This window comes from Kribbella sancticallisti (genome assembly GCF_039530625.1).
In the GTDB taxonomy this organism is placed as follows: domain Bacteria; phylum Actinomycetota; class Actinomycetes; order Propionibacteriales; family Kribbellaceae; genus Kribbella; species Kribbella sancticallisti.
Map to the genome: position 1 here is coordinate 351122 of NZ_BAAAOS010000048.1, position 57671 is coordinate 408792.

Sequence of the window (57671 nt, forward strand, 5' to 3'; positions counted from 1 at the left end):
GCGTTCTCCCCGCAGTTCGTGGACCGGGCGGGATCGATCGTGCTGGTCCAGGATCCGACCATGCAGCGGCGGACGCACGCGTCGTTCGAGCGGTCGTTCCGCGACCTACCGGGAACACGGTTCATCAGCTTCGCTCCGGTGATCCCGTGGGTCACATCGCTGGGAGCGAGCGCAGGGCCGGGCGGGCCGGTGATCTGGCCGCTGGACCGGTTCGCGTCACTGGTGCTCGGAGAGGTGAGCAGGCTGCGGGACGACGAGCACGGCTACGGCCCGCGCGGCCGGGACTTCATCGACCACGTGGACGTGCCGGCCGCAGTACTGGATGCCTATGGCAACCTCGCGGCCGGGCGACCGGGCCTGGTCCGCCCGGCCGGCGGGTAACTGGTCAGCGGCCCCAGAACTCGTCCTCGGCCGGCTGGTCGGCCGAGAACAGCCACACCTCGACGATCTTGCCGTCGGCAACCTTCAGCAGATCCACGCCGTCCTGACCGAGCTTCGCGCCGTCCCGGTGGGCGGTGAAGTGGATGGTCGCGGCAACGAGACCGGTGTCCTCGTTCAGCATCGGCGGCGTGGTCAGGGCCAGCTCGAAGCTGCCGCCGCTGAGCTGCATCATCCCGCCGATCATCGCGTTCACCGCGGCCGCGCCCTCCTGCCGGCCGGAGAACCGGTTCGCGCCCGGCTGGTGCCAGACGATCTTGTCGGCGAGAAAGCCCGCCACCGTCGCGAAATCCTTCGCCGCCAGCGCGTCGAAGTACTGCTGCACCACTGCCACCGGGTCGCTCATCGTCGTCCTCCATCGGGTCGGTTGTCGTTCAGGAGGCCAATACTTACTATTGGTGACCAATAACCTCAACGTAACTAATGGGCGGACCGCGATGTCGACACAGAAAATCTACGCACCGCCGCCAGGCACCAACTGGAGCGTGCTGTCGAGCACCTGCCCGTCCCGGACGTCGCTGGCCCGGATCGCGAACAAGTGGACCGCGATGGTGATCACCGTGCTGGAGGACGGTCCGCTGCGGTTCGGCGACCTCCGTACCGCGCTGGAGGGAATCAGCGGCAAGGTCCTCACCGACACCCTGCGGGATCTGGAGCGCGACGGCATGATCACCCGCCAGTCGTACGCCGAGATCCCGCCGCGGGTCGAGTACGAACTGACCCCGCTGGGGCGAACGCTGCACGGCCCGCTGAGCGTCCTCTGCCGCTGGGCCGAGGAGCACATCCCCGAAGTGCTAGCGGCCCGCGACGCCTATGACGAGCGCTGACGTGATCCGTCAGCCCGAGTGCGGCAGCCGCTACTTGAGGTAGAAGTCGGTAAGGGCGGGGACCAACGCTTCCTCCGAGACCTGGTGGAACTCGCCTTCCAGGGCGGCTACGTGAGCGTTGGGGAGCGCGTCGGCAGTGGCTCGTACCGCGGACTGCATCCAGGCAGGGCTGCCGGTGCTGTGGATGGCCAGGGTTTCGGTGGGGATTCCAGCTAGCAGGGTTGTGGGCACTGAGCTGTCGCCCATCTGTAGGGCGTCGTAGACGAGGGTGGGGGCCATTGCTTCGAGGGAGGACCACATCGGGGTGCCCTTGAAGGTGTCGACCAACTCCTGGGGTTGGCCGACGGCCTCGACCATGAAGAGTTCGGCGGCGCCGCCGGGGTTGCCGGTGGCGATGAAGTCCTGGAGGCGTTCGAGGTAGCGGTCCGGCGCCGGCGGGGCGCCCTCGACGCGGAACGGGGGCTCCATGATGGCGAGTTTGTCGAAGGGGACGCCTGCTGCCACGGCGCGGACGAGCAGCATCGCACCCGAGGAGTCGGCCTTGGCGTAGACGGCTCCGGTCGCCTCGCGGAGGACGGCGAGGTCTTCGAGTTCCCGCTCGATCGCGTACGGCGCCGTGTCGGTACTGTCGCCGCGGCCGCGCCGGTCGTAGGTGATCACGGTGAAGTGCGGGGAGAGCGCCGTCGCCAGCGGTGCGTAGTACGAGCGGTCGGTGAAGGCGCCGGCGATCAGGATCAGGCCCGGCCCGCTGCCGAGAGTGTCGTACGCGATGGAAGTGCCGTCGGAAGAGGTGATCTTGTCCATGCCTACGCGTCGAACGACCGAACCCTCTATCGACAGCCCTGAATGTGACTTGGGTCACAGAAGCGCGACACCTTCCCGCCGCATCTCCGACCGCGTAGTGTTGGATTATGTATACAGACTTACGGTATGCCGTCGCGCGGAAGCAGAGCTGAGTCGCCATGCTGCTGCGCCAGCTCGAGTACCTCGTCGCACTCGCCCGGGAGCGGCACTTCGCCCGCGCCGCCGACGCCTGCTACGTGTCGCAGCCGTCGCTGTCCGCAGCCATCCGCAAGCTGGAGCAAGAACTGGACGTACCGATCGTCCGGCGCGGCCGGCGGTTCGAAGGCCTCACCCCCGAGGGCGAACGAGTACTGCTCTGGGCGCAGCGGATCCTGGCCGAACGCGACGCGCTGCGGCACGAACTGTCGGTGATGCGCGGCGGACTCACCGGCACCCTGCGGCTCGGCGCGATCCCCACCGCGATGCCGGTCGTCTCGTTGCTCACCACCCCGTTCTGTGAACGGCACAACCAGGCGCGGGTGACGCTGGAGTCGCTGTCGTCGCGCGAAATCACCCAGAAGCTGGCTGAGTTCGAGCTCGATGTGGCGATGACCTATCTGGACGACGACACCCTCGGCCAGGTGCGCAAGACCCCCTTGTACGAAGAGCGCTACCTGCTGCTCACGCCCGGCCGGAGCCCGTTGGCCGAGTTGCCGGTGGCAACGTGGGCGCAGGTGGCCGAACTGCCGCTGTGCCTGCTGTCGCCGCAGATGCGGAACCGCCGGATCATGAACGGCTACTTCACCGACGACGGGGTGACGGCGAATCCCTCGATCGAGAGCGACACGGTCTCGGGGCTCTACAGCCATCTGCGCGGCGACCACTGGTCGACGGTGATCTCGCACGCGTGGCTGCACATGTTCGGCGTACCGGCCGGGATGCGGGTGGTTCCGTTGAAGAGCCCCGCGAACGGGCCGCGGGTCGGCCTGGTGATCGCCGCCCGAAGCCCCGAACCCGTACTGGCGCGGGCGCTCCTCGACGTTGCCCGGCAGGCCGGCGTACACAACGCTCTGGACGAGTTGCTCGACGTCCACCTGATGGGTTCCGGCTATACCGTGCAGTCCGCCTGATAGCGCCTGCCTATCCCGACATAGCGAGCAAGTCTTTGACCCCTACGGCCAGGGGGACGACTCTTGAAGTGAAGGAACCTTCGAGAAGTTGAGTAGCCGCCCTGGTCGGCCGACTGTTTGAAGAAAGCAGATCGGGTACCGGAAGAGGTGAGAACGCGGGCCGCGACGGCCGCGTCACAGCCGGAACCGCGATGTAACGGGGATCACCGGCAACGTAATCGGGATCACGTGAGACGCGGGCATAACCGGTGAGTACGGCTGGTTGAATGTATGCAGTAGCCAGTATTTCCAGTAAGTCTCCGGCGTGGAGCCGGAGCGGAGAGGGAGAAATGATCTTCACCCGTAGGTTCGGCGCTCTGGCGGCTCGTCCGCAGTTCCCGGATGCACCGGAGCTGCAGCAGGAGCTGGACATCGACGTCGAACTCCAGCAGCTTGACGAGAACCAGCCCCACGACGGCGACCGGCAGCCGGAACGGCAGACCACCGCCGCCTGATAGAACGCCCGATCGGTGCTCCGGACAAGCGTGTTCGAGCCACGGCGGCGGACTCCCCGCGGCAAGAATGCAGGGATCCGGAGCACCGGGCAGCCGGTGTCCTGAACCGGACACCGGAAGAATCCCCTGCAACACCTTGGCACTTGGTAGACTGTCTACCAAGTGCCATTCTGTTTTTTCCACACCGGCGGGGAAGGACCTCATGACCACACTCAGCGCAGGCGCGGATGCCACCTCCGAATCCCCCGGCGTCCGGCACGTCAAGCGCCCGACGCCGCTGCGTGAGTCGGTCTACGAGGCGCTCACGGAGATGATCATCGACGGCACCCTGGAGCGCGGCCGGCACCTGGTCGAGGTCGAGCTGGCCGGCATGCTGGGCGTTTCCCGCCAGCCGGTCCGCGAGGCCCTGCAGCGGCTCAACAACGAAGGCTGGGTCGATCTGCGCCCCGGCTTCGGCGCGATGGTGCACGTGCCCGCCGAGGACGAGGTGGACCAGTTGCTGGCGGCTCGCGCGGCGCTGGAGAGCGAGTCTGCGCGGCTCGCCGCCCGCAAGCCCGACAAGGACGCGGTGGCGAGGCTGAAGGAGCTCTGCAAGGTCGGCGCGAACCTGCAGGAGACCGGGGACATCGACGGCGCGGTCCGGACCAACGGTGAGCTGCACGGCCTGATCACGCAGATGTCCGGCAACAGATTCCTGGTCGACTTCGCCGGCCAGGTCGACCGGCGCGTCCGCTGGTACTACACGCCGGTGGCGCCCGTCCGCGGTGCGGCCTCCTGGCGCGAGCACACCCGGCTGGTGAAGGCGATCAGCGACGGCGACGAGGACAAGGCCGCGCAGATCATGCGCGAACACACCGAGCACACCCGCAAGGCCTACCACGACCTCCAGGCCGGTACTACGCCCGTAGAGGCCCCGGCCCCCGAGAAGAAGGTCACCCGCCGCCGTCGCACCACAGACTGAACCACCCGTACTACGGCGAGCCGTAGTACGGGTGATCCATTGAGAGCCGGTCACTCGGCGGGGACCTCCTCCGCCACGGGGGCCGGCTCTTTGGTTGCGGCGCGGTCGTCGCGGGCGGACTTCACCAGGCTGGCGACCGCGGTGATGGTGAGGGTGCCGAGGATGATCGCCAGGGAGACCAGGATCGGGATCTCCGGCGCCCAGGAGACGCCCTGGTGGTGCATGGCCTCGAGGATCAGCTTGACGCCGATGAAGCCCAGCACCACGGACAGCCCGTACGACAGGTAGACCAGCCGGTCCAGCAGGCCGCCGATCAGGAAGAACAGTTGCCGCAGGCCCATCAGCGCGAAGGCGTTCGCGGTGAACACCAGGTACGCGTGCTGGGTCAGCCCGAAGATGGCCGGGATCGAGTCCAGCGCGAACAGCAGGTCCGTCGTACCGATCGCGATCATCACGATCAGCATCGGGGTGGCGAACCGCTTGCCGTCCACCCGCGTGGTCAGCCGCGCCTGGTGGTAGCCCTCGGTGGTCGGCAGCACCTTGCGCACCTTGACCAGGACGATGTTCTCCTTGAACTCGTCCTCCTCCTTCGAGGTGGCCAGCTTCCAGGCGGTGAACAGCAGGAACGCGCCGAAGATGAAGAAGACCCAGTTGAAGTGCGAGATCGCCTCCGCCCCGAGCGCGATGAAGATGCCGCGCATCACCAGCGCCAGCGCGACGCCCACCAGCAGCACTTTTTGCTGATACTGCCGCGGGACCGCGAACCGGCCCATGATGATGATGAAGACGAACAGGTTGTCGACCGACAGCGAGTACTCCGTCAGCCAGCCGGCGAAGAACTCCCCGCCGGCCTCGCCGCCGGCCGCCAGCGTCAGCCCGACGCCGAAGGCCACCGCGATGCCGACGTAGAAGGACACCCACAGGGTCGCCTCGCGCAGGGACGGTTCGTGCGGCTTCCGGGCCACGATCAGGAAGTCCAGCACCAGCAGGGCCAGCAGGGCGGCGATGGTGATGATCCACGCCGACATCGATACGTGCATGAGCTCCTCCAAGGGTTCGTGTGGCAGACACGGGCCCGGGTATGCGGCCGCCCGCGCCTGGCAGGGGGCAGACGCGGGCGGCTGAGAGGGGTACGCGTACTAGGCGGTGCTCGCCCGGCGCTTCTTCCGGCCCCGGTCGGCGGCCGCCTTGCGTTCGGCCAGCGAGGTGGCGAGCTCGACGTACTGCGCGACCACCCGTTGGGCGTAGAGGTTGTGTTCCAGGATCCTCGGCCACCAGTGCCGGCCGAGTTGTTCGTGCATCCAGATGAAGCCGATCGCGAAGCCCATGCTGAGCAGGGCCCGGAACGCCAGGAACTTCGCCGGTTCCGCCGGCAGCCCCGGCGTACCGGCCACGGCCCACTCGGTGACCACTGAATGCACCATCAGGGCGAGCGGGAACCCGATCACCCAGTAGACCGCCGCCGGGGCGAACACCCCGGCGGGGATCTTGCCGAGCGCCAGCAGTACGGCGTACCCGGCTCCGAACAGGGCGAGTGGGATCGCCAGGCCGAGGCCCGTGACCAGCGCCCAGCCGATGGGCTGGCCGACGAACGCGGCCAACCCACCGGCGACGAGGCCGGCTGCGACTCCCACACTTGCGGCGGGCACGGAGAACTCCGCCAGCTGCCGAACCTTCGCGCGATCCATGGTCAGAGCCATCTCAGCCCACGACCACGCCGAAGCGAACCAGGCTGTAGAACAGCATGCCCAGGTAGAACACCGCGCCGAACCCGATGATCAGGTTGCGGACCGGACCCGGCCGGATCGGTTTGGGCAGCAACTTGTTGTTCACCAGGAGCAACACGATGCAGTACGCGCCCATCGCGAAGGTGGACAGGAACGCCAGGATGTCCAGGATTCCCGCCGGACCGTCGGCCGGCCCGAACAGCAGGATCAGGATGCCGAAGGTGATCACGCCCCACAGGAACCCGGCGTACAGACGCGACATCGAGAAGCGCTTGGCGCCCGGGATGAAGTAGTACGTCATGTCCGCCTGGCCACGGGAGAACGAGTCGAACAGGCCGAGCGTCGCGTTCAGGCCGATCAGGGCGATGAAGGCGAAGAACAGCGTGCCCAGGATCGGGCTGCCGGCCGAGGCGAAGGCGTCCGACATGGCCTTCAGCGCGGCCTCCCGGTCACCGCCCTCGATCAGCCCCGCCACGTTCGGGTTCTCCCGGGCCGCCGACATGGCCAGCACGGTGAACGAGATCGTGACCAGCATGGTGATGCCCCAGAAGAGCAGCAGCGCGTCGAAGGTGACCCACTTGCGCCAGCCCTTCCACTTCTGCATCTCCTCGGCGCTGTCGGTGTCGAACATGTAGCCACGCGACGGCATCGACTCCGCCTCGTCCGCCGACCGCAGACCGCGGATCTTCGGGATGTGGGCACCCATGCCGGCCCCGCTGTCGCGCAACTGCAGGGTGTACCACATCTGCTGCATGCCGGACGGGCCGGCGAACGCGATCGAACCGACCAGGATCGGGAACCAGACGTCCGACAACGCCTTGTCCGGCAGGAAGCCGAAGGCGAACATGCCGGAGATGGTCTGGGCCAGGTCGTCCCAGCTGCCGACGATCGCCGCGATGATCGAGGTACCGACCACCAGGAAGCCGATCAGGAAGCCGAGCAACTTCTCCAGGAAGTTGTAGATCACCGACAGCATGCTGAACAGCACGCCGACGAAGACCAGGGCGACACAGGCCGAGACCTGCCAGGGGATGCCTGATATCTCCTCGAACGCGGCCGCGCCGGCCGAGAGGTGACCGGGCCAGATGTAGATCAGGATCGCCGCGACGTAGAAGAACCACATCATCGGTTTGAACACTCGGGCCGCGCCGAAGAAGATGCTCTCTCCGGTGGCCATCGCGTAGCGCGCCATCTCCAGCAGCACGAACGCCTGCAGGGTGACACCGACCATGAACAGCCAGCGAATGTCCGGACCGAACACCAGGACGAGCCGGGGCCACATGTAGGACTCACCCATGCCGACGCCCAGCGCGACCAGGAAGACGGTCGGACCGAGGATGTGCAGGGACGGCGGAGCCGGCGGCAGCGGACGGATCGGCATCGGTTCGAGCCGGCCGGCCTTCCAGACCCGCTCGGTGCCGGCCGCTGCCGCGGGCTCTTCGGGTACTTCTGAGGTCTTGCTTGTGACGTCCAAGGCGGACTCCTTAGATCGACGCCAGCTGACGAGACTTATCGCTCCCCCGTGCACTCCCCCCTGACCAAACGCATCACCGTCTCTCCGGTACTTGGTATTTCCGATGGACTAGGAACCGAGCGAACCCGCGTTCCGGGCCCATCGGTACTTGGCGCCGAGCACCTGGACCGGCGTCTCGGTGGTGTAGGGGTAGGCGACCACGCCGTGCTCGAACAGGTACTGGCTGGCCTCTTCGACCTCGACGTCGCCGGACAGGGAGGCGACCACGGGCTTGTCGATGCCCTTGGCGCGGTATTCCTCGACCACCTCGGCGACCAGCTTCGCGAACACCATCGGCGGCGTCACGATCGTGTGCCAGTAGCCCAGGATCAAGGCGTGGATCCGGTCGTCCTCGAGACCGAGCGCGACCGTGTTCCGGTACGTCGACGGCGGTTCGCCGCCGGTGATGTCGACCGGGTTGCCGGCCGCACCGAACGGGGGGATGAACTTCTTGAACGCGGTGTCGAGGTCCGGCGGGATCGTCATCAGTTGCAGGCCGTTGTCGACGCAAGCGTCCGATAGCAGGACGCCGGAGCCGCCCGCGCCGGTGATGATGACGACGTTCTCGCCCTTCGGCGTCGGCAGCAGCGGGATGCCCCGGGCGTACTGGAGCATCTCGTTCAGGCCCGGCGCGCGGACCACGCCGCTTTGCCGCAGGATGTCGTCGTACACCTTGTCGTTGCCGGCCAGCGCGCCGGTGTGCGAACTCGCGGCCCGGGCGCCCATCGCGGTCCGGCCCGCCTTGAGCACGACGACCGGCTTCTTCTTCGACACCCGGGCGGCCGTCTCGGCGAAGGCCCGGCCGTCCTTGAGATCCTCTAGGTGCATGGCGATCAGGTTGGTGTTGTCGTCGGTCTCGAAGAAGGTCAGGAGGTCATCCTCGTCGATGTCCGCCTTGTTGCCTACCCCAACGATCGCGGAGACGCCCATCCGGCTGGACCGGCTGAAGCCCAGGATCGCCATCCCGATGCCTCCGCTCTGTGACGACAGCGCCACGCTGCCCTTGACGTCGTACGGCGTACAGAACGTCGCGCAGAGGCTCTCCGGCAGGTAGTAGTAGCCGTAGATGTTCGGCCCGAGGATCCGGACCTTGTGCTTCTTCGCGATCGCGACGACCTCGTCCTGCAGTTCCTGCTCACCGGTCTCGGCGAAGCCGGACGGGATCAGGATCGCGCCGGCGACACCCTTCTGGCCGCACTGCTCGAGCGCCCCGCCGACGAACTTGGCCGGTACGGCGAACACCGCGACGTCCACGTCGCCGGGCACGTCGGTGATGCTCGGGAACGCCTTCAGCCCGAGGACCTCGCCACCCTTGGGGTTGATCGGGTAGATGTCGCCCTGGTAACCGCCGTTGACCAGGTTCTTCATCACCGAGTTGCCGATCTTGCCGTCCTCGTTCGAGGCGCCGATCACGGCCACCGCGCGCGGCTTCATGATCCGGGTCATCGCGGTCAGGATCTCGTCCTGGCTGTAGCGCTCGACCGGCTTGCCGGCCTCGGCGTCCACGATGATCCGGAAGTCGACCGCGGTGGCCCCGTCCGGCCCGGCCAGCACCGGGTTCAGGTCGACCTCGGCGAACTGCGGGAAGTCCTCGACCAGGTCGGACAGCTTGGTGATGATCGCGGCGATCGCGTCCTTGTCGACCGGCTTGGCGCCGCGGACGCCGTTCAGCATCTCGTGCGCGCTGATCCCGTCCACCATCGAGCGGGCCTCGGCGGCCGAGGTCGGCGCGAGCCGGAAGGTGACGTCCTTCAGTACCTCGACGAGCACGCCGCCGAGGCCGAACGCGACGATCTTGCCGAACGTCTCGTCGGTGACCGCACCGACGATGACCTCCTGCACGTCACCGCCGGTGACCAGCATCTTCTGCACCTGCACGCCGGTGATCTCGGCGTCGGCCTGGTAGGCCTTCGCGTTGGCGACGATCTGCTCGTACGCCGTGACCGCGGCCTCGGCGCTGTCGACGCCGACCACCACGCCGCCCGCCTCGGTCTTGTGCAGGATGTCGGGCGAGACGATCTTCAGCACGACCGGGAAACCGATCTCGGCCGCCAGGCCGGCGGCTCCCTCGGCAGTCGTGGCCAGCCCCTCTCCCGGGGTCGGGATGCCGTACGCGTCCGCGACCAGTTTGGCCTCGGGTGCGCTCAGCGAGGTGCGGCCTTCCGCCAGAGCCTGGTCGAGGATGGACTGGACAGCTGCCTTGTCATAAGTCATGCCTGGAGCTCCTCAGAAGCGTGGTGTGAGGTGGGGTGTCGCGGTCAGACGACGCCGGCGGCCTTGAGCTCTTCCAGCTCGGCCGTGTCGATGCCGAGGCCGCCGTAGATCACGGAGTTGTGTTCGCCCAGGCCCGGTGAGGTCTCCACCTGGACCGGCGAGTCGGACAGTTTGATCGGGCAGCCGACGGTCTTGAAGCTGCCGCGCTGCGGGTGCTTGACCTCGACCACGGCGCCGAGCTCGGCCAGCGTCTCGTCCTCGATCAGTTCCCGGGTGGACAGGATCGGGCCGCACGGCACGTTCAGCGCGTTCAGCTTCTCCATCACCTCGAACTTGGTGTGCTGCTCGGTCCAGGACTCGATCAGCGCGAACATCTTGTCGAGCTTGTCGAGCCGGGCCGCCGGCGTGTTCCAGTCCGGGTCGTCGGCCAGTTCGGGCTTGCCGATCAGGGTCGCGATCGGGGCCCAGCCGGGCGGCTGGACGATCACGTAGATGTAGTCGTTCGGGCCGCCGGGCGCGGTCCTGACCGCCCAGCCGGGCTGGCCGCCGCCGGAGGCGTTGCCGGAACGGGGCACCTCGTCGCCGAAGTTGTCGTTCGGGTACTCCTTCAGCGGGCCGTGGGCGAGCCGCTGCTGGTCGCGCAGCTTGACCCGGCTGAGGTTCAGTACGGCCTCCTGCATCGCGACACTGACCCGCTGGCCCTTGCCGGTGGCGACCCGCTGGTACAGCGCCGCGAGAATGCCGGCGACCAGGTGGATGCCGGTGCCCGAGTCACCGATCTGGGCTCCGGTGGCCAGTGGCGGGCCGTCCTCGAAGCCGGTCGTGCTCATCGCGCCGCCCATCGCCTGGGCGACCACCTCGTAGGCCTTGAAGTCCTCGTACCGGCCGGGGCCGAAGCCCTTGATCGAGGCGAAGATCAGCTGCGGGTTGATCAGCTGCAGCCGCTCCCAGGTGAACCCCATCCGGTCGATCGCGCCGGGGGCGAAGTTCTCCACCAGGATGTCGGACTCCTTGACCAGGTCGGTGAAGATCTCCTTGCCCCGGTCGGACTTCATGTTCAGGGTGATGCTGCGCTTGTTGCAGTTGAGCATGGTGAAGTAGAGGCTGTCGACGTCGGGAACGTCGCGCAGTTGCTGGCGGGTGATGTCACCCGTGGGCGCCTCGAGCTTGACGACGTCGGCGCCGAGCCAGGCGAGGATCTGGGTGCAGGACGGTCCCGACTGCACGTGGGTCATGTCGAGTACGCGAACACCTTCAAGGGCCTTACCCATAGTGGTCCTCCAGTACTGGGCGGCGGTCCGCGCCGGGAGCGGGACCGCCGCCGGGGATCGCTACTTGTACATGGTCTGGTTCATCGTTCCGGGCGCGTACGCGTCCGGGTCCACCCACACGTTGATCAGCGACGGCAGTCCCGACTCGCGGGCCCGCTGCATGGCCGGCCCGATGTCCTTGGGGTCGCGGACCTCCTCGCCGTAGCCGCCGAGCATCTTGGCGAACTCGTCGTACTTCACGTCGCCGAGCGTGTTGCCGATCCGGCCGCGGTCGTGCCCGTACTTCGCCTCCTGGCCGTAGCGGATCTGGTTCATCGACGAGTTGTTGCCGACCACACCGACGAACGGCAGGTTGAACCGGACCAGCGTCTCGAAGTCCCACCCGGTCAGCGAGAAGGCGCCATCACCGAACAGCGCGACGACCTCCTTGTCCGGCCGGGCGTACTTGGCCGCCATCACGAAGGGGATGCCGACGCCGATGGTGCCGAGCGGGCCCGGGTCCATCCAGTGGCCGGGCGACTTCGGCTGTACCACGCCGCCCGAGAAGGTGACGATGTCGCCGCCGTCGCCGATGTAGATCGAGTCCTCGGTGAGGAACTCGTTGATCTCGTGCGCGAGCCGCAGCGGGTGGATCGGGTTGGCGTCCGACAACTGCCGCGGCAGCCGCTTCTGGTACGCCGCGTCCTCCTCGGCGCGCAGCTCGGCGAACCACGCCTTGCGGTCGGCCTTGCGGATCCGGCCCGACGAGGCCTGGGTGACGGCGGCCAGGATGGCTCCCGGGTCGCCGACCAGGCCGAGGTCGATGTCGCGGTTCTTGCCGACCGTGCGGTAGTCCATGTCGATCTGGACGACGGTGGCGCCCTTCGGCAGCCGGCGGCCGTAGCCCATCCGGAAGTCGAACGGGGTGCCGACGATCAGGATCAGGTCGGCGTTGTTGAACCCGTACCGCCGGGACAGGTGGAAGTGGTGCGGGTCGCCGGGCGGCAGGGTGCCGCGGGCCGAGCCGTTCATGTACGCCGGGATGTCGAGCTGCCGGACGAAGTCGATGGCCGCGTCGCTGCCACGCGCGGTCCAGACCTGGGTGCCGAGCAGTACCACCGGCTTCTCCGCGCGGGAGAGCAGATCGGCCAGCGCCTCGATGTTCGCCGGGTCGCCGGTGCTCTTGGTAGAGGCGCGGTAGCGGCCGGCCTCCGGGATGGTCGCCTGCTCCACCGGGACGGAGTTGTCCAGGATGTCGCGCGGGATCTCCAGGAAGGAGGGGCCGGGAGCGCCGTTGTAGCACTCGCGGAACGCCATCGAGACCATGTCGGCCACCCGGGCGGTGTGCGGCACCGTGGCGGCGAACTTGGTGATCGGGGTCATCATGTCGACGTGCGGCAGGTCCTGCAGCGAGCCCATCTTGTGCTGGTTGAGCGCGCCCTGACCGCCGATCAGCAGCATCGGGCTCTCGGCCCGGAACGCGTTCGCCACACCGGTCACCGCGTCGGTGGTGCCGGGACCGGCCGTGACGACCGCGCAGCCGGGCTTGCCGGTCATCCGGGCGTAACCGTCCGCGGCGTGCGCCGCGACCTGCTCGTGCCGGACGTCGACGACGGCGATGCCCTCGTCGACGCAGCCATCGTAGATGTCGATGATGTGCCCTCCGCAGAGGGTGAAGATCACGTCGATCCCCTCGGCCTTGAGGGCCTTGGCCACCAGATGCCCGCCCGAGATCGTGGCGGTGCTCGGTTCCGGCTCGGTCACGTCCGCAACCGCATGTGATTCGGACACTGTTTGCGCCATCTGTGCAGTCATCTCCTCGAGGAAGGCCGGTCTGGGATTCACGGAGCGACACTTCGTAGATTGCATACCGTATGGTGTAGTCGTAGTCATATCGCACCGCCGAACCCGTTGTCCAGAGCTCGGAACCCGGCAGAATTGTTAACGACGACTGTATGCAGTATCCCGTATGCTTGTCATCAGTTGACGTCAGATTCCCTGCCGGCAAAGGAGCTGCGATGACGATCCACGACGAGCTCGGCCAGACCCGCCGCGCTGTGCAGAACCTCGAGAAAGCCCTTGCGGGATTGAGGAACCAGCTCGGCCCGCACCTCGACGTACTGCGGTTGCTGGACGACGTGGCGCGCTGCTCGGCAGACCTGCGCCGCCTGGAGGAGCAGGTCGGTCCCCCGCGCCACCACGAGCTCGTGGTGATCCCGGAGGACGACCGCGACCACGGCCCGTGGGGCACCGGCGACTTCGACCACGAGGCTGTCAGACCGTAGCCAGGCACTGCTTCAGCAGCCGCCGGAGCCGTACGTCGTTGTCACCGTCCGTTGCACGGGCGGTGACGACGACAGCCTCGGCAGCGTGCTCCGTGGCCACGAAGGTCCGGTAGAAAGGTTCGCCCAGACCGACGCGATCCAGCACAGGGAGCCACCAGGCGGCGTGGTCGGGACGCGTGCCGAGGAAGTACAGAGCCGTCTGGTGCGCCCTGGACAACCGAGTGTGTTCGTCCGGAGAGATCTGCCCGGCGCTCGTGAGAGCGGTCGATACACAGAGAGCTACCAGCCTTGCCGAGCGCTCGAACCCCGCGTGAGCCGTGCCGATGAACGCCGGCGCCAAAGGCAGCAAGGCGCGCCGGCCCGCCTTGCTGCTGTGGTCGTGGACCATCCGGGCGATCGAGCCGAGCACGGGGTGAACGCATTCCGGGCGGTCTGTCCAGGGCTCGCGGGCCAGCTTGGAGACGACTTCGAGTACGCAGGGATCTGGGCGAGCCACCCGGGCGTAGTACGCCGGGGCGTGCGTACGGCTCATTCGCCCGGCCGTGCCTGGCCGGGGTGGGGTTGGGCCAGCAACGACACAGTGCCGGCTACCGGCGTACCTAGTTGAGGCCGAACCGGTAGAACGGGTCGCCCGGGCTGCTTCAGGAAGCGGACGGTCAGGGCCGTGAGCAGGCCGAGGAGGCCGGCAGCGAGGAAGACCGGGCGATAGCCGTAGGCCTGCACCACGCTCGCGGTGACGCCGATGCCGACAAGACCACCGACCGCCTTCGCGCTGTAGAGGATGGCCTGGTTCTGGACCAGGCTGTTCTCGCCGAAGAACTCCAGCACCAGGTTCGCCATGATCGCGTAGAAGGCGCCGCCGCCGAGGCCGGCGAACATCGCGCAGAGCACGAACGCCCACCCCGCGCCGGACTCGCCCGCCAGCACGAGTCCGACATGGGTGAAGCCCTCGATCATCAGCACCGCCGCGAGCACCCGGCGACGGCCGAACCGGTCGGACAGGTTGCCGGCGAAGGACCGGCCGAGACCGTTGACCGCGGCAAGCAATCCGGCGGCGAGGCCCGCGACGGCGAGGCCGAGTCGCGCCTCGATCGCGTAGCTGACGACGAACGCGATGCCGAACAGCGACAACGCGGTACTCAGGGCCAGCGTCAGCCACATCAGCGGCAGGGCGCCGGTACGCATCGCCTCGGCCGGCCGGTAGTGCCGGGCCGCGGGGATGTTGTTCGGGATGCTCCGGTTGAGCTTCCGGTCGACCGCCCAGACCTGGGCGTCGATCTCGGCCGGCCACCAGTGCCTGGGCGGATCCTTCAGCACTCCACCGGCGGTCATCACGATCAGCAGGGCGACCGCGGCGGTCAGGTCGAAGACGACCCGCTGGCCGGCGGCCGAGTCGAAGATGGTCAGCAGCGCGATGCTCGGCACCGCTCCGCAGGCGAAGCCGCCGGTGACGAACCCGATGGTCGCGACGCGGCGGTCGGGGAACCACCGGGCCGCGGTGGTGATGCAGGCCGCGTAGACCAGACCCGCTCCCGTGCCACCGATCAGCGCGTAGCCGAGGAGTACCGCGGCATAACTACCCGAATGCGCCAAGGTCGCCAGGCCCGCTGCCGCCAACACCCCACCCAGTACTACGAGTTGCGTCGGCGAGGCCCGGCGTACTCGCTGGAGCCAGGCGGCGGGAACCGCCACCAGCGCCTGGCAGGCGACGAACACCGCCAGCAGCCACATGGTCTGGACGAAGCTCCAGCCACGACTCTCCTGCAGACCGAGCGCACTGGAGCCGAAGGAGTACTGCAGGGGGCTGATGGCAACCATGCAGGCCCAGGCGGCCCACAGTTGCCAGCGCCTCGAGTGCCCGGTCAGATCCTCGGCGTCTTCGCCGATCCGGTACCGGCGGCCATACACGTCGCGCACGTCCCGTGGAGGCGTGCTGGTGGGTGCGTTCTTCATGGAAGCGCCTCCTGGCTGACCGGGGGTGGGATGGGCGAAGAATTGAGTACTGCATACCGTATGGAACTTTGGTACTCCTCTCCGCCATCGCTTGTCCAGACCTCATGAAGTCTTGTGACCAATGTGCATACAGCATACAGTCGGCACATCTCGCGTTCGCAGGCTCCCGAGGAGGACTTTCCGTGGATCTGATGGAGTACCAAGCCAAAGAACTCTTCGCCCGGCACGAGGTGCCGGTCACCCTCGGCCGGGTGGTGGAGGACGCGGCCGACGCCGCCGCTGCCGCCGAGGAGCTGGGCGGCCGGGTCGTGGTCAAGGCGCAGGTGAAGGCCGGCGGCCGGGGCAAGGCGGGCGGCGTGAAGCTGGCCGCGGATCCCGCCGAGGCCACCGAGCGCGCCCGCGACATCCTCGGCATGGACATCAAGGGGCACACCGTCCGCCGGGTGCTGCTGGCTCCCGCCGCGGACATCGCCGAGGAGTACTACTTCTCCTTCCTGGTCGACCGGGCCAACCGCAACTACCTGTGCATCGCGAGCACCGAGGGCGGTGTGGAGATCGAGGAGGTCGCCCACAGCAACCCGGACGCGATCGCGAAGGTGTCGATCGACCCGGCCACCGGGGTGGACGATGCGAAGGCGGCCGAGATCGTCGCCGCGGCGGGATTCCCGGCGGAGGCGGCGTCCGTCGTACGGGCGTTGTGGGACGTGTTCATCAGCGAGGACGCCTCGCTGGTCGAGGTGAACCCGCTGGTCAAGCTGGGTGACGGCCGGCTGGAGGCGCTGGACGGCAAGGTCACGCTGGACGAGAACGCGGCGTACCGGCACCCCGACCACGCGGCCTTCGACGACAAGGAGGCCGCCGACCCGCTGGAGGCCGCGGCCCAGGAGAAGGGGCTGAACTACGTCAAGCTCGACGGCTCCGTCGGCATCATCGGCAACGGCGCCGGCCTGGTGATGTCGACCCTCGACGTGGTCGCGTACGCCGGTGAGGCGCACGGCGGGGTCAAGCCCGCCAACTTCCTCGACATCGGCGGCGGCGCCTCGGCCGAGGTGATGAAGAACGGCCTGAGCATCATCCTGGGCGATCCGCAGGTGCGCAGCGTGTTCGTCAACGTGTTCGGCGGGATCACCGCCTGCGACGCGGTCTCGAACGGCATCGTGCAGGCGCTCGAACTGCTCGGCGACCAGGCGAACAAGCCGCTGGTGGTCCGGCTGGACGGCAACAACGTGGACGAGGGCCGCCGGATCCTCGCGAAGGCGAACCACCCGCTGGTGACGGTGGTCGACACCATGGACGGCGCCGCTGACCGCGCCGCCGAACTGGCCGCGCAGGCCTGAGGAGGCAACGGAAATGGCAATCTTCCTGACCGAGAAGAGCAGGGTCGTCGTCCAGGGCATGACCGGGTCCGAGGGGCAGAAGCACACCACCCGGATGCTTGCCGCCGGCACCAACATCGTCGGCGGCGTGACGCCCGGCAAGGGCGGCCAGTCGGTCGACTTCGCCAAGCGGTCGATCCCGGTCTACGGCTCCTGCGCCGACGCGGTGAGGTCGACCGGCGCCGACGTCTCGATCGTGTTCGTCCCGCCGAGGTTCACCAAGGGCGCGGTGATCGAGGCCGTCGACGCCGGCATCCCGCTGGTGGTGGTGATCACCGAGGGCGTGCCGGTGCACGACACCGCCGCGTTCTTCGCCCACGCCGAAGCCGCCGGGACCCGGATCATCGGCCCCAACTCCCCCGGGCTGATCAGCCCCGGCCGGGCCAACGCCGGGATCATCCCGGCCGACATCGCCGGCCCCGGCCGGATCGGCCTGGTGTCGAAGTCGGGCACGCTGACCTACCAGATGATGTACGAACTGCGCGAGTACGGCTTCACCACGGCGATCGGGATCGGCGGCGACCCGATCATCGGGACGACGCACATCGACGCGCTGCGGGCGTTCCAGGACGATCCCGACACCGAGGCGATCGTGATGATCGGCGAGATCGGCGGCGACGCGGAGGAGCGGGCGGCGGCGTTCATCAAGGAGTACGTGACCAAGCCGGTGGTGGGTTACGTGGCCGGGTTCACCGCTCCGGAGGGCAAGACGATGGGCCACGCGGGAGCGATCGTGTCCGGCTCGTCCGGTACCGCGGCCGCCAAGCAGGAGGCGCTCGAGGCCGTCGGCGTCAAGGTCGGCAAGACCCCGAGCGAGGCCGCCCGGCTGATGCGCGAGGCGCTCGAACAGCTCCTCGTCCACTAATTCCTCTGTCTTCTTTTGGTGAAGGGGCAAGCACAGTGGCAAGAATCGGATTCATCGGGCTCGGCATCATGGGCTCGCACATGGCCGCCAACCTGGTCCGGGCCGGCCACGAGGTCACCGGGTACGACGTCGTGCCCGCCTCGGTCGACAAGCTCCTCCAGGCCGGCGGAAAACCCGCACCCGACATCGCGTCGGCAGTCTCCGGCGCGGAGGTCATCATCACGATGCTTCCCGACTCCCCGCAGGTGGCCGAGGTGGCCCTCGGCCCCGGCGGGGTGCTGGAGTCGGCAGCACCCGGTGTGCTCCTGGCGGACATGAGCTCGATCGCGCCGGAGACGTCCCTGGCTGTCGCGGCGGCCGGCGCGGAGCGCGGAGTACGGGTTCTGGATGCTCCGGTGAGCGGTGGTGAGCAGGGAGCGATCAAGGCGTCGCTGTCCATCATGGTCGGCGGCGCCGCGGAGGACTTCGAGGCCGCCAAGCCGATCTTCGAGGACCTCGGCCGCACCATCGTCCACGTCGGCGGCCACGGCGCGGGTCAGACGGTGAAGGCGGCCAACCAGTTGATGGTGGCAGGCATCATCGCCCTGGTCAGCGAGGCGATCGTGCTGCTGGAAGCCTCCGACGTCGACGGCGAACGAGGCCTGGAGGTGCTGGCCGGCGGCCTGGCCGGTAGCCGCATCCTCGACCTGAAGTCAGCCTCCATGCTGGCCCGCCAGTTCGAGCCCGGCTTCCGCATCGACCTCCACCACAAGGACATGGGCATAGCCCTCTCCTCCGCCCGAGCCGCCGGGGTCTCCCTCCCCGTCACCGGCGTAGTAGCCCAACTGGTAGCCGCCGCCCGAGCCACCGGCCACGGCTCCGATGACCACTCCGCCCTACTCTCCGTCATCGAATCCCTCTCCGGCCGCGCCTCCTGACCCAGCAAACCCCCGCCGGCACATCGCCCGGCGGGGGTTTACTGCGTCTGGGGGTGGGGTGACACTCGGATTGGGGGGAATGGGTTGTTCGGGTTGCGGTGGGGAGGGTGTTATGGGTGGGCAGGTGGAGTTGGTGCGTGGGCTTTACGACTCGTTCGCGCAAAGGGATGTGGCGGGGATGCTGGGGATGCTGGATCCGCAGGTGGAGTGGAACCAGGCGGAGCACGTCACGTTGTGGCCGGGTGGGCCGGTGGTCGGGCCTGATGCGGTCGCGGGGCAGGTGCTGGCTCGGTTCCCGGAGTTGTTCGGGGACACGTTCCGGATCGAGGTCGGGCGGCTGCACGAGTGTGGTGACGTCGTGATCATGGAGGGCCGCTACCGCGCCACTGTGCGGCCGACGGGGAAGGATCTGGACGTGCAGGTCGTCCACGTCTGGGACATCGCGGACGGCAAGGTGGTGCGGTGGCAGCAGTACACCGACACCTGGGAGTTCGCGGAGGCGACGGGCATCCGCCCGCTCGACACCTCGACGGCCGGCGCAGGCTGATTGGAATCAGGTGAGCCCGGAGGGGCCTGGCAGGGCGCGCGGCTCCGGGCCCACCTGGGTTCAGGGCCGCGGCGCCGCGGCTACGGGGGCTGCGGCGGCCGTCGGGGCGTGGGCAATGGGCGTGGTGCCGACCTTGGTGGACAACAGATCGGCGACGGCGTGGACTGCCCGCAAGGTGGGAGCCTTGGTGCTGGTGAGGTCGGCGAGTTCGACCACGGCCGCGAGGATCACGTCCAGTTCCAGCGGTTTGTCCTTCTCCAGGTCCTGGAGCATGGACGTCTTGTGCTCACCGACACGCTCGGCGCCGTCGATGCGCTTGTCCACGGAGATGTCGGGATGGCTGCCGACGGCGGCGGCGATCTCGAGGGTCTCCTCCATCATCAGCCGGATCATCGCGCGGGTGCCCTCGTGCTGGGCGATCTCGACCATGGTGGCGCGGGCGAGGGCGCTGATCGGATTGAAGGCGGCGTTGCCGAGGAGCTTGATCCAGATGTCGTTGCGGATGTCCGCCTCGACCGGGCACTTCAGCCCGCCGGCGATCATCGCCTGGCTGAACTCCAGGCATCGCTCGGAGATGACGCCGGACGGCTCCCCGATCGAGAACCGGGTGCCCTCGAGGTGCCGGACCACGCCCGGTCCCTCCAGTTCGGTCGAGCAGTACACCACGCAGCCGATCGCGCGGTCGAGCGAGAGGACCCGGGTCACCTCACCACCCGGGTCCACCGACTCGATCCGGCGACCCTCGTACGGGCCCGGCAGGCCGTGGAAGTACCACCACGGAATGCCGTTCTGGGCGGCCACCACGGCCGTCTTGTCGTGCAGCAGCGGCTCGATCAGCGGCCCGCAGGACGCGTACGAGTTGGCCTTCAGGCCGAGGAACACCACGTCCACCGGCCCGATCTCGGCCGGGTCGTCGGTCGCCGGGGTGCGAGCCACCCAGTCGCCGCGCGGACTCAGTACTTCGACGCCCCGCTTCCGGATCGCCTTCAGGTGGGGGCCGCGGGCAACAAGGTGTACCTCGGTGCCGCCACGGTGCAGGGCCGCACCGACATAGGCGCCGATCGCGCCCGCGCCAAGAACCGCAACTCTCATCGTGACCTCCCTAGTCCACTAATCCGGAAGCGGTCGGAACCGGATGCCGTACGTCGTCGAGTTCGTCGAACTCCACCACGTTGTCCAGCTCGGTCCCCATCGAGACGTTGGTGATGCGTTCCAGGATCACCTCGACCATGATCGGTACCCGGTGCTCGACCATCATCTTCTTGGCCTGCTCCAGCGCGGGCAGGATCCCGTCCGGCTCGAACACCCGCAACCCCTTGCAGCCAAGGCCTTCCGCGACCTTCACGTGGTCGACGCCGTAGCCGTTCAGCTCCGGGGTGTTGATGTTGTCGAAGGCGAGCTGCACGCAGTAGTCCATGTCGAAGTTGCGTTGCGCCTGCCGGATCAGTCCAAGGTAGGCGTTGTTCACCACCACATGGATGTACGGAATGTTGAACTGGGCACCGACCGCGAGCTCCTCGATCAGGAACTGGAAGTCGTAGTCGCCCGACAGCGCGACGACCGTCGCCTCCGGATCCGCGACCGCGACGCCGAGTGCCGCCGGGCCGGTCCAGCCGAGTGGTCCCGCCTGGCCGGCGTTGATCCAGTGCCGCGGCCGGTAGACGTGCAGCATCTGAGCGGCCTGGATCTGTGACAACCCGATCGTGGAGACGTACCGGGTGTCCGGCCCGAAGGCGTTGTTCATCTCCTGGTAGACCCGTTGCGGCTTCACCGGCACGTTGTCGAAGTCCGTACGCCGTTGCAGCGTCCGCTTGCGCTCACGGCAGCCGGCCGTCCACTCCGACCGGTCCGGCAACGGGCCTTCGGCAAGCTTCTCCCGCGCCACATGAATCAGTACCTCGAGCGCGGCGCGAGCGTCGGAGGCGATCCCGAGGTCCGGCGCGAACACCCGGCCGATCTGAGTCGGCTCGATGTCGATGTGCACGAACTTCCGGCCGGCCCGGTAGGTGTCGAGGCCGCCGGTGTGCCGGTTGGCCCACCGGTTGCCGATCCCGACCACGAGGTCCGACGCGAGCAGCGTCTCGTTGCCGTACCGGTGCGAGGTCTGCAGCCCGACCATTCCGGCCATCAGCCGGTGGTCGTCGGGGATCGTCCCCCACCCCATCAAAGTCGGTACGACGGGTACGCCGGTGAGCTCGGCGAACTCGACCAGGAGGTCCGCCGCGTCCGCGTTGATGATCCCACCACCCGCCACCAGCAAGGGACGCTCGGACGCCGCCAGCAACTCCAGCACCTTCTCGGCCTGCGCGACCGTGGCGCGTGGCGTCGCGATCGGCAGTGGCGCGTACAGCTCGGGATCGAAGTCGATCTCGGTCAGCTGGACGTCGATCGGCAGGTCGATGAGCACGGGTCCGGGACGACCCGTGCGCATCAGCTGGAACGCCTTCTGGAAGGCGCCCGGCACCTGCGCGGCCTCGAGAACGGTGACGGCCCACTTGGTCACCGGCTGGGCGATCGACTCGATGTCGACGGCTTGGAAGTCCTCCTTGTGCAGCTTGGCCACCGGTGCTTGGCCGGTGATGCACAAGATCGGGATGGAGTCGGCCGAAGCGGAGTACAGGCCGGTGATCATGTCGGTCCCGGCGGGGCCCGACGTACCGACGCAGACGCCGATGTTGCCGGCCTTGGCCCGGGTGTAGCCCTCGGCCATGTGGGACGCGCCTTCGACGTGCCGGGCGAGCACGTGCTTGAGCTCACCCTGCGCCCGGACGGCGTTGTAGAACGGGTTGATGGCCGCACCGGGGAGGCCGAACAGATTCGTGATGCCTTCGCGACGGAGGATCTCCACCGCCGCGCGGGCGGCAGTCATTCGTGGCATGCCAGCTCCTTCTCAGTCGGTGCGCTCGAGCCAGCCGAAGCTCTCGGTGGTCGCGGTACGGGGCTTGTACTCCAGCGCGATCCAGCCGTCGTACCCGGCCACTCGCAGCTCGCCGAGGTACTGGTCGATCGGGATGGTCCCGGTGCCGGGCTCGTTGCGGCCCGGCGCGTCGGCGATCTGGACGTGCGCGATGCGGTCGGCGTACGTCGTGATCGCCTTGCTCACGTCGTCCCCGTTGACGGTGAGGTGATACAGGTCCGCGAGCAGGCCGAGACCGGTGACACCGGACTCCCGCTCCACCCGGCTGATCACGTCCACCACGTCGGTGGCCGTCAGCAACGGATAGCGGGCGGCCCCGCTGACCGGTTCGACCAGCACCGTCGCCCCGAAGGAGCCGGCCGCGGTGGCGGCCAGCGCGAGGTTCTCGGCGGCGAGGTCGTCCTGCTCGGCCGGGGCGACGCCGTCGACGCGGTTGCCGTACAACGCGTTGAAGGCACGGCATCCCAGCCGTTCGCCGATCCCCAGCGTCACCGCGATGTTGTCGCGGAACTCCAGCGATCGTTGCGGCCACGACACCAGGCCGCGGTCGCCGGCGGGCAGGTCACCCGCGGCGAAGTTCAGTCCGACCAGCCGTACGCCGGCGTCGCGGATCGCGCGTTCGAACGCGTCGACCTCGGCGTCGCCGGGCAGTGCGGTGTCGAACGGCCACCAGAACTCCACGGCGTCGAAGCCGGCGGCTCGGGCGGCCTGGGGTCTTTCCAGCAAGGGCAGTTCGGTGAACAAGATCGAGCAGTTGACGGCAAGACGTTGCCTGGGCGCACTCTCCATGGGTCCCACCTTCCGGAGGGGCTCGGTATACGGGATACAGTAGGCCGGGCCCTCACACCGGTCAAGGCATGACGCACGTCACATTCCTGATGACTTGATAGACCTTGCCTACCAGGGATTCGGGAAAGCGCTCGCCGGATTCCCGCGCCGGGGCGCGACTCAGGCGCGCGGCAGAATCGCCGTCAGCGCAGGGTCGAAGACCACCCGCGCACTACCGCCGGTGAGCAAGGAAGCCGTCGCCTGGAACGGCACGTGAGCCAACAGCGACACTGCGCCGGACACCGTGACGGACCGATGTCCCGGGCCAGGGCTGACCCGGGTGATCCGGACCGGAAGCCCCGGCCAGTCAGCCGGCACCAGTTGTACTCCGCTGGCGAACGCGGCGACCGTGACCGGCCCTGCCGGGTGGCTCGTGGTCAGCCCGGTGGGAGTGCGGCCGACGAGGACAGAGCCGTCAGGCCCGACTTCGGCGTCGACCAGGTTCTCGTAACCCACCAGCGCGGCCACACTCGCATCGACCGGCCGCCGGTTGAGCTCCTCGGGCGTACCGTCCTGATGCACCCGCCCGCCCAGCAGTACGACGACCCGATCGGCCAACTGCAGGGCTTCTTCCGCGCGATGGGACACCTGCACAACGGTGATCGCCCGGTCCGCCAGCGCCTGGTCGAGGTCGGCGAAGAAGGCGGACCGGGATCGCGCGTCCAGTCCAGCCGCTGGTTCGTCAAGCAGCAAGACGTCCGGATCGAGCACCAGAGCGCGGGCGAGGCTGACTCGTTGCTGCTCCCCACCGGACAGGGCTCTCGCGGGCCGGTCAGCCAGATGCGCCACCCGCAGGCGTTCGAGCGCGGCCATGGCGAGCTCACGGCGACGCCTGCGAGGCACCTTGCGCCACTGCAACGGCAACTCCACGTTCCGCAGCACGCTGGTACTGAGCAACCCGGCCCGCTGCGTCGCGTAGGCCACCTGTCGCCGCAGTTCCACCCCGCCGTACGCCGTACTGTGGCCGGCGACCGTGACCTGGCCGGCGTGGGGTGGTTCGACAGCGGCGAGGAGCCGGAGCAGGGTCGTCTTGCCCGCGCCATTCGGGCCGAGCACGGATACCCGCTCGCCCGGCGCGACGTCGAGCCGGTCGATCCGGAGCACCTCGCGCCCACCGCGCCGGTGCCGAACCTCGCGCACCGTCAGTTCCGCGCCCACACCGCTCCCCGCTGCTGGATCGACGCGAGCAGGCTGTTGATGACGAAGGCGAGCACCAGCAGGATCGCGCCGTACACGAGGGCGGTGCCGAACTCGCCGCGGCTGACGTTCTCGACGATCGCCGTGGTCATCACCTGGGTCTGGCCGTGGATGTTGCCGCCGACCAGGGTGGCGGAGCCGACCTCGGAGACCGCGTGCCCGAAGCCGGCCATCGCCGCGGCCAGCAGCGGCAGCCGGGCCTCGATCCACAGGCGCACCACCAACTGCAGACGGTTGGCTCCCAGCGAGCGCAGTTGCTCCGGCAGTTCGGGTGGCAGCAGTTGGAGCGCGGCCATCGTGATGCCGGTGATCAGAGGCGTGGCGATGGCCACCTGGGCGATGATCATGCCGCGAACGGTATAGATCAGGCCGAGATCCCCGAGCGGGCCGCTACGCCACAGCAGCAGGGCGACGAGCAGGCCGACGACGACCGTGGGGACCGCCATCCCGGTGTTCACCACCGCGGTGAGGAGCCGGCGTCCGGGCAGCCCCGCAAGGGCCAGCGCGCTACCCAGCGAGATGCCGAGCACCGAGGCGATCACGGTGGCCGTGAGAGACACCGTCGCGGATCTCGCGAGAACCTCCAGCACCGGCTCGGAGTTCATCGGCCCGCGTCGGCGAAGAACAACGCTTCGCCGAACTCGTCGATCCCGAACGTCGCGATCAGCTCCTGCGCCGGCCGGTCCCGGACCCAGTCCGCGAACTCTCGAGCACAAGCAGTGTTGACGCCGTCGTGCTTGACGACGAGCACGTGGTAGTCGTTGCGCAGGTCGGCCGAGTCCTCGAACAACACCGTGAACTGCAGGCCTTTCGTGGCCAGGAACGTACTGCGGTCGGCCAGCGTGTACGCCTGCTTCTGGTTCGCGATCGTCAGCGTGGCACTCATGCCCTGGCCGGTCTTGAGATACCAGGCCCCAGCCGGTACGACGCCGGCCGTCTTCCACAGCGCCAGCTCTTTCGCGTTCGTGCCGGAGTCATCCGCGCGAGAGGCAAAGGGCGCCTGCTTGGCCGCGATCCGCTTCAACGCCTCAGCAGCAGTGGCGGATCCTGCCAGCCCGACCGGATCCGCGGGCGGGCCGGCCACCACGAAGTCGTTGTGCATGACGGGTTCGCGACTGGCGCCGTGCCCCGCGGCCATGAACTTCTCCTCGGCCGCGGGAGAGTGCACCAGCAGTACGTCGGCGTCGCCCTTCTCCCCCATCTTCATCGCTTGTCCCGATCCCACCGCCACGGTCTTGACGATGCAGTCACTGCGCGCGTCGAAGGCCGGCAGCAGGACGTCGAGCAGCCCCGAGTCCTGCGTACTGGTTGTTGTCGCCAGCACCAGGTTCCCGGAAGGTCCGCTGTTCACGGCGGCATCGGAGGAGGAACAACCCGCGATCAGAGCACTCGCCAACAGCAACCCAGCCGCTCGGGAGATCATCGCAGCCGCTTCCCGGTCTCGGTGGTGTTGTACCCACCCAGCTTCGCGATCTCCGCGTGGAAGTCGGCTGATTTCAGCAACTCCCACAAGGGCGCGAGCAAGGGATCTTCGAGGCTCGACGCCTCGACCACCAGGTCGTACGGCTCCTCGGCCACCGGCACGAAGTCGAGCCCGAAGGCCCGCGCCGCGGCCAGGATGCCGAGCCCGCAGTCCGCCCGGCCGGCCGCGATCGCGGCGGCCACGGCCAGGTGAGTCGGTTCCTCCCGGGCGTAGCCGCTGACGGTCGCCGGATCGATCTCGAGCCTGCGCAACTCCTGGTCGAGCAACATCCGGGTACCGGCGCCGCGCTGCCGGTTCACGTACGAGAGGTCACGCTCGCCGAGATCGGCAAGCCCGGTGATGCCGAGCGGGTTGCCCGGCGGCACCAGCAGACCCTGATCCCGGTGCACGAGCCGGATGACCGCCAGGTCGCGCTCGGGCATCATCTCGTCCAGATAGGGCACGGTGTACTCGCCCGTTGCTGGGTGCAACAAATGCGAACCGGCCAGGTGGCACAACCCGTCCCGCAGGGCCACCAGGCCACCGAGTGAGCCCACGTTGGACGACGCCAGCGTCAGGGTCGGATCGGCGCCGCGCAGCATCGTCGCCGCCACGTCGATGACCAGGTCGTGCGAGCCGATGGCAACGATCGTCCGCTCGATCTCGGGCAGCCGGCGCAACAGCCGCACCGACACCTGCTCGCCCGCGTGATGACCCTCCACCCCCGCAGGCACCAGCAGCAACCCGTCAGCCCGAACCAGCGAAGTCAGGACACCGGCGCCGCGTGGCAACGGCGACGCCACCACCTGACCGCCGACCGACCCGAGCCGGACCCGCACCCAGTCGTCCATCCCCACGACCGACGGCAACTTGCGAGCCAGCCTGGCCGTGACCTCGGGCCGCTGCGATGCGGCAGCGCCTTCCAGCGCGGCGAGCAACGGCGCCACGAAGATCTCGAAGGTCAGCGCCGCCGAGACCGGATACCCCGGTACGCCGACCACCGGCGTGGCGTCCACCGCACCCAGTACGACGGGGTGCCCGGGCCGGACCGCGACGCCGTGAACTGCGAGCACCCCGAGTTCCGAGACGATCCGGGCGGTGTAGTCGTCACGTCCCGCACTCGAACCGGCGATCACGATCACCAGATCCGCCGAGCCCGCCGCCTCCCGGACGGCAGTGCTCAGCCGCTCCACGTCATCCGGCTGGATCTCGGTGGCCCACGCCTCGCAGCCGACTTCCCGGGCCTGCGCGACCAGCATCAGCGAGTTGGTGTCGAGGATCTCGCCACGGCGTACGGGTGAGCCGATCGGCACGATCTCGTCGCCGGTCGGAATCACGGCGACACGAGGACGACGCCGTACCAGCACCCGGGTGGCGCCAGCTGCCGCGGCGGCGGCCAGGTCGACCGGCCGGAGCCGGTGGCCCTCGGGCAGCAGAAGTTCGCCGGCGCTGATGTCCTCGCCGATAGAACGCACATGCTGGTACGGCGGTACCGCGGATCTGATCTCGGCGTCGTCGCCGACGTAGTGCACCTGCTCGCGCATCACCACCGCGTCGAAGCCGTCCGGCATCGGATCTCCCGTGTCCACCACCACATAGGACTCGGGACCGAGGTGCAGCGGTGTCGTCGGCGTGGCGCCATGGGTCTCCCGCGCCAGTACTGCGATGCCGTCCATCGCGGCCACATCGCTGACGGGCGAGGACCGGGTGGCCCAGACCGGCTCGGCCGTGACCCGTCCGGCCGCGTCCTCCAGCGGCACCAGGTCAGCTGCGACCCGATCGGGACAACCCGCCGCGGTGCAGGCGTCGTACCAGGCCTGCAGAGCCTCGGCGACGGGTACGTCACTGATGAAAGGGCTGCTGTGCACTGCGCTTCACCTATCTGTACATCGTCACGGTGACCGGCGTCCCGGCGTCGAGACCGGTCGCTGGTTCGGGGATCACCACGTAGCCGTCCGCGCTGGTCAGCAGCGAGAGTAGTGCGGAGTGCCCGAACAGAGGCGTCGCCAGACCGTCCCGCAAGCTGACCTGTACTACGTCGAGGCGACCCGCCGCCGAGGCGATCGGCCGGGCCATGGTCGCGACCACGGAAGGTTCTGGTGCCGGGGAGGTGATGCCGCCGACGAGCCGTAGTACGGGCAGGCCGACCATCCGGAAGACGACCAAGGCGGACAGCGGATTGCCCGGCAGGCCGATGACGGGTACGTCGGAGCATTCGGCCAGCAAGGTGGGCTTCCCCGGCTTGATGGCGAGTCCGTGGCAATAGACACCGGGCGCGCCCAGAGCCTCGACCGCAGCAGTCGTCTCATCGCGCGCACCGACCGACGACCCCGCGGACACGACAACCAGGTCGCACTCCGCGACCGCCGCGGTGAGGGTCTTGGTCAACAGATCGACATCATCGGGCACGATCCCGTAGGAGACGGGCACGCCGCCGGCCTGCTCCACGAGCCCCACCAGCGCCGATGCCGTCGCATCCCGGACCTCTCCCGGGCTGAGCTCGGCGGTCTCCGGCGGCACGAGTTCGTCCCCGGTCGAGATGATCGCCACCCTTGGCTTCGCACAGACCACCAGGCGAGTCACGCCCGCCGCGGCCAGCAGACCTAGATCCTGAGCCCGAAGCGGCCGTCCGGCCGGAACCAGTTCTTTGCCGAGAGCAACATCCTCGTCGGGACGGACCACGCCGTCGCCGACCGCCACCGACTTGGTCACCTCGATCACTCCCGGCATCGTGACCTGGGTGTGCTCGACCATCACGACCGCGTCGGCGCTGTCCGGAACCGCTGCACCGGTGGGGATCTGCACTGCTGCCCCGGGCCGGATCTCGACGTCCGCGGCGGTTCCCATCCGCAACGAGCCAACCAGGTCGAGGTACGCCGGCAGGCCGTCGCCCGCGCCATAGGTGTCAGCGGCACGGACGGCATAGCCGTCGACCGTGGACCGCGCGAAGCCAGGCAACTCGGCGCCGGACCGGATCGGTTCCGCCGGCACCCGGCCGAGCGCGTCCTCGCGACGCACGGTCTCCGTCCCGGTACGCCGCCGCGGGCGGAACCCCGCCAGGGCCTGCGATACCGGTTGCGTCTGGAAGAACTCCCGACCGGGCATGGTGCCCCCTCAGTTCCGGGGCTGCGGTCGGGCCGTCGTACCGCCGCGCTGACGGCCCAGCACGCTGACCACCGGGCCGAGAGCCACCTGTCCGAGACCACAGATCGACGACTTCCGCAGTACCAGCTCTAGCTCCAGCAGCCTGGCCTTGCGTGGCTCGTCGAGCTCGCCGCCGGATTGCAGCGTTTCGGTCAGCAGGTCGTGGGCCTTGGTGGACCCGACCCGGCAGGGCACGCACTTGCCGCACGACTCGTTGCGGAAGAAGCGCAGTACGTTGGTGGCGGCGGCGAGCGCGTCCGTACCGGCGGCCATCACCACCATGGCACCCGAGCCGAGCATCGAACCCGCCTCGGCCAGCGTGCCGAAGTCCAGCGGTACGTCGAGGTGCTCCGGGCCGAGGAAGTTCGACGAGGCGCCACCTGGTTGCACCGCCTCCAGTTCGGCGCCACCGGCGACTCCACCCGCCACGTCGATCAGGTCGCGGATCGTGGTTCCCATCGGTACGCAGTACACGCCGGGGCGTTCGACGTGGCCGGAGACGGCGAAGAACTTCAGCCCGGTGGCGCCGTTGACGCCCTGCGCGTTCCACCAGTCGGCACCGCGGGAGACGATCACCGGGACGTCGGCGAAGGTCTCCACCGAGTTCATCAGCGTCGGCTTGCCCCACAGGCCGTAGTTGCCGGGGAAGGGCGGCTTGTTCCGCGGCTCGCCCCGATGTCCTTCCATGCATTCCAGCAGGGCGGTCTCCTCACCCAGGATGTACCCGCCCGGCGAGGTGAAGATGTCCAGCATCAGCCGGCGGCCGGTGCCGAGCACGTTCGGGCCGATCAGCCCCTGCTCGCGCAGCCGCCCGATCTCGGTGTGCAGGACCGCTTCCTCCGGGCCGTACTCGTGCCGGATGAAGACCCAGCCCTCCTCGGCGCCGGTGACCACCATGCCCATCAGCAGTCCTTCGAGAACCAGATGCGGCTGCTCGGCCAGCAACTGGCGATCCTTGAAGGTGCCGGGCTCGGACTCGTCGGCGTTGCAGATCGCGTACTTGACCGCGCCTTCCGCGGCCCGGACCAGCTCCCACTTCTTGCCGGTGGGGAAGCCCGCGCCGCCCATCCCGCGCAGTCCCGCGTCCTGCAGTGCGGTGATCACCTGCTCCGGCGAGACCTGTCCCATCAGCAGAGCCCGCAAGGACCGGTAGTGGTGCTCGCCCGACTCGTACGGGTCGTTGGGCCAGCCGTCTGCCGGGGCGTACGCGACGACCGCGCCCAGGTCGCGATCGCCGCCTCTGAAGTCCTCGACCGCGGTGTCGACCTCCGACAGCCGGGCCGGCCGCTCGTTGACTGTTGCCGCCGGCGCCATATCGCACCTGCCGGGACAAGAGATCTCGAGCACGTCCACGTCCTCGGCACCGGCGTACCGCTCGCGCAGCTCGGCGGCCGGCCCCTCGGCACCCTTCAGCCAGCAGGCCAGGTCGCGGCAGACCCGTACCGTCACGTCCTTCGGCGGCTCGGTGAGGAAGTGCGGGTAGAACGAGACCAGGCCCTCGATCTCGTACAGCGGCCGCTTCTGCTGCCTGGACAGCGCTTCCAGTTCCTCGCGCGGCAGCCAGCCGCAGCGCTCCTGGATCGCGTTCAGCAGCGGGATCAGGCTCGGACCGCGGAACTTGCCGGCCCGGGCCTCGACACCGGGGACTGTGACCGTCACTGGGGTGCACCTCCGACTCGGACGCTGCCGCGATCGCCGACCGGGGCGATCGCGACGGCGCAGAACTTGAACTCCGGGATCTTGCCGGTGGGATCGATCTCGTCGATCGTCAGCAGGTTCGCCGCCGCCTCCCGGAAGTGGAACGGGATGAAGACGTTGCCGCGGGCCTCGCGGTGCGACACCTTGACGTTCAGCACGATCTCGCCGCGCCGCGACGACACCCGGGCGAACTCGCCGTCGACCAGGCCGAGCTCGGCGGCGTCGTCCGGGTGGATGGACACCTCGGCCCGCGGCGCGATGCTGTCCAGGGCGAAGGACCGCCGGGTCATCGAGCCGGTGTGCCAGTGCTGCAGCAGCCGGCCGGTGTTGAGGACGAACGGGTAGTCCTCGTTCGGCAGTTCCTTGGCCGGCAGCCACTCGGCCGGCACCAGGTGCGCCAGTTCGTCGGCGGTGTTGAACCGCTCGTCGAACAGAACGACCGTGCCGTCGCTGTTCTCGGGATCCTGTACCGGGTAGAGCTTCCCGGACGAGCCGAGGTTGTCGTAGCTGAGGTTCGTGTAGTCCGGCATCAGCGGGACCATCTCCTCGAACACCTCGCGCGGCGCCGAGTAGTTCCAGTCCAGGCCCAGTCGCTGGGCGATGTCCTGCACGATCTCCCAGTCCGCCCGCGCCTCGCCCGGCGGGTCGAAGACCTTCCGGCCGAGCTGCACCCGCCGGTCGGTGTTGGTGTAGGTGCCGTCCTTCTCCAGGTACGACGAGGCCGGCAGCACCACGTCGGCGAACTCGGCCGTCTCGGTCAGGAAGATGTCCTGGACCACCAGGAAGTCCAGCTGGGACAGGGCCTTGCGGACCTTGTTGATGTTCGGGTCGGACAGGAACGGGTTCTCCCCCAGCATGTACATGCCGCGGACGCCGCCGTCGAGGATCGACTTGATCACCTCGGTCACGGTCAGCCCGTTCTCCGGGTTCAGCTCGGTCCCCCAGGCGTTCTCGAACAGCACCCGGTTCTTCGTCTCGTTCGCCCGCTGGTAGTTCGGGTAGAACATCGGGATCAAGCCCGCGTCCGAAGCTCCCTGCACGTTGTTCTGGCCGCGCAGCGGGTGCAGCCCGGTGCCGGGCCGGCCGACGTTGCCGGTGATGCAGCACATCGCGATCAGGCAGCGGGCGTTGTCGGTACCGGTGGTGTGCTGCGAGATCCCCATCCCCCAGTAGATGACGCCGGCCTTCGACTCGCCCCAGACCTTGGCGACCTCGCGGATCAGCTCCACGTCGACGCCGGTGATCCGGGCCGCGAGCTCCGGCGGGTACTCCGCCACCGTCCGGGCCAGTTCGTCGTAGTTCGAGGTCCGGCTGGACAGGAACTCCCGGTCGATCAGGCCGAGCCGGATCACCTCGTGCATGATCCCGTTGTAGAGCGCGACGTCCGTGCCCGGCTTCAGCTGGAGGAACAGGTCGGCGTGGTCCGCGACGGTGCCGGCGCGCGGATCGATGTAGATGATGGTGGTGCCGTTGCGCCTGGCCTGCTTGAAGAACGACGACGCGACCGGGTGGTTCGCGGTCGCGTTGCTGCCGGTGATGATCGCCACGTCCGCGTTCTCGATGTCGCCGTAGGTGGTCGAGACCGAGCCCGATCCGACACCCTCGAAGAGCGCGGCGACGCTCGAGGCGTGGCACAGCCGGGTGCAGTGGTCCACGTTGTTGCTGTGGAACGCGGTGCGGATCAGCTTCTGGAAGAGGTAGGCCTCCTCGTTGGAGCACTTGGCGGAACCGAAGCCGGCGAGGCCGTCCGACCCGCTCTCGGCGTAGATCCCGCCGAGCTTGCGCGCGACCAGGTCGAGCGCCTCCTCCCAGGTCGCCTCGCGGAAGTGCGGCATGACCTCCTCGTACGGCACCAGCCCGCCGGGCTTGCGACCGCCCTTGCCCGCTCCGCGCTTGCGACCCGGTCCGTCGGTGTCCTGGGTGCTGTTCTCCTGGGTGGCGGCCGACAACGGACCCTTGGGGTACGCCGAGTCGACCCGGATCAGGGGTTTCGTCAGCCGCTGCGGGGAGGACGCGTAGTCCCAGCCGTACCGGCCCTTCACGCACAGGCGGCCCTGGTTGCCCGGCTGGTCCCGTCCCTCGGCGAACGAGATCCCGCCGCGCTCGCGGTCCACGTAGTACGTCAGGGCGCAGCCGACGCCGCAGTACGGGCAGACCGTGTCGACCGCGTCCAGTTCCGCCTTCGGCTGGATCGGGATGCTGTTGATCGCCTTGTTGGTCAGGGCTCCGGTGGGGCAGGCCGACACGCACTCGCCGCAGGTGACGCAGGACGACTGGCCCATCGGGTCGTTCAGGTCGAACGCGATCCGGGTCGAGTAGCCCTTGCCGCTGCGGCCGATCACGTCGTTGCCCTGGACATCGTCACAGGCCCGGACGCACCGGTCGCAGAGGATGCACGAGTCGTGGTTCACCTCGATCACCGGGTTGGACCCGTCGGTACCGCGGGACGGCCCCGGGAACAGGTCCTCGATCTCGGTGATGAAGAAGTCGTCCGCGACCGCGAGCAGTTCGTTGTCCGCCGTGGTCGTCTGCTTCGGGTCCTCCTCGCGCGGTGGCTGGTCCACCAGCAGCAACTCGGCCAGGACCTCCCGGCTGCGCTGCACCTCGGGCGTCGACGTGGCCACCTCCATGCCCGGCTCGCACGGCCGGATGCAGGCGGCCGCATAGGCCCGGCCGCCCGTGTCGACCACGCACATCCGGCACACCCCGACCGGGTCGTACCGCTCGTCGTGGCACAGCACCGGGATGTCGATGCCGGCGTCGCGGGCAGCGGTCCAGATGGTGGTGCCCTCGGCAACGGTCAGCGGTTGCCCGTCGATCGTCAGGGAGACCGTGCGCTGCTCGACCTCAGCCGCTGCAGGGCGCGTGATGGTCATGGTGTCGGCTCCGTTCCGGTAGCGGTGACAAGGGTTGGGCGGCCTTCGGCGTCCAGTCCGCGTTCGGCGTAGTAGCGGGCGATCATCGATCGCAACCGCTCGGCCGGCAGCGTGGCGGTCCGGCCTGAGGCGAGTTCGAGCGAGGTGTCCAGGAAACGGTCCGGCAGCCAGTCGTCCTCCGGCTTCCAGCCCTCGCGCAGGTTGTAGGCGCGCTTGGCGTGCACGATCCGCCGGGCGGTCTCGCGCAGTTCGGTGCCGTCCACGTCCCAGCCGGTGACGCCGGCCAGCAGGCCGGCCCACTCGTCGAAGGGCTCGGCGAAGACGCCGCGGAGGAACTTGCACAGGATCAGCGAGTCCATGATCGCGGCCTTGTCCTCGGTCTCGATCGCCGCCCGTACGTGCTCGTCGGTGCCGCGCACGCGGTCCAGGCCGCCCTTGAGATCGGCCTCGTAGGCACCCGACCGGTTGTGGTCCGCGCCGCGTGCGTTGACCGCAAGCCCGAGCGCCATCGACTGCATCGTGCGCGGCTCGTAGCCCGGCATCTCCAGGCCCTTGACCTGGGCCGCGAAGGCCAGTGACCCCTGGCCGACGATCGCGGCCGCTCGCCGAGTGCCTTCCGACAGCAGTTCGCCGACGCCGGTGCGGCTGCCGATCTCGTCCAGCGCGCGCAACAGCGCGGTACCGTCGCCGAAGCGCAGCCAGGGGACGTCCAGCAGGCCGCGCTCGACACATTCCATTCCCCAGGCGATGGATCCGCCGGCGGAGATCGTGTCGAGGCCGAGTTCGTCGCAGCGAGAACTCGCGGCGAGCACCTGGTCGGGGTCGGACACTCCGCACATCGGCCCGAGCGCGAAGACGTTCTCGTACTCGACCCGGACCTTGCCGCCGCCCTTGGTGGCGTAGATGTGCTCGCACCCGATCGTGCAGGAGGCACAACTGTTCTTGGCCACCGACCGCTTCGACGCGAGGTCCTCCGCGGACAGCATCGGCGCGCCGTCGAAGGTGGCGGTCTGGAAGTTGCGCGTCGGCAGGGTGCTGATCGCGTTGAAGGCCAGCAGATTCGCCAGCGTGCCCAGTTCGCGGTACTTCTCCGTCGCCGGCCCGAACGAGCGCCCGCGCAGGTCCTTGGCCGCCGCGAGCACCGCGTCCTTGTCGGCCAGGGACACCCGCTTGCGGCCCTTCACGGCGAGCGCCTTGATGTTCTTCGAGCCGAGGACCGCACCCAGGCCGCCGCGTCCGGCGTGCCGGCCGTCGTGGGAGATCGTGGCGTAGCGCACCAGCGCCTCGCCGGCCGGGCCGATGCTCGCCGCGCGCCAGTTCCGCCCGTGCTGTTCGCGGATCGACTCCTCGGCCTCGGAGGCCGACAGACCCCACTGAGCCGAAGCGTCGACCAACTGGACCCCTTCGGCGTCGACCAGCAGATTCGCCGGTACTGCGGACCGCCCGGTCAGCACGATCGCGTCGTACCCGGTGAACTTGCCGGCGATGGCGAAGTGGCTCGACGCGAGGGCGTCGGTGAGCATCCCGGTGAGCGGCGACTTCGCGACCACCGCGAACTTGGCGCTGGTGGTCAGCGGCGTACCGACCAGCGGGGAGAACACGAACGCCAGCGGCGCGGCCGGGTCCAACGGGTCGACGCCGGCCTCACCGAGCTTGGTCAGCAGCCAGACACCGAGTCCCGCGCCGCCGAGATAGCCGCGCAGTACGTCGTCGGGCAGCGGCAGCACTGTGGTCGAGCCGTCGGTCACGTCCACCACGAGCGCCTGGCCGAAGTAGCCACCTGGAGGAGTCATCGCGATCACCCGCCCGCGTCCGCAGAGATGAAGGCGACGGTATCGCCGGTGACAAGGGGCACCAGGGCGTCGCCGCGGATCTGGTCGCCGTTGACCGCGGCCAGGACATGACCGTCGAAGGTGAGCCCGACCTGCTCGGCGGCCGCGCCCAGATTCGCCGCGCGGACGGTGCGCGGGCCGCGTTCACCGCCACGGTTCGCCAGTACGCCGAAGCGTTCGACCAGGATCTCGGGAGCCGGCCGGTCGCGAGCGTCGCGGTACTCGTCGGGTTCGTTGAGGTTGACCACCGACTCCAGGCCGGGATCGGCGCGGAGCAGGTGGGGATCCGCGAGCAACTCGGCCTCCTCGACCCGCAGTAGGTCGCACTCCTTGAACAACTGGGCGGGACGGAACACCCCGGCATCGAGCAGTTTGGAGATCCGCGGAGCGAGGTCCGTGCGGTAGCCCGCGGTCATCGGTTGCCGGTAGCCGTGCACGAAGGGCAGCACCACCTCCGGACCTTCCGGACCGAACCGGCGAAGTACGGCCTGGACGAAGGCAGGGTGGAGGAAGGGCAGATCGGTCGAGCAGACGAAGGCGGTGTCAGCGCTCTCTGCGGCAGCGGCCAGGCCGACCGCCAGTCCCTGCAACGGCCCGCGGCCTTCCTCGGGATCGTCACAGACCAGTACTGTCGGGTCGAGCGCGGGTAGTTCCTGGCCGGGTGCGCGGACGACGACCACCGGCCCGTCGACGGCCCGCGCGACGACGCCGGTGACGTGACGCAGCAAGGTGGAACCGTGCCACTCCAGCGCGGCCTTCGCGGTGCCCATCCGGGACGACCGGCCTCCGGCGAGGACCACGGCGGCAGCAGATCTCATACTGTCGACGGTATACGATATGTTCAGATTTCGCCTCCCCAGGAGTAGCCCTGTTCTACCAGGAAAGCCAGAGTGCTACGAGTGGGTGGCGCGCAGGGCCCGCGCGAGTTCCTCCAGGGCCGGTAGCGCGTCGATGATGCGCTGGGCGGACTCCTCCGGGATCTGGTCGAGACAGCCGCCGATGGCCTCGGTGCGCAGTAGCTTGACCCGCTCGTGCAGCAGCCGGCCCGCCTCGGTCGCCTCGACCCGGATCGCGCGCAGATCGTCCGGATTCGGGTCGCGCTGGATCAACTCCAACTCGGTGAGCTTGCCGACGACCCGGGACAGCATGGTCGGGTTGAGTCCTTCCAGCTGAGCCAGTTCGGTCAGGCCGAGCGGCCCGCGGAACGCGATCAGGCCCAGCACCGACGCCTGGGTCGGCGTCAGACCCTCGCCGGTGGCCGTGGCGTTGAGCTCGCGCGCGAGCTTGGTGATCACCCGGCGGAGCTTGCTCAACGTCTCGGTGTCAGTCATGTCACCCCTTTATTGCCTGCTGGCAAGCAATGTAGCCTGTTCATCGATGGAACCGTCGAGTTCAGCAGAGCGAACCGCCGACCCGGCCGCGGACGAGCCGCTAGCCCACCGGCGGATCGTCTTCGGCATCGTCTCGATGGCGCTGCTGATGGCCTCGATCGATCAGACGATAGTGGCGACCGCGCTCAACGCCATCCGCGGCGACCTGAACGCGGAACTGACCTGGAGCGGCTGGACGATCACGATCTACGCGCTCGGCCAGATCATCGTGATGCCGCTGGCCGGCCGGATCGGCGACCAGTTCGGGCGCAGGCGGGTCTTTCTCGGCGCCGCGGTGCTCTTCACGGTGGCCTCGCTGGCCTGCAGCCTGGCCGACAACATCTACCTGCTGGTGGTGTTCCGGGCCTTCCAGGCGATCGGCGGCGGCGCCTTCATGCCGACCGCGACCGGCATCGTGTCCGAACAGTTCGGCCGCGACCGGGACCGCGCGATCGGCATGTTCACCTCGATCTTCCCGCTCGGCGGGATCATCGGCCCGATCATCGGCGGCGTCATCGTCACCTACTGGTCCTGGCGCGAGATCTTCATCGTGAACGTGCCGATCGGCATCCTGCTGATCGTGCTCGGGCTGAAGTTCATCCCACGCGGCACCCCCGCCCCAGGGGCCAGGATCGACGCCACCGGCGCCGCCCTGCTCGCGCTGACGCTGCTGTTCGGGATGTACGGGATCAGTTCGCTCGGCAGCAGCGGTGCGTCACCGGCCGATCCGCTCTTCATCGGGGCCGAGGTGCTGGCGATCACCCTCGGCGTCCTGTTCGTCCGGCACGCGAACCGGCACGCCGCGCCCATCATCGGGGTCAATCTGCTGCGCGGCGGCGGCTTCGGGGCGATGAACTCGATCAACTTCCTCTTCGGCGCCGCCGTGCTCGGCTTCGGCGCCCTCGTCCCGCTGTACGCCGAATCGCGGTACGGGATCCAGCCGCTGCAGGCCGGGACGCTGCTCACGGCCCGGGCCGTCGGAATGATCTGCCTCGCCAGCCTGGCCGTGTTCGCGCTCCGCCGGACCGGTTACCGGGGCCCGATGATCGGCGGCTTCCTGCTGGTCGCGGGCGGGATGACCCTGATGTCGCTCGCCCCGCACGGCCTCACGCCGTACGGGTGGCTGGCGCTGGCGGCCGGCATCACCGGGATCGGCATGGGCCTTTCGATCCCCGCCTCGAACAACGCGATCCTGCAACTCGCGCCGGACCAGATCTCCGCGATCACCGGCCTGCGCGGGATGTTCCGGCAGTCCGGCGGCATCGTGGCCGTCTCGGTCACCACGACGATCCTGGCCCATTCCGCGAACGGCGGCCTCGCCCAGGCGCACAGCTTCCTGGTCTTCGCCGCCGTCCTGCTGCTGATCGTGCCGCTCACGCTGCTGGTCCCGGACCATCGGGGGTCGTGGTAGCTCGACGCCCCGCGCAGGCACCGTGACAGGGTGCGCACCGGCCGAATGTGCTACCGTTTCCGGCGGTTGCAGTTTTGCAGTTCCACGTTCGTTTTGAAACGCCCGCGGATTTGTGATCCGCAGGGCGTTTTCTCATTTTTCGGGCCATGGTCTGAGTGAGAGGGCTCGTTCAGCAACCGAGGGACCGGCGACCGTCGGGACCTGTTACCCGCCCCACACAAGGAGCAAATCATGGCTAGCGGAACAGTGAAGTGGTTCAACGGTGAAAAGGGCTTCGGCTTCATTTCCCAGGACGGCGGCGGCGCCGACGTGTTCGTGCACTACTCGGCGATCGCGACGGACGGCTTCCGTTCGCTGGACGAGAACCAGAAGGTCGAGTTCGACCTGACCCAGGGCCCGAAGGGCCCGCAGGCGGAGAACGTCCGCCCGGTCTGAACGACCTGAAAGCAGGCCCGGCCGGTCACGGCCGGGCCTGTTTTGCGTTCTCCCAGAGATGTTCGCCGTCGTCGATCCGGTCGGTGCGTTCGAGCCCGGCGGCCGCGGCGATGGCAGCCGAGGCGGTGTGGTCGGGGTGGACGTGCGCGATGATCCGCCGCGCCCCTTGAGCCGTCAGCCAGTCGACCAGGCCGATCGCGGCCTCCTTGGCGTAACCACGGCCCTGCCGGCGCGTGCCGAGCACCCAGGCGACCTCCGCCTCGGTTTCGGTCACGGTCGCCTGGACATACCCGATCAGTTCGTCGTCCTGCAGTGACGAGATCACCCAGTTCAGCCAGTACTCCCCCGGCCGCCCCGGCCCAGCGCACTGTCGCTCGTACTGCGCTGCGAGGGCTTCCACCGTCGGCGGTTCACCCCCGGTGAACGTGTAGAGCGCAGGGTCGGCGAGCACCTTCGCCATCTCGTCGGCGTACTCGACGTGCAGCGGGAGCAGAGCAAGCCGCTCGGTGTCGAACCTGGTCGCGATCATCCGCCCACGGTAGCGTCGAGCGGCTCGGCCGCTCCCTCCTCGGCCGGCCCGCCCGACGCCATCCCCCCGATACCTCCGGCAGCGCCCACTACGACGGCAGGCGCGCGTTCGGATGCAGGTCGAAGCGGGGACTGCGATGGTCCCCTGCCTCGTACGGCGTGACCCGTTCCTCGTAGTGCAGGTGTGGTCCCACCGCCAAGCCGAGCCGATCCCCCGTCTCGACCGTGTCCCCCCGCCGGACTTCCGGCTCGGCGAGGTGCCCGTAGAGATGCCAGATCGCGTTCGACTCGATCACGACCTGGTTCCCCTCCACCCGGACGACGACCCCGGCCAAGGTGGCCCGGACCGGCGTACCGGCTGCTGCCTGGTAGTCACGGCCTGGGTGGACGCCGTGCTGCCAGCCGTTGCCTGCGACCCCGAACTCGCAGGTCACCACCGCGTTGTGTACCGGTGCTGCCATGCCTTGAGGGTGCATACGGACCTTCAGCCAGTCTTAAACCCGGGCCGGGACGGCTGGGTAGGGCGCCGGCTCGACCTCCAGTTCGGCCATCCGCTGGATGTACGTCCGGTAGGCCCGCCTGGCCTCGCCGTGGGCTCCACTCGCCTGGAAGGCGGAGACCAGGCCCAGGTGCGCCCGTTCGTCGTACTGGTCGCGTTGGAGGATCCGGAGCAGGTAGCCGGCGGCTGCGTCGGGGTCGCTCCTGCCGCGCTCGGCGAGCACGCGTGCCACCCGGACGTAGAGCGCGCGGGCCTCTTCACGCATCCCCGCGGCCCAGTCGGCGTACACGTCCTCCTCCAGGAAGTCCCCGCTGTACGCCGCCTCGGCGCCCTTGAGCAGGGGCAGGTTGTTGGTGTCCAGGCCCGCTCGGGCGTCGTGGAGGAAGGTCTCGACGTCTACAGAGGCCTGATCGCCGTCCAGCCAGATGGTGGCGCGGTCGGCTCCGACGAAGCGGTCGGCCGGGTACTGCTTGTCTGGGTCGAGCACGGACCGCACAGTGGAGAGTGCCACCGAGAGTCGGGGTGAAGCGACTGATTCACCTTGGTCCGGCCAGAGCAGATCCAGGAGTTGCACGCGTGCCACAGGTCGGCAGCGACGAGCCACCAGGATCTTGAGGAGGTCTCGGGCCTTCTTGGAGGGCCACTCGCCTAGCTGGACCGCCTTGCCGTTCCGTAGTACGCGGAAGCCGCCTAGGCACTCGACACGTACGGGAGCCGGGCCTGTCTCCTGGCTGGCGGCTAGAGCTGCTGCGGCATAGCGGGTCGCTCCTGCTGCCAGGAACTGCTGGTGAGCTTGCAGCGCCAACTCACGGCCCTCGGCACCCTTGGTGCGCTTGGCGAGCATCAACTCGGCCCGCGCCTGGCCCAGCGGATCACCCAGCTCATGACGGATATTCAGTACTTCGTGCAGCACCTCGCCGCCCTCGGCAGCCGCGAAGAGCTCGAGTGCGTCCGCCAGACCAGCGCGGTCACGCCGCTTGCGGCAGAGCGCGGCCGACTCCTCGGCGGCTGCAGCAGCTTCGGCCTTGTTGCCGGCGTGCAGCGTTACCCAGCCAAGAGCCACCAAGGCGCCGGACAGGCCCGGGACGGGTCCGTAGGCCACGGCCTGCTTGGCGATCCCCGCAAGCTCCGCGGCCTTCTCGGGCTCCTCAACCGCCAGCACCCGCGCTAGACCTGCCAGTGAGGGGACCAGCGACTGCATGTCCTTCGTCTCGTCTGCCATGGTGATGGCCTCCTCGTAACAGGCTCGGGCCATCGCCCGGTCACCGCGTTCGCGGTAGACCTCCCCCAGTACTGCAAGGGGTTGCGCGACTCGTTTCGACTCCAGCTTCTGGTAGAGAGCTCTCGCAGCTTCAAGCTCACCTATTGCCTCGTCCAGCCGCCCCAGCCGCAGCAGCGCCTCGCCGCGGTTGTTCAGGGCGAGTGCACGGAACACCGCGAAGCCGGCGCGATCCGCCAGCTCCAGCGCAAGCTCCAACTCGCCCAACGCCAGTGCGTAGTCGCCCTCGCCGATGTGATGCGAGGCGCGGTTCACCCGGATGCGGATCGACTGCAGGAGATCCCCGGCCCGCTCCGCATGCTCCAGGGCCCGTACGTAGTGGGACGCGTTGCCCCGTGGATCGCTGTCGACGGCAGCAAGCATCGCCAGCACGGTGTGCACGATCGCCAGAGCACGATCGTCTCCTGAGAGCTTGGCCGACACGCCGGCGGCCGCGATCAACTGACGGCACTCGTCGAACTCACCCCGCAACCAGTGCGCACCGGCCCACCAAGCCTGGAGGAGCGCCTCATCAGTCGGGTGCTGGCCGTCCAGCTTGCCCCGGCGGTACACGGCGACCGCGACGTCGGTACGGCCGCGCAGGTGATGGATCAGTCCCAGGCGCCAGGCGATGCCCACGGGGATCTCCCCCTCGGGCTCGATGATCCGGTCGAAGCAGTCCTCCGCGCCCTGCCAGTCCCCGAGCACCTGCCTGGCTTCGCCTTCCAACTGGTCCATCGCGGCATCCCGCAGCTCGGCGGGGAGCGCCGCGACTGCAGCGACCACGGTCTCGGCCAGACCGCCGTTGACCATCGCGTGCCCACGATCTGCCAGCATCTGCGCCACCCGGGCGGGATCCACGGTTTGGTAGCAGGCCAGGGCGTCCCGGTGCTCTCCGACCGACTCGAACCACTTGCCGGCCCGCAGAGTCAGCTCGTCCATCCCGGCCTCATTCGCTGAGAGCCTGTCGATCGCGAAGTCCCTGACGAGGGGGTTGAGCTCGTAGCCGTCCTCATCACCAGCAGAGACGAGCAAGCCACGGGTTCGAAGCTGGTGCAGGGTTTCTGCGCTCTCGGTTAGACCTGTGGCTTTGCAGAGCTCGGCCCCGAACCTGGGTAACACGGCGACGGCAGCGACCAACCGGCGTACGGACTGGGGCTCGGCGGCGAAGACCTCCTCGGCCAGGTAGTCGTACAGCGGGCCGTCTGAGCTCAAGGCCCTCCGCAACCGGCTGTGCCGCTCAGCAGCCGGCACTGTCCGCAACGCCTCCACCGCAAGCCGCACAGCCGCCGGCCACCCCTGTACTGCGGCCTGCAGCGGCTCGGCAAGTTCCTCAGACCCATCCCCGAGTACTACGTGCAGCACGGCGAGCGTCTCCTGGACCGTGAAAGCAAGAGCGGTCGCGTCGATTTCCAGCACCTGGCCCCGACCGCGCAGCCGATCGATCCCGAAGGGCATGGCCGTCCTGGAAGCGACCACAAGATGCAGCGCAGGTGGAGCCACCCGGACCAGGCCCTCGATCAAGCGGGTCGCCGGGTCTCCGGGGTTGAGCTCGTGGAGGTCGTCGAGAACGAGGACCAGGTCACCCTCGAGGTTCTGCTCGAGCGCCTCAGCCAGCACAGCGGCGTACGCGAGGGCTCTGGTGCTCTGCTCCGCGTCGGCGTCGGGTCCGCGGGGTCCTTGGAGCTCTGCGGCCAGCACTGCCGACAAGGCCGGGACTTGGCGGCGCAACGCCTCAACTAGCCCCGTGACCATGGCGGCGAGCGAACGGTCCTCGGCGCGCACGGTGTACCAGGCGCATGGCCGCTGGGCCGCCCACGAGCCGAGCAGAGTCGACTTCCCGAAGCCTGCGTCCGCGACCACCGTCAGTAGCCGCCGCCGGGCGCCCTCGTCCAGCAATGCGGCCAACCGCGGCCGGTCCACTGTCCCCTGCGCCGAAACCGGGTCATCAACCGCCGGCATAGCCCCACCTCCGTTCCCCCGGCTCTAGACAGGACAGCACTGTCGGTAGCAGGGCCGCAACAGTGCTAGCCCGGATATGGGCGGGAGATTTGCCGTTCCGGCAAGGAACGGTGTCCCGGCAGGCTCGGGAACGGCATGCTGGCCTGCATGATCGAGATCGATTGGGCCGCGCAGGCCGGACACCTACGACACACCGCCACGGACGAGGCCGGCTGGAACGAGATGGTTGCCTCGGGCCTGGTTCGGCCGACCGACAAGCTGGCCGTCGACGTTGGCTGCGGCGGCGGTGGGATGGCGAAGGCACTCGCCGCGGCCATGCCGGACGGCGCGAGCGTGGTCGCGATCGACGCTGACGCCGACGTGCTGGAGCAGGCGCGGGCGCACACCGCGGGGGCTGTCCGCTGCGAACTGGTCTCGATGGACGACGGCCCGGAACCGTTGCGTGCGGCAATTGGTGCACCGGCGGACCTGATCTGGGCTTCGGCTTCGGTGCACCACGCCGCTGATCAGCAGGCCGCGATCGATGCTCTGGTCTCGTTGCTGGCGCCGGGCGGCCGGCTGGCGCTGGCCGAGGGCGGCCTGCCGGCTCGGAGCCTGCCCTGGGATCTCGGGATCGGTGAGCCCGGTCTGGAGCTCCGGCTGGACCTGGCTCAGGACCTGTGGTTCAAGGTGATGCGGGAAGGGCTGCCCGGGTCGGTGCCGCTGCCTTATGGATGGACGGACGCGCTGCAACGGGCCGGGCTGACCGGGGTGACCACCAAGAGCGTGCTGACGGAGAGGCCGGTGCCGCTGTCCGACGAGGATCGGGACCGGGTCGTCTCGCAATTCCAGGCCCGGGTCGAGCGGCTGACACCTGGTGCGGCGCAGGGGCACGGGCATGGCCACGGTCACGGCCACGGCCACGGCCACGGCGACGGCGACGGACTGCCCGAGGAGTTGGCTCTTCCGGCGGAGGATCTGGCGGTATGGAAAGAGCTGCTCGACCCCGACAGCGAGCACTTCCTGGGACGCCGTACCGACCTCGCCGCGCTCTCCGTCCGCAGTATCCATCTCGGCGAGCGGAGCTAGTCCCGCAGCGCCACGCCGGGCGAAGAGGCTGCCGGGCGCGCCGCTCCACCCGGGCCGCCGTAAGGTAAGTGCCCATGAACGACCGGCTGGTGTGGATCGACTGTGAGATGACCGGACTCGACCTGGACAGGGACGCCCTGATCGAGGTCGCGGTTCTCGTCACCGACTACGAACTGAACGTGCTCGGCGAGGGAATCGACCTGGTGATCGCACCGCCCGCTGCCGCCCTGGAGCAGATGGGCGACTTCGTCCGGGACATGCACACCGCGTCCGGACTGCTGGCCGAACTGCCGAACGGGATCGCCCTGGCCGACGCCGAGCAGCAGGTGCTCGACTTCATCTCCGGCTACGTGAAGGAGCCGCGGAAGGCCGCGCTGGCGGGGAACTCGGTCGGTACCGACCGCACCTTCCTGGTCCGGGACATGCCGAAGGTCGAGGCGCACCTGCACTACCGCAACGTCGACGTCAGCTCGATCAAGGAACTGGTCCGGCGCTGGTACCCGCGGGTGTACTACGCGACGCCGGCCAAGAACGGCAACCACCGGGCGCTGGCCGACATCACCGAGAGCATCGCCGAACTGCGCTACTACCGCCAGACCGTTTTCGTGCCGCAGCCGGGCCCGGACACGGACACCGCGAAGGCGGCCGCGAGCCTGGTCAGCGACCCGATTTCAGGTAACCGACCATCATCGCTATGATTACCCAGCCGCGCTTGTTCCAGGCGGTGCACGACGAAACATGGTGGGTATAGCTCAGCTGGTAGAGCACCTGGTTGTGGTCCAGGGGGCCGCGGGTTCAAGTCCCGTTACTCACCCGAGGTCGAGGGCGATCCATGTCCGCGGAGAGCGCGGACTTGGGTCGCCCTCGTCATTTGTGCGTCGCTTCGCAGGGTGGGGGCTTCGCCACCCACACCCCCTTGTCAGTGGCGGGTGTGGGTGGGTTCAGCCGGCGTTGACCAGGGCTGGCAGGATTCGGGGGTGAAGGTTTCCGGCAGTCAGTGGTTCATGTACGCCGTGGTGCTTGCGGTCACCTTCGTGATCGGGCTGTTGGCCTTCGTGGTGTGGGTGTTGTCGAAGGTTTTCTAGCGGTCGAGCGGGAGGCCGAACTGGGAGAGTCGGACGGGCTGGCCTGATTCGAGTGAGCGGTTGGCGGCGATGCCGACCGCGATGCTGCGGAGGCCGTCGCGGTAGCCGGCTCGGCGTTCCAGCGGGTCGGGCTCACCGGTCGGCCGGAAGACGTCGTCGAGCAACTGGCTGTCACCGCCGCCGTGCGCGCCGTCACCCTCGGGGATCGGCACCTCCACGGCCGGCTCCCAATGACGCTGGACCAGCAGCCGCTCACCCGCCGGACGCAGGTTCGCCGCTCCCCCGGCGGTCGGGTCGTCCGGGTTCACGCTCGGGTCGACCGCCGGTCGTCCGACCACCCCGGCCGCACCCGCGGGCTGGACGAATCCGCGCTCGACCACGTCGAGTTCGAGCCGGCCCTCGGTGCCGTTGATCGCGACCCGGTAGCCCTCCCACGGCGAGTGCGCGTTCAGGGCGTAGGTCAGGATCGCGCCGGACTTGTAGGTGACCAGCAGCCCCATGTTGTCCTCGATCGAGATCCCGGGGCTGAAGACATCCTGGTCGCGGATGTAGCCGTCGTCACCCTCGGCCTCGAGATAGAGCTCACGCAGCTTGTCGTCCGCCGCTAGATCGAGCGCGAACGGATCGGACGCAGTACCGGGGTCTCCGGTGGAGCGGGCCGGACGGTTGGTCAGCCCCCGCTCCGCGGCGTTCTCGTCGCCGTAGAAGCGCAGCCCACCCGCCGCCGCGACAGTCTCCGGTACGTCGGCCAGCCACCAGTTCACCAGGTCGAAGTGGTGGCTGGACTTGTGCACCAGCAGACCACCCGAGATCGCCTTGTTCCGGTGCCAGCGGCGGAAGTAGTCGGCGCCGTGCACGGTGTCGAGCACCCACTCGAAGTGGATCGAGGTGATCTTGCCGATCGCGCCGACGGCGAGCAGACGCCGTACTTCGGCGTTGCGCGGCGAGTACCGGTAGTTGAAGGTCACCACCAGGTCGCCCGACGACGCCTCGACCGACTTCGCGATCGACTGGGCCGGATCCAGCGAGGTGGTCAGCGGCTTCTCGACCACCACGTCGCACCCGGCGTCCAGGGCGGCCGTCGCGTAGAGGTGGTGGGTGGCGTCCGGTGAGGTGACGATCACGACGTCGGGCCGCTGCTCGGCCAGCAACTTGCCGAAGTCGTCCGGCGCGTACCGCGCGGGTGCGTCCTTGCCGGCGGCGGCGAGCACGCGGTCGTAGTACGCCATCCGGGTGGGGTTGGGCTCGCACCACGCGACGATGGAGCCCACGTCGGCGTACGAGGTCGCCAGGGCGTCGATGTACATCGCGGCGCGTGAGCCGGTGCCGACTACTGCGTAGCGGGAGGTCACGGTTCTCCTTCGGTTGGGGATTCAGGGACTGCGGTGAAGGCCTTCGTGCCGGACGGTCCAGCTTCCATCCTGCGGGAAGCCGGGCGCGGGTGAGCCGTCGTCACCGTCCCAGCCCGCGGCCATCAGGGCGACCGCGGTGAGCAGACCGCCGTTGCCGGGGAGGTAGAGCGGCAGCGACGGGGTCTGCCGGTTGTGCCCGTTCGGCAGGCACACGTTCTTGCCGGTCTTCAGGAGCAGGGCGTCCACGGCGGTCGCGGGCTCACCGAGCCGGGCAGCGGTCATCGCGATCGCCGGGTAGTCCCAGCCCCACGTGCTCTCCCAGTCCCAGTCAGCCAGTACTGCGGCCAGCGTGCGGTTCATCGTCGGCCGGTCGAGGTATCCGGTGTCCGGGACGACGCCGAGCCCGTAGAGCATGGACGGGTGGTCCGTGCGGATCGTCCACGGCTCACCGTCGATCGCGGCGTACACGTCGCCGTGCACCGGCGCGGGCACCAGGCCTTCGGCTACCGCTGCCCAGCGTGGCTCGGGATCCAGACCTTGTCGCTGCCGCCACTCCTGGGCGACTTGCAGAGCCCAACGCCAGTAGGCCAGTTCGAAGGTCGGGTTGATCAGGCTGCCGCGAATCGTCGAGTAGGACTCCTGCGCCGGGATGAGCGGCGGGCCGAGCTGGAAGCCGTGCTCGGTCGGGGTCGCGAAGGACGCCATGAACTCGGCCGTCTGGTGGACGATGGTCGCGTAGCGCTTGGTCGCCGCGTCGTCGCCGGTCCGGCGGATCAGCTCGGCGAGGTGGATCGGCGCCGGCTGCTGCCAGATCAGGAACGGGCCGATGCTGCTCGGACTCTCGCGCCCGTCCGGCCCGACCTGCTTCGGCCACCGGGCGCCGTCGTACCCCTGCAGCCGCGCGGTCGCCTGGGCGGCCGGCAGGATCCCCTCGTACCACCCGAGGCTGCGCTCCAGCAGCTCCGCCCTTGCCCACAAAGGGAAATGGGCACCGTGCCACCAGTGCATCTCCAGGTGGAACCGACCCCGCCAACTGTTGCAGACGAGGCCGGTCTCCTGTGGCGGCAGAGATCCCGCACTGTTGATCGCAGTCACGTACTGCGCCAGCACAACCCGCCGCTCGAGCTCCATCGCCCGAGGATCCTTGCTCCCGGCAAGCTCCACCGCGGCCCCGGACTCCCAGAACCGCTGCCAGTGCGCGACCACGTCCCGCTCGACCTCGCCGTACTCCGGCAACACGCTCGCGTTGAGGCCGATCCGCAGTACCAGCTCATCGGTCGCCGAGGTGACCACGAACTCGTGCTCGCCGGTGATCTCCAGCTGTGCACCGGCCGAGGCCCCGACGTCCACGATGTACTGCGTATCGTCAAGCACCCGCTGCACGATCCAGCCGCCCGGCACCTCCCGCACGCTGGTGGTGTGCGCGTCCGGCGAATCCCAGTCCGCCGCGTTGCTCCACGCCTCAGCCCCGTACGGAAAGGCGAACCGCACACCCAGCCCGGCCGTGGATCTGATCCGGACAGCCAAGATGTCCTCCGACGGATGGCACATCGTCCGAACGTCGACCTGGCTACCGGCAACTACGAAGGAGCTGTCAACCAGCCCCCGCCACAGATCAAGCCGCTGCCGCGCCTCCTGCACCTCATCCAACTCCCGCCAGCCGCCAGGCCGCCGCCGCTCCGCCACGCCGGCTACTGCCGGTCCTCGCTTCCCCTCCCCCGCTTCTACGAAGCCGATTCGAGCGAGGTCCAGGCGGTGCGGGTTTGCCCGCAGCCACTCCTCCGCGGCGGTTTGCTCCGGCTCTTCCGTGGTGCCGAGGTCTTGCTCGCTGCCCAGGTCCACGTAGGGAACCGGACCGGACGGCGTCGGATAAACGCGGCGGGTGTCGTCGAGGTGGTGGAAGGTGTCGGACGGGATGCTGTGCCAGCCCCACTGGCTGAGGGTTCCCAGGAGCGTGCCGGGTGGGTCGTCGCCGGAGCGGGGAGCGACCGGGTAGCGCTCCGGGAAGGACTGCAGGCCGGTGACGTCCACGGTGAAGCAGAGTTCCCCGTTGCCCACAGACAACGGGGACTCCGCCTCGATCCCGGTGATCAGCACGTCGTGGCGCCCCACCAGGGCGTGCCGATCGATCCGGGACTGGTCGGGTGCAGAACTCACTTGATCGCCGCGGTCAGTTCCTGCAGGAACTTCTTGGCGCCGTCGGCCGGCGACTGGCGGTTGAACAGCACCTCCGCGTTCGTCCGGTCCAAAATCTTCACGCTCTCGGTCGACCCGGTCGGCCCGATGATCAGGGCCGGCCCGACCTTCGGCGTGACCGCGGCGATGAACTCCGCCGACGCAGCCTCGTTCTTCGGCAGCGCGGGCTTGATCGCCGTGAGGACGTCGGAGTTGGCCGGGATGCCGCGGTTGGCCAGCGTGATCTTGCCCGCGGCCGGGTCGTTCACCAGGAAGTTCACCAGCTTGGCGGCCGCCTCGGCGTGCTTGGTGCGCGCGCTGATCGTGTAGATCTGCGAAGCCTGCAGCCACATCCCCGGCTTCGTCGCCGAGCTCTCACCCGGTGCCCTGAGCAACTGAAGGTCGGCACCGGACGCGGCCCGCAACGCACCGAGCTGGTTGGTCCAGTCCAGCTGCATGCCGGCCAGCCCCCGACCCATCAACGTCTGCTCGGGTGCCGCCTGGGTGGCGAGCTCCGAGGTCACCGCTGCCGGCGGGGTCGCGCCCGAGTCGCGCATCGCGGTGGTCATCGTGAACCAGTTCGTCAGCGTCTGCTCGGTGAGGCCGACCTTGCCGTCCTCGGTGTAGAGGGACTCGCCGCGCTGCCGGGCGTACAGGTCGAGCGCGTCAGCACTCGTCGGGTCGTCCGAGCCGTAGGTGCCCTTCGGCGATCCCTTGGCCACCTGCTGCGCGATCCGGCTGTAGTCCTCCCAGGTCCAGGTGTCGTCGTCGGGCAACGGCACCCCGGCCGCCTGGAACACCTTCGGGTTGACGACCACGCCGTACGCGTTGACGCCCGTCGGTACGCCGTACTGCTTGCCGTCGAAGTTGCCGTTGGACAGCGCGGCCTTGTCGATCTTGTCGGTCTTCAGGGTGTCCTTGACCTCGGCCAGGTCGAGCAGCGCGCCGCGGTCGCCGTACTCGCGCGGGTAGGCACCGCCCAGGGTGATCACGTCCGGTGCGTCGTTCGCGGCGACGCTGGTGGCCAGCTTGTCGAAGTACCCGGTGAAGTCGCCGTACTCCGGCTTGACCGTGATGCCGGGGTTCGCCGTCTGGAAGGCGTCGATCGCCTTCTGCGTGAGCTTGGCCCGATCCTCGTTGCCCCACCAGGAAAAGCGCAGCGTGACCGGCTGGTTCGGGTCGTCGCCGGCTCCGCCGGAGTCCCCACCGCAGGCGGACAGCGTCAGCAGGGCGCCGGCCAGGGCAGCGGCAGCCAGCCGCCTGCGGTACCTCGTTGCTAGGGAGAACATGTCGTTGTTCCTTCCTGCCGCGTCCAGGCGCGGACACTGATCATTTGAGGCCGGTGGTGGCGATGCCACGGGTCAGGTAGCGCTGACCGGCCAGGAAGAACCCGAAGATCGGGACCAGCGCGACCACGGACATCGCGAACAGCGGGCCCCAGGAGGTCTGGCCCTGCGCGTCCATGAAGGACCGCAGCGCCACCGGCACCGTGTACTTGTCCGGGTCGGTGAGGAAGATCAACTGGCTGAAGAAGTCGTTCCAGGTCCAGATGAAGGTGAAGACCGCCGAGGTGGCCAGCGCCGGCAGGCACAGCGGCATCACGATCCGGGAGTAGATCCGGAAGTGACCACAGCCGTCCAGCCGGGCCGCCTCGTCCAGCTCCCGCGGCAGCGACCGGATGAACTGCACCATCAAGAAGACGAAGAACGCGTCGTGGGCCAGGAACTTCGGCACCACCAGGGGCAGGATCGTGTTGATCCAGCCGAGCTTCGAGAACAACACGTACTGCGGGACGATCAGCACGTGGATCGGCAACATGATGGTGCCGAGCATCAGGGCGAACCAGAGCTTCTTGAGCGGGAACTCCACCCGGGCGAAGGCATAGGCCGCCAGTGAACAGGTGAGCAGGTTGCCGACGATCGCGAGCACCGCGATCACCGCGGAGTTGAACAGGTAGTGCTGGAACGGATGTGCCAGCGAGGACCAGCCCTCGGTGTAGTTGTCGAAGATCACCTGGTTCGGGAACAGCGAGGTCTCCCGGAAGATGGTCTCGCTCGGCTTGAACGAACTGGACAGCATCCAGAGCAGCGGATAGAGCATCAGCACGCCGAAGACGATGATCAGGGTGTGCTTGAGCACGCTGCGGCCGCGGTCGGCCGCCGTCGGGTCGCTGGTCAGGGTTTCACTCGTCACCGTAGAACACCCACTTCTTGGCGAACAGGAAGTTGATCGCGGTCAGCGCGCCGATGATGAGCAGCAGCAACCAGGCCATCGCGGACGCGTAGCCCATGTGGAACGAGCCGAAGCCCTCGTCGTACAGGTAGAGCGTGTAAAGCAGGGTCGAGTCGGCGGGCCCACCAGTACCGCCGCTGACGACGAACGCCTGGGTGAAGCTCTGGAACGCGCCGATCACCTGCAGCACCAGGTTGAAGAAGATGATCGGGGTGAGCAGCGGCAGGGTGATGTGGATGAACGACGTCCACCGGCCCGCGCCGTCGACCGCGGCCGCCTCGTAGTACGAGGTGGGGATCTGCCGCAGGCCGGCCAGAAAGATCACCATCGGCGCACCGAAGGTCCAGCCGTTGAGCAGCACCAGGGTGCCGAGGGCGAAGTCCGGATGCGCCACCCAGCTCTGGCCCTGGATGCCGATCAGCGCGAGGGCGTCGTTGACGAGCCCTTCCTGGCCGAAGATCTGCCGCCACAGGATGGCGATCGACACGCTGCCGGCCAGCAGCGACGGCAGGTAGAAGACCGAGCGGTAGAAGCTCAGCCCGCGGATGCCCTGGTTCAGCAGCATCGCCAGCCCGAGCGCCATCAGCAACTGCAGCGGCACCGAGATGAACACGTACTGGAAGGTGACCAGCAGCGACTTGTGCAGCCGGGTGTCGGTCAGCATCTCCTCGAAGTTCGCCAGCCCGATCCATTTCGGCGGCTTCAGCAGCGAGTAGTCGGTGAACGACAGGTACAGCGACGCCAGGATCGGGCCGAGGGTGACGGCCAGCAGGCCGATCAGCCACGGCGTCAGGAACAGGTACCCCGTGATGGCGTCGCGGCGGCGCCGGGAGTACTTGGTGTAGCCGGCCTTGCGGTCCTGCGGCGGCTCGTCGGCCACGTCCTGCCGTTCCGGCGAGAGGGTGCTGGAAGTCGGGCTCACGCGACACCTCCTCGTCGGTCGATCGTGAGTAACCGGTTTCTAGCAGGCAGTCTTGAAACGTGTCAATGGGTCACGTCCGGATCGCCACAATGTTTCGTTCTCGAAGATATCCCGCTCGAATTGATGGCGAGAGACCGGTTTCCCGAAATCGTTTCGAGCGCTAGGGTGAGCGCACCAACAGGCGAGGCGGGAGGAGGTCGGGGTGTCCGGGAGAACGCGCTCGACGGCGACCATCAGCCGCGTGGCCGAGGCAGCGGGGGTCTCCCGTGCCACGGTTTCCCGGGTGATGAACGGCAGGTCCACGGTGGCGCCGGAACTGGCCGCCCGGGTGCTGGCCGCCGCCGAGGCCCTCGACTACGCGCCGAGCCCGGTCGCCCGCAGCCTCGCACTCGGCCGGACCGCGACCATCGCGCTGATCGTGCCCGACCTGTCGAACCCGATGTTCCAGGACGTCCTGCGGAGCCTGAGTCTGGCCGCGGGCGAGGACGGGCACCGGCTGCTGATCGCGGAGTCGAACGAGCATGTCGAGGACGAGGAGATCCTGGCCATCGAGGCCCGCCGGCGCTGCGACGGCATCGTGCTCGCCTCACCCCGGCTGCCGACCGAGGACCTGCGCCGGCTGGTGCCGCAACTCGCGCCGATGGTGCTGATCAACCGCAAGCTGCCCGGCAGCGACGTCCCGTCCCTGTCGGTCGACCACGGTGCCGGCATCAGCGACCTGGTCTCCCACCTGCTCTCCCTCGGGCACCGGAAGATCGTCTACCTGGCCGGCCCGCCCGTCGCGATGTCGAACGTCGAGCGACTGACGGCCCTGCGGCGACTGTCCGACAACGGCCGGCAGTTCGAGCTGATCCAGTTGGCCTGCGGCGCGATGTTCGACAACGGTCACGCGGCCGCGGGTGAGGTGATGAGCACCGGCGCCACCGCCGTTGTCGCGTACAACGACATGGTTGCCTTCGGCGCCCTCAGCGGCCTGCACGAACTGGGCGTCTCGGTTCCGGACCAGATCTCGGTCACCGGCTTCGACGATATCCCCTTCGCCCGCTTCACCACCCCACCGCTGACGACCGCCGCGGTCCCCACCGGCACTCTCGGCCGCCAGGCCTGGGAGCACCTGCGGGAACAACTGCAGGGGCACAGCTCCACCCAAGAGACTGACTTCCGACCCAGACTGCTCGTCCGCGGCAGCACCGGCCGGACAACCTGAGCGGGCAGGTGATCGGGAGCACCCGCTCGGCTGATACGCGCCGGTACTGCGTTTCCTGCCGGGGTCCGGCGGGTTCTGCTGCGAGGATCGGGCGGGTGAAGTCGTCCGGCAGTATCTGGTTCGTCTACGGGATCGCCGTGGTGGTCACGTTCTCGATCGGAGTGCTCTCCTTCAGCGTCTTCGTGCTGGCGAAGGTGTTCGGCTCCTCTCCCGAGGCGACCCCGACCGCGCCAGTCGTGTCCGCAACACCCACAGCCCGAACCCTCCCGAAGGCCCGAGCACTCCGGTACTCCGCCGCCCGCGTTCTGGCGGTCCGCGCGGTCGACTCGAACCCACGCCAACTGGTTCTCGTCGTCTCCACGCCGACTGGCTGTGCGCAGAAACTGCAGGCCGCTTCGATCAAGGAGGGGCCGGGGGCGATCGCAGTACGGGTGACTCAGCAGACGTACCGCACCGGGTGTCCGTGGCAGCGGGAACAGATCCTCACCACCGCCACGACGCCGATCGCCAACCGCACGTTGATCGTCAACGGCACTCTCTGGACCAGCACCGTCACCGGCGGCTACGAACTGGCCCTCAGCGAATCACGGGCGCCACGCAACTCGACGGCAGGTCGAACCACCTCAGGTGGTCGAACTCCTCGTTGATGCTGGCCTCGGCTTCGGTGTCCGCGTGGTGGCACGCTGACAGCAGTTCCCGGGCCTCCACCAGATAGCCCTCGAGGGCGGACTCGGGCGCCTTGTCGTGGTGCCTGGGGTACCGGAGCTTCCCGTCCCGGTCGTAGCCGACCTGCGACAGGCGCATCGGCGGCTCCACCGGACCCCGATGGTGCCGCCACAACCCGTTGGACGGGTCGAACCGGTAGTCCCCGAGCAGCCGCCAGCCCTCCTGGGCGACCAGCCGCACGGCCTCGACGACGTACGAGAAGACCGCCTCGGAGATGAAGTAGTTGAAGTTGACTCGTACCCAGCCGGGCTTGATCCCCTCACAACCGTGCTCGATCTCCTCGGCGAACTCGTGCGACCGCTCCAGGTCGATCCCGAGCAGGGTGTGCCCGTACGGGCCGGCACACGAACAGCCGCCGCGGGACTGGATGCCGAACAGGTCGTTCAGCAGCGCGACCACGAAGTTGTGGTGCAGGTACCGCCCGGACGGCGCCTTGATCACGAACGACACGATCGACAACCGCTCGGAGTCCAGGTTGCCGAGGATCTGGATGCCCGGCTCGTGCCGCCACGCCTCCACCGCGCGGCGCAGGTACGCGTCCTCGTGCGCCCGGATCACGTCGATCCCGACCGCCTGCTTGAGCTGGAAGACGAGGCCGGCCCGGATCGACTCGATGATCGCCGGGGTGCCGCCCTCCTCGCGATGGACCGGGTCGTCGAGGTAGCGGTGCTCGTCGGGGTTCACGTAGGCGACCGTGCCGCCGCCCGGTACGTCGGGGACCCGGTTGCGCAGCAGTTCCCGGCGAGCCACCAGTACGCCGGGTGTCCCCGGGCCGCCGATGAACTTGTGCGGGCTGAGGAAGATCGCGTCCTTGTAGGCGAGCGGGTCGGCGTCGCGTCCGCCGTACATGTCGATCTCCACGTACGGCGCGGCGGCGGCGCAGTCCCAGAAGGAGAGCGCGCCGTGCCGGTGCAAAAGGGCCGAGACCCGTTGGGTGTTGCTGACGATCCCGGTGACGTTGCTGGCCGCGGAGAACGAGCCGATCTTCAGCGGGCGGTCGGCGTACTTCGCCAACTCCTGCTCCAGCCGTGAGATGTCGATGTGGCCGTCCTCGTCCTGCCCGATCACCACCACGTCGGCGATCGACTCGCGCCACGGCAACTCGTTCGAGTGGTGCTCGTACGGGCCGATGAAGACGACCGGGCGCTGCGCCGGTGGGATCTGGTCGGTCAGGTGGTACTCGTCGTCCAGCTGGGCCGGGATCCGCAGGCCGAGCACACCGATCAGCTTGTCGATCGCGCCGGTCGCGCCGGAGCCGCAGAAGATCACCGCGGTCTCGTCGTCGCCGCCGACGCTGTCGTGGATGATCTTGCGGGCGTCCTCGCGCAGCCGGGTGGTCTGCAGGCCGGTGCCGCTGGACTCGGTGTGGGTGTTCGCGTACCGCGGCAGCACCTCCTCACGGATGAAGTCCTCCAGGAAGCTCAGGGCCCGCCCGGACGCGGTGTAGTCGGCGTACGTGACCCGGCGCGGGCCGTACGGACCCGGCATCACCTGGTCGTCGCCGATCACCGAGGCGCGGATCCGGCTGAGCAGCGGCGTGTCCGGCGGCATCAACTCACGGTCACCGACCTCGGTGCGGTCCCCCTGGATGGTCATGGCGTCAGGGTAAGGCGCGTTCGTGACTTTCGTCTCGTGTTCTGCGGAGCCCAGCCGGTTAGGGTCGGTCGCAGTCGAGGGTGAGGAGTTGGGGATGACGTTTTCCGCCGAGCTGTGGGACTCCGGCGCAGCGAAGGTCTACGACAAGATCGTCCGGCATCCGTTCATCACCGGGCTGACCGACGGCACGCTGGACCACGAGTCGTTCCGTTACTTCATCGTGCAGGACAGTCACTATCTGCGGTCGTACTCGCGCGCGCTGGCCCTGGTCTCCGCCCGCGCCACCGACGAGGACGCCGTCAGCATGTTCGCCCGGCACGCCGCGGACGCGATCGAGGTCGAACGCGAACTGCACACCTCGCTGCTGGGGTCGCTGGGACTCACCTCGGCCGATGTGGACGCGACCGGGTCCGGGCCGACCACCACGGCGTACATGTCATACCTGACCGCGGTCTGCGCCACCGGCACGTACGCCGAAGCCGTGGCGACCGTGCTGCCCTGTTACTGGATCTACCGCGACGTCGGGCGCGAACTGCTGAAGCACTCCTCGCCGGACCCGGTGTACGCCGAATGGATCGCCGCGTACGGCTCCGAGGAGTTCGACGCGGTCGTAGAGTCGGTACTGGCGGTGACGGACCGGCTCGGCGCCGAGGTGGGACCAGGTGAGCGGGAGCGGTGCCACCGGCACTTCGCCGCCACCTCGCGGTACGAGTGGATGTTCTGGGACGCGGCGTACCACCGACTCGATTGGCCGGTCTGACATGGTTGCTGGCAGCAAGGACTTCTACGACGTCGTGGTCGTCGGCGGCGGGCACAACGGCCTGGTCGCCGCGGCGTACCTGGCCGGCGCGGGTCTGAGCACGCTGGTCCTGGAGCAGCAGTCGCACACCGGTGGCGCCGCGGTGAGCCAGCAGGTGTTCCCCGGCGTGGACGCGCGGCTGTCGCGGTACTCGTACTTGGTGAGCTTGCTGCCCGACAAGATCGTGGCCGACCTGGGTCTGTCGCTGGAGCTTCGCTCGCGGTCCGTCGCGTCGTACACGCCGGTGCGTCGGGATGGGCGTGACCTGGGGCTGCTTGTCGAGCGCCCTGAGGGTGTGGCGACCCGCGCCTCCTTTGCGGCGCTGACCGGGAGCGATTCGGAGTACGAGGCTTGGAATGCTTTCTACGGGTCCGTCGCCGAACTGGCCGGCGTGGTCGCGCCCACGCTGCTGGAGCCCCTGACCTCGGCCGCATCCCTGCGCAAGCAGGTGGATCCAGCGTTGTGGGAGTCCTTGGTGGAACGGCCCTTCGGGGAAGTCGTCGAGCAACGGTTCGCCGACGACACCGTACGCGGCGTGGTGGCGACCGACTCCGTGATCGGCACCTTCGCCGGGCTGCACGACGAGTCGCTGATCCAGAACCGGTGCTTCCTCTACCACCTGATCGGCAACGGCACCGGCGAGTGGCGCGTACCGGTCGGCGGGATGGGCGCGGTCACCGACGCACTGGCCACCGCTGCTCGGCGAGCGGGCGCCTCACTCGTCGTCGACGCCGCGGTGACGTCCGTGCAAGCCGACGGCAAGCGAGCGGCGGTGACCTGGCTCGGCGGTGACGGCGAGCGATCGGTCGACTGCTCGTACGTGCTCGCCAATGTCGCACCGACGACACTCGCTCAACTGCGCGGACTGCCCGCCGTCGACAAGCCCGAGGGCTCGCAACTCAAGATCAACCTGCTGCTGTCGCGACTCCCCCGGCTGAAGTCGGGCGACGACCCTCGGCGGGCGTTCGCGGGTACGTTCCACATCGACGAGGACTACAGCCAGTTGGAGACGGCGTACCGGTCGGCCGCTGGTGGCACACTGCCGACGACGCCGCCGTCCGAGGTCTACTGCCACTCCCTCACCGACCCGTCGATCCTCAGCCCGTCGCTGGTTGCCTCGGGCCACCAGACCCTGACCGTCTTCGGCGTCCACTTCCCCACCCGCTTGTTTGCCAACGACAACGAAGCGGCCCGGTCCGAGTCGGTCCGTCGAGTCCTGGCCGGCCTGGAGTCCTACCTCGACGAACCCCTCGACCCCTGCATCGCCCGCGACCCGGACGGCAACCTCTGCCTGGAGGCCAAGACCCCCCTCGACATCGAGGAATCCGTCGGCATGCCCGGCGGCCACATCTTCCACGGCGACCTCCAGTGGCCCTGGGCCGACGACGACTCCCAGGTCGGCCGCTGGGGCGTCGAGACCGACGTCGCGAACCTCCTGATCTGCGGCTCCGGCGCCCTCCGCGGCGGCGCCGTCAGCGGCATCCCCGGCCACAACGCGGCCCACGCAGTACTGGACCTGCGCCCCTGAAGAACCGATTTCGTATCTACCCAAATCCCCTGCTACGATCCTCTTCGTTCGAACGCACCACAACAGAACATGCGCCGCTAGCTCAATTGGCAGAGCAGCTGACTCTTAATCAGCGGGTTCGGGGTTCGAGTCCCTGGCGGCGCACAAAACCGCAGGTCAGAGGCGGGTTCCGGCTCTGAAGACCCGTCCTTGGTACACATTACGGGACGGGTTTTCGCGTCAGAGGTCATCGGCGATCATCTCCAGCGCGTCGGCGGCGGCCGGGTTCTTGGCCTTCCGCCCCA

General features: G+C 68.6%; 50 protein-coding genes, 2 tRNA genes and 1 pseudogene (1 of these 53 cut by a window edge). 20 read left to right on the forward strand and 33 right to left on the reverse strand.

The genetic code is table 11. The annotated features are described in order from the left end of the window. A pseudogene (locus ABD255_RS31040) lies at positions 1–381 on the forward strand (YdcF family protein); the annotation flags it as partial. A gap of 4 nt (positions 382–385) precedes the next feature. On the opposite strand, the gene ABD255_RS31045 reads toward ABD255_RS31040, so the two are convergent. Then, entirely contained in the window at positions 386–784 is a 399-nt protein-coding gene (locus ABD255_RS31045) for a nuclear transport factor 2 family protein (RefSeq protein ID WP_344220311.1), read from the reverse strand. A 91-nt stretch (positions 785–875) separates the two neighbouring features. Between ABD255_RS31045 and ABD255_RS31050 the strand changes: the two genes are divergently transcribed. After that, positions 876–1265 carry a winged helix-turn-helix transcriptional regulator gene (locus ABD255_RS31050; RefSeq protein ID WP_344220313.1) on the forward strand — a complete coding sequence of 130 codons (390 nt, stop codon included), beginning with the start codon at positions 876–878 and terminating at the stop codon, positions 1263–1265. Between the two features lie 30 nt (positions 1266–1295). Here the strand turns inward: ABD255_RS31050 and ABD255_RS31055 are convergent, their stop codons facing one another. Continuing rightward, positions 1296–2069, reverse strand: coding sequence for an alpha/beta fold hydrolase (locus ABD255_RS31055; protein WP_344220315.1), 774 nt, complete (start codon positions 2067–2069; stop codon positions 1296–1298). 158 nt (positions 2070–2227) lie between these two features. Here ABD255_RS31055 and ABD255_RS31060 point away from each other — a divergent pair, with 158 nt between their 5' ends. The 3 genes from ABD255_RS31060 (at position 2228) to ABD255_RS31070 (ending at position 4633) form a co-directional block, all read left to right on the forward strand. After that, complete coding sequence (locus ABD255_RS31060) at positions 2228–3178, forward strand: LysR family transcriptional regulator (protein WP_344220317.1); 951 nt, start codon at positions 2228–2230, stop codon at positions 3176–3178. Positions 3179–3507: 329 nt separating this feature from the next. Further along, positions 3508–3672 (forward strand): hypothetical protein, encoded by a 165-nt coding sequence (locus ABD255_RS31065; RefSeq protein WP_344220319.1) that lies wholly within the window; start codon positions 3508–3510, stop codon positions 3670–3672. 202 nt (positions 3673–3874) lie between these two features. Next, a complete protein-coding gene (locus ABD255_RS31070; RefSeq protein ID WP_344220321.1) occupies positions 3875–4633 on the forward strand; it encodes a GntR family transcriptional regulator in 759 nt (252 codons plus the stop codon). Between the two features lie 50 nt (positions 4634–4683). Here the strand turns inward: ABD255_RS31070 and ABD255_RS31075 are convergent, their stop codons facing one another. The 6 genes from ABD255_RS31075 to ABD255_RS31100 form a co-directional block, all read right to left on the reverse strand. Further along, positions 4684–5673: a TerC family protein gene (locus ABD255_RS31075; RefSeq protein WP_344220323.1), complete on the reverse strand. Its 990-nt coding sequence runs from the start codon at positions 5671–5673 to the stop codon at positions 4684–4686. A gap of 99 nt (positions 5674–5772) precedes the next feature. Further along, positions 5773–6333 (reverse strand): hypothetical protein, encoded by a 561-nt coding sequence (locus ABD255_RS31080; protein WP_344220325.1) that lies wholly within the window; start codon positions 6331–6333, stop codon positions 5773–5775. Position 6334: 1 nt separating this feature from the next. Further along, on the reverse strand, positions 6335–7834 hold the full coding sequence (locus tag ABD255_RS31085) for an Nramp family divalent metal transporter (RefSeq protein WP_344220327.1): 1500 nt from the start codon (positions 7832–7834) through the stop codon (positions 6335–6337). A gap of 108 nt (positions 7835–7942) precedes the next feature. Further along, positions 7943–10087 carry an acetate--CoA ligase family protein gene (locus tag ABD255_RS31090; RefSeq protein ID WP_344220329.1) on the reverse strand — a complete coding sequence of 715 codons (2145 nt, stop codon included), beginning with the start codon at positions 10085–10087 and terminating at the stop codon, positions 7943–7945. A 44-nt stretch (positions 10088–10131) separates the two neighbouring features. Next, positions 10132–11358: a formyl-CoA transferase gene (gene frc / locus ABD255_RS31095; protein WP_344220331.1), complete on the reverse strand. Its 1227-nt coding sequence runs from the start codon at positions 11356–11358 to the stop codon at positions 10132–10134. Positions 11359–11418: 60 nt separating this feature from the next. Further along, on the reverse strand, positions 11419–13101 hold the full coding sequence (locus tag ABD255_RS31100) for a thiamine pyrophosphate-binding protein (protein ID WP_344220333.1): 1683 nt from the start codon (positions 13099–13101) through the stop codon (positions 11419–11421). Positions 13102–13355: 254 nt separating this feature from the next. Here ABD255_RS31100 and ABD255_RS31105 point away from each other — a divergent pair, with 254 nt between their 5' ends. Further along, on the forward strand, positions 13356–13622 hold the full coding sequence (locus tag ABD255_RS31105; RefSeq protein ID WP_344220335.1) for a hypothetical protein: 267 nt from the start codon (positions 13356–13358) through the stop codon (positions 13620–13622). On the opposite strand, the gene ABD255_RS31110 is transcribed toward ABD255_RS31105, so the two are convergent. Together ABD255_RS31110 and ABD255_RS31115 are read right to left on the reverse strand one after the other, a co-directional pair. Then, positions 13612–14154, reverse strand: coding sequence for a hypothetical protein (locus ABD255_RS31110; RefSeq protein WP_344220337.1), 543 nt, complete (start codon positions 14152–14154; stop codon positions 13612–13614). The genes ABD255_RS31105 and ABD255_RS31110 overlap by 11 nt on opposite strands. Next, complete coding sequence (locus tag ABD255_RS31115) at positions 14151–15575, reverse strand: OFA family MFS transporter (RefSeq protein WP_344220339.1); 1425 nt, start codon at positions 15573–15575, stop codon at positions 14151–14153. Before ABD255_RS31115 ends, ABD255_RS31110 begins: the two co-directional genes overlap by 4 nt. 182 nt (positions 15576–15757) lie before the next feature. On the opposite strand from ABD255_RS31115, the gene sucC reads away from it, so the two are divergent. The 4 genes from sucC to ABD255_RS31135 all read left to right on the forward strand — a co-directional run bounded on the left by sucC (position 15758) and on the right by ABD255_RS31135 (position 19280). After that, positions 15758–16912: an ADP-forming succinate--CoA ligase subunit beta gene (sucC, locus tag ABD255_RS31120; RefSeq protein ID WP_344220341.1), complete on the forward strand. Its 1155-nt coding sequence runs from the start codon at positions 15758–15760 to the stop codon at positions 16910–16912. A gap of 13 nt (positions 16913–16925) precedes the next feature. Further along, entirely contained in the window at positions 16926–17816 is an 891-nt protein-coding gene (sucD, locus tag ABD255_RS31125) for a succinate--CoA ligase subunit alpha (protein WP_344220343.1), read from the forward strand. A 35-nt stretch (positions 17817–17851) separates the two neighbouring features. After that, positions 17852–18733, forward strand: coding sequence for a 2-hydroxy-3-oxopropionate reductase (locus ABD255_RS31130; protein ID WP_344220345.1), 882 nt, complete (start codon positions 17852–17854; stop codon positions 18731–18733). A 112-nt stretch (positions 18734–18845) separates the two neighbouring features. After that, the gene (locus ABD255_RS31135) at positions 18846–19280 is read left to right on the forward strand and encodes a nuclear transport factor 2 family protein (protein WP_344220347.1); all 435 of its coding nucleotides are present in this window, start codon (positions 18846–18848) and stop codon (positions 19278–19280) included. A 60-nt stretch (positions 19281–19340) separates the two neighbouring features. Here ABD255_RS31135 and ABD255_RS31140 read toward each other — a convergent pair whose 3' ends face one another. From ABD255_RS31140 to ABD255_RS31200, 13 genes are all read right to left on the reverse strand, one after another. Next, positions 19341–20372, reverse strand: a complete 1032-nt coding sequence (locus ABD255_RS31140) for a 2-dehydropantoate 2-reductase (RefSeq protein ID WP_344220349.1) — start codon at positions 20370–20372, stop codon at positions 19341–19343. Between the two features lie 10 nt (positions 20373–20382). Next, on the reverse strand, positions 20383–22158 hold the full coding sequence (gcl, locus tag ABD255_RS31145; protein ID WP_344220351.1) for a glyoxylate carboligase: 1776 nt from the start codon (positions 22156–22158) through the stop codon (positions 20383–20385). Positions 22159–22170: 12 nt separating this feature from the next. Continuing rightward, complete coding sequence (locus ABD255_RS31150; RefSeq protein WP_344220353.1) at positions 22171–22986, reverse strand: hydroxypyruvate isomerase family protein; 816 nt, start codon at positions 22984–22986, stop codon at positions 22171–22173. A 159-nt stretch (positions 22987–23145) separates the two neighbouring features. Further along, positions 23146–24183, reverse strand: coding sequence for an ATP-binding cassette domain-containing protein (locus ABD255_RS31155; RefSeq protein ID WP_344220354.1), 1038 nt, complete (start codon positions 24181–24183; stop codon positions 23146–23148). Continuing rightward, positions 24168–24827, reverse strand: a complete 660-nt coding sequence (locus ABD255_RS31160; protein WP_344220355.1) for an ABC transporter permease — start codon at positions 24825–24827, stop codon at positions 24168–24170. Before ABD255_RS31160 ends, ABD255_RS31155 begins: the two co-directional genes overlap by 16 nt. Beyond that, positions 24824–25573: an ABC transporter substrate-binding protein gene (locus ABD255_RS31165; protein ID WP_344220356.1), complete on the reverse strand. Its 750-nt coding sequence runs from the start codon at positions 25571–25573 to the stop codon at positions 24824–24826. The genes ABD255_RS31160 and ABD255_RS31165 overlap by 4 nt, the downstream gene beginning before the upstream one ends. Before the next feature lie 68 nt (positions 25574–25641). Next, a complete protein-coding gene (locus ABD255_RS31170; protein WP_344220357.1) occupies positions 25642–27552 on the reverse strand; it encodes a molybdopterin biosynthesis protein in 1911 nt (636 codons plus the stop codon). A 10-nt stretch (positions 27553–27562) separates the two neighbouring features. Then, positions 27563–28789 carry a molybdopterin molybdotransferase MoeA gene (locus ABD255_RS31175; RefSeq protein ID WP_344220358.1) on the reverse strand — a complete coding sequence of 409 codons (1227 nt, stop codon included), beginning with the start codon at positions 28787–28789 and terminating at the stop codon, positions 27563–27565. A 9-nt stretch (positions 28790–28798) separates the two neighbouring features. Beyond that, a complete protein-coding gene (locus tag ABD255_RS31180; RefSeq protein ID WP_344220359.1) occupies positions 28799–30487 on the reverse strand; it encodes an NAD(P)H-dependent oxidoreductase subunit E in 1689 nt (562 codons plus the stop codon). Then, positions 30484–33402, reverse strand: coding sequence for a formate dehydrogenase subunit alpha (fdhF, locus tag ABD255_RS31185; protein WP_344220360.1), 2919 nt, complete (start codon positions 33400–33402; stop codon positions 30484–30486). The genes ABD255_RS31180 and fdhF overlap by 4 nt, the downstream gene beginning before the upstream one ends. After that, positions 33399–35195 (reverse strand): aldehyde ferredoxin oxidoreductase family protein, encoded by a 1797-nt coding sequence (locus ABD255_RS31190; protein ID WP_344220361.1) that lies wholly within the window; start codon positions 35193–35195, stop codon positions 33399–33401. Before ABD255_RS31190 ends, fdhF begins: the two co-directional genes overlap by 4 nt. Positions 35196–35200: 5 nt before the next feature. Beyond that, positions 35201–36052 carry an NTP transferase domain-containing protein gene (locus ABD255_RS31195; RefSeq protein ID WP_344220362.1) on the reverse strand — a complete coding sequence of 284 codons (852 nt, stop codon included), beginning with the start codon at positions 36050–36052 and terminating at the stop codon, positions 35201–35203. A 75-nt stretch (positions 36053–36127) separates the two neighbouring features. Beyond that, the gene (locus ABD255_RS31200) at positions 36128–36565 is read right to left on the reverse strand and encodes a MarR family winged helix-turn-helix transcriptional regulator (protein ID WP_344220363.1); all 438 of its coding nucleotides are present in this window, start codon (positions 36563–36565) and stop codon (positions 36128–36130) included. Positions 36566–36611: 46 nt separating this feature from the next. On the opposite strand from ABD255_RS31200, the gene ABD255_RS31205 reads away from it, so the two are divergent. Both ABD255_RS31205 and ABD255_RS31210 read left to right on the forward strand, forming a co-directional pair. Beyond that, positions 36612–38015: an MFS transporter gene (locus tag ABD255_RS31205; protein WP_344220364.1), complete on the forward strand. Its 1404-nt coding sequence runs from the start codon at positions 36612–36614 to the stop codon at positions 38013–38015. A 231-nt stretch (positions 38016–38246) separates the two neighbouring features. Beyond that, positions 38247–38450 carry a cold-shock protein gene (locus ABD255_RS31210; RefSeq protein WP_132192535.1) on the forward strand — a complete coding sequence of 68 codons (204 nt, stop codon included), beginning with the start codon at positions 38247–38249 and terminating at the stop codon, positions 38448–38450. A gap of 25 nt (positions 38451–38475) precedes the next feature. Here the strand turns inward: ABD255_RS31210 and ABD255_RS31215 are convergent, their stop codons facing one another. From ABD255_RS31215 to ABD255_RS31225, 3 genes are all read right to left on the reverse strand, one after another. Beyond that, positions 38476–38979: a GNAT family N-acetyltransferase gene (locus ABD255_RS31215; protein ID WP_344220365.1), complete on the reverse strand. Its 504-nt coding sequence runs from the start codon at positions 38977–38979 to the stop codon at positions 38476–38478. An 88-nt stretch (positions 38980–39067) separates the two neighbouring features. Continuing rightward, entirely contained in the window at positions 39068–39439 is a 372-nt protein-coding gene (locus tag ABD255_RS31220; protein ID WP_344220366.1) for a M23 family metallopeptidase, read from the reverse strand. A gap of 33 nt (positions 39440–39472) precedes the next feature. Continuing rightward, positions 39473–42697: a tetratricopeptide repeat protein gene (locus ABD255_RS31225; RefSeq protein ID WP_344220367.1), complete on the reverse strand. Its 3225-nt coding sequence runs from the start codon at positions 42695–42697 to the stop codon at positions 39473–39475. 147 nt (positions 42698–42844) lie between these two features. Here ABD255_RS31225 and ABD255_RS31230 point away from each other — a divergent pair, with 147 nt between their 5' ends. From ABD255_RS31230 to ABD255_RS31240, 3 genes are all read left to right on the forward strand, one after another. Next, entirely contained in the window at positions 42845–43765 is a 921-nt protein-coding gene (locus ABD255_RS31230) for a class I SAM-dependent methyltransferase (RefSeq protein WP_344220368.1), read from the forward strand. A gap of 74 nt (positions 43766–43839) precedes the next feature. After that, a complete protein-coding gene (orn, locus tag ABD255_RS31235) occupies positions 43840–44463 on the forward strand; it encodes an oligoribonuclease (protein WP_344220369.1) in 624 nt (207 codons plus the stop codon). A gap of 43 nt (positions 44464–44506) precedes the next feature. After that, positions 44507–44579, forward strand: a tRNA-His gene (locus ABD255_RS31240). 267 nt (positions 44580–44846) lie between these two features. Here the strand turns inward: ABD255_RS31240 and ABD255_RS31245 are convergent. From ABD255_RS31245 to ABD255_RS31265, 5 genes are read right to left on the reverse strand one after another with little or no spacing between them, the layout of a single operon-like run. Then, positions 44847–46202 (reverse strand): Gfo/Idh/MocA family oxidoreductase, encoded by a 1356-nt coding sequence (locus ABD255_RS31245; RefSeq protein WP_344220370.1) that lies wholly within the window; start codon positions 46200–46202, stop codon positions 44847–44849. A gap of 21 nt (positions 46203–46223) precedes the next feature. Beyond that, on the reverse strand, positions 46224–48359 hold the full coding sequence (locus ABD255_RS31250; RefSeq protein WP_344220371.1) for a hypothetical protein: 2136 nt from the start codon (positions 48357–48359) through the stop codon (positions 46224–46226). After that, complete coding sequence (locus ABD255_RS31255; protein WP_344220372.1) at positions 48356–49666, reverse strand: ABC transporter substrate-binding protein; 1311 nt, start codon at positions 49664–49666, stop codon at positions 48356–48358. Before ABD255_RS31255 ends, ABD255_RS31250 begins: the two co-directional genes overlap by 4 nt. A 40-nt stretch (positions 49667–49706) precedes the next feature. Further along, positions 49707–50570, reverse strand: a complete 864-nt coding sequence (locus ABD255_RS31260) for a carbohydrate ABC transporter permease (protein ID WP_425554572.1) — start codon at positions 50568–50570, stop codon at positions 49707–49709. Further along, positions 50560–51531 (reverse strand): carbohydrate ABC transporter permease, encoded by a 972-nt coding sequence (locus ABD255_RS31265; protein ID WP_344220373.1) that lies wholly within the window; start codon positions 51529–51531, stop codon positions 50560–50562. The genes ABD255_RS31260 and ABD255_RS31265 overlap by 11 nt, the downstream gene beginning before the upstream one ends. 202 nt (positions 51532–51733) lie before the next feature. Here ABD255_RS31265 and ABD255_RS31270 point away from each other — a divergent pair, with 202 nt between their 5' ends. Then, positions 51734–52738, forward strand: coding sequence for a LacI family DNA-binding transcriptional regulator (locus tag ABD255_RS31270; RefSeq protein ID WP_344220374.1), 1005 nt, complete (start codon positions 51734–51736; stop codon positions 52736–52738). A gap of 95 nt (positions 52739–52833) precedes the next feature. Continuing rightward, positions 52834–53385 carry a hypothetical protein gene (locus tag ABD255_RS31275; protein WP_344220375.1) on the forward strand — a complete coding sequence of 184 codons (552 nt, stop codon included), beginning with the start codon at positions 52834–52836 and terminating at the stop codon, positions 53383–53385. Here ABD255_RS31275 and ABD255_RS31280 read toward each other — a convergent pair. Further along, positions 53315–55060, reverse strand: coding sequence for an aminotransferase class V-fold PLP-dependent enzyme (locus ABD255_RS31280; protein WP_344220376.1), 1746 nt, complete (start codon positions 55058–55060; stop codon positions 53315–53317). The genes ABD255_RS31275 and ABD255_RS31280 overlap by 71 nt on opposite strands. 94 nt (positions 55061–55154) lie before the next feature. Here ABD255_RS31280 and tenA point away from each other — a divergent pair, with 94 nt between their 5' ends. From tenA to ABD255_RS31295, 3 genes are all read left to right on the forward strand, one after another. Further along, on the forward strand, positions 55155–55820 hold the full coding sequence (tenA, locus tag ABD255_RS31285; RefSeq protein ID WP_344220377.1) for a thiaminase II: 666 nt from the start codon (positions 55155–55157) through the stop codon (positions 55818–55820). Between the two features lies 1 nt (position 55821). Further along, entirely contained in the window at positions 55822–57387 is a 1566-nt protein-coding gene (locus ABD255_RS31290; protein WP_344220378.1) for a phytoene desaturase family protein, read from the forward strand. A 71-nt stretch (positions 57388–57458) separates the two neighbouring features. Beyond that, positions 57459–57531 (forward strand) — tRNA-Lys (locus ABD255_RS31295). Between the two features lie 75 nt (positions 57532–57606). Here ABD255_RS31295 and ABD255_RS31300 read toward each other — a convergent pair. Then, positions 57607–57671 carry the end of a helix-turn-helix domain-containing protein gene (locus tag ABD255_RS31300; protein ID WP_344220379.1) on the reverse strand. 1360 nt of this gene lie beyond the right edge of the window, so only the last 65 of its 1425 coding nucleotides appear in the window; the start codon falls outside the window, past its right edge; its stop codon occupies positions 57607–57609.

What these genes read in the sequence shown, in the direction of transcription:
- ABD255_RS31255 (WP_344220372.1), bottom strand. Translation starts at nt 49,666, where the DNA reads ATGTTCTCCCTAGCAACGAGGTACCGCAGGCGGCTGGCTGCCGCTGCC.
- ABD255_RS31045 (WP_344220311.1), bottom strand. Translation starts at nt 784, where the DNA reads ATGAGCGACCCGGTGGCAGTGGTGCAGCAGTACTTCGACGCGCTGGCG.
- ABD255_RS31090 (WP_344220329.1), bottom strand. Translation starts at nt 10,087, where the DNA reads ATGACTTATGACAAGGCAGCTGTCCAGTCCATCCTCGACCAGGCTCTG.
- ABD255_RS31215 (WP_344220365.1), bottom strand. Translation starts at nt 38,979, where the DNA reads ATGATCGCGACCAGGTTCGACACCGAGCGGCTTGCTCTGCTCCCGCTG.
- ABD255_RS31190 (WP_344220361.1), bottom strand. Translation starts at nt 35,195, where the DNA reads ATGACTCCTCCAGGTGGCTACTTCGGCCAGGCGCTCGTGGTGGACGTG.
- ABD255_RS31225 (WP_344220367.1), bottom strand. Translation starts at nt 42,697, where the DNA reads ATGCCGGCGGTTGATGACCCGGTTTCGGCGCAGGGGACAGTGGACCGG.
- ABD255_RS31140 (WP_344220349.1), bottom strand. Translation starts at nt 20,372, where the DNA reads ATGAGAGTTGCGGTTCTTGGCGCGGGCGCGATCGGCGCCTATGTCGGT.
- ABD255_RS31070 (WP_344220321.1), top strand. Translation starts at nt 3,875, where the DNA reads ATGACCACACTCAGCGCAGGCGCGGATGCCACCTCCGAATCCCCCGGC.
- ABD255_RS31050 (WP_344220313.1), top strand. Translation starts at nt 876, where the DNA reads ATGTCGACACAGAAAATCTACGCACCGCCGCCAGGCACCAACTGGAGC.
- ABD255_RS31160 (WP_344220355.1), bottom strand. Translation starts at nt 24,827, where the DNA reads ATGAACTCCGAGCCGGTGCTGGAGGTTCTCGCGAGATCCGCGACGGTG.
- ABD255_RS31105 (WP_344220335.1), top strand. Translation starts at nt 13,356, where the DNA reads ATGACGATCCACGACGAGCTCGGCCAGACCCGCCGCGCTGTGCAGAAC.
- ABD255_RS31200 (WP_344220363.1), bottom strand. Translation starts at nt 36,565, where the DNA reads ATGACTGACACCGAGACGTTGAGCAAGCTCCGCCGGGTGATCACCAAG.
- ABD255_RS31195 (WP_344220362.1), bottom strand. Translation starts at nt 36,052, where the DNA reads ATGAGATCTGCTGCCGCCGTGGTCCTCGCCGGAGGCCGGTCGTCCCGG.
- ABD255_RS31230 (WP_344220368.1), top strand. Translation starts at nt 42,845, where the DNA reads ATGATCGAGATCGATTGGGCCGCGCAGGCCGGACACCTACGACACACC.
- ABD255_RS31065 (WP_344220319.1), top strand. Translation starts at nt 3,508, where the DNA reads ATGATCTTCACCCGTAGGTTCGGCGCTCTGGCGGCTCGTCCGCAGTTC.
- ABD255_RS31115 (WP_344220339.1), bottom strand. Translation starts at nt 15,575, where the DNA reads ATGAAGAACGCACCCACCAGCACGCCTCCACGGGACGTGCGCGACGTG.
- ABD255_RS31080 (WP_344220325.1), bottom strand. Translation starts at nt 6,333, where the DNA reads ATGGCTCTGACCATGGATCGCGCGAAGGTTCGGCAGCTGGCGGAGTTC.
- ABD255_RS31060 (WP_344220317.1), top strand. Translation starts at nt 2,228, where the DNA reads ATGCTGCTGCGCCAGCTCGAGTACCTCGTCGCACTCGCCCGGGAGCGG.
- gcl (WP_344220351.1), bottom strand. Translation starts at nt 22,158, where the DNA reads ATGCCACGAATGACTGCCGCCCGCGCGGCGGTGGAGATCCTCCGTCGC.
- tenA (WP_344220377.1), top strand. Translation starts at nt 55,155, where the DNA reads ATGACGTTTTCCGCCGAGCTGTGGGACTCCGGCGCAGCGAAGGTCTAC.
- ABD255_RS31210 (WP_132192535.1), top strand. Translation starts at nt 38,247, where the DNA reads ATGGCTAGCGGAACAGTGAAGTGGTTCAACGGTGAAAAGGGCTTCGGC.
- ABD255_RS31175 (WP_344220358.1), bottom strand. Translation starts at nt 28,789, where the DNA reads ATGCCCGGTCGGGAGTTCTTCCAGACGCAACCGGTATCGCAGGCCCTG.
- frc (WP_344220331.1), bottom strand. Translation starts at nt 11,358, where the DNA reads ATGGGTAAGGCCCTTGAAGGTGTTCGCGTACTCGACATGACCCACGTG.
- ABD255_RS31135 (WP_344220347.1), top strand. Translation starts at nt 18,846, where the DNA reads ATGGGTGGGCAGGTGGAGTTGGTGCGTGGGCTTTACGACTCGTTCGCG.
- ABD255_RS31075 (WP_344220323.1), bottom strand. Translation starts at nt 5,673, where the DNA reads ATGCACGTATCGATGTCGGCGTGGATCATCACCATCGCCGCCCTGCTG.
- ABD255_RS31150 (WP_344220353.1), bottom strand. Translation starts at nt 22,986, where the DNA reads ATGGAGAGTGCGCCCAGGCAACGTCTTGCCGTCAACTGCTCGATCTTG.
- ABD255_RS31205 (WP_344220364.1), top strand. Translation starts at nt 36,612, where the DNA reads ATGGAACCGTCGAGTTCAGCAGAGCGAACCGCCGACCCGGCCGCGGAC.
- orn (WP_344220369.1), top strand. Translation starts at nt 43,840, where the DNA reads ATGAACGACCGGCTGGTGTGGATCGACTGTGAGATGACCGGACTCGAC.
- fdhF (WP_344220360.1), bottom strand. Translation starts at nt 33,402, where the DNA reads ATGACCATCACGCGCCCTGCAGCGGCTGAGGTCGAGCAGCGCACGGTC.
- sucD (WP_344220343.1), top strand. Translation starts at nt 16,926, where the DNA reads ATGGCAATCTTCCTGACCGAGAAGAGCAGGGTCGTCGTCCAGGGCATG.
- ABD255_RS31110 (WP_344220337.1), bottom strand. Translation starts at nt 14,154, where the DNA reads ATGAGCCGTACGCACGCCCCGGCGTACTACGCCCGGGTGGCTCGCCCA.
- ABD255_RS31290 (WP_344220378.1), top strand. Translation starts at nt 55,822, where the DNA reads ATGGTTGCTGGCAGCAAGGACTTCTACGACGTCGTGGTCGTCGGCGGC.
- ABD255_RS31220 (WP_344220366.1), bottom strand. Translation starts at nt 39,439, where the DNA reads ATGGCAGCACCGGTACACAACGCGGTGGTGACCTGCGAGTTCGGGGTC.
- ABD255_RS31055 (WP_344220315.1), bottom strand. Translation starts at nt 2,069, where the DNA reads ATGGACAAGATCACCTCTTCCGACGGCACTTCCATCGCGTACGACACT.
- ABD255_RS31280 (WP_344220376.1), bottom strand. Translation starts at nt 55,060, where the DNA reads ATGACCATCCAGGGGGACCGCACCGAGGTCGGTGACCGTGAGTTGATG.